The 57,671-nt window shown below is 55.0% G+C and carries 41 protein-coding genes and 1 tRNA gene (1 of these 42 cut by a window edge); 22 read left to right on the top strand and 20 right to left on the bottom strand.

Annotated elements, in window-relative coordinates; translation table 11 throughout:
- The first annotated feature begins 23 nt into the window (after positions 1-23).
- From Q4G72_RS05735 to trxA, 7 genes are all read left to right on the top strand, one after another.
- Positions 24-1,256: a M16 family metallopeptidase gene (locus Q4G72_RS05735; protein WP_303310446.1), complete on the top strand. Its 1,233-nt coding sequence runs from the start codon at positions 24-26 to the stop codon at positions 1,254-1,256.
- Positions 1,257-1,266: 10 nt separating this feature from the next.
- Entirely contained in the window at positions 1,267-1,914 is a 648-nt protein-coding gene (locus Q4G72_RS05730; RefSeq protein ID WP_303310445.1) for an O-methyltransferase, read from the top strand.
- A gap of 104 nt (positions 1,915-2,018) precedes the next feature.
- Positions 2,019-4,847, top strand: coding sequence for an outer membrane beta-barrel protein (locus Q4G72_RS05725; protein ID WP_303310444.1), 2,829 nt, complete (start codon positions 2,019-2,021; stop codon positions 4,845-4,847).
- Positions 4,848-4,988: 141 nt separating this feature from the next.
- Positions 4,989-7,241, top strand: a complete 2,253-nt coding sequence (locus Q4G72_RS05720; protein WP_303310443.1) for a LysM peptidoglycan-binding domain-containing protein — start codon at positions 4,989-4,991, stop codon at positions 7,239-7,241.
- 72 nt (positions 7,242-7,313) lie between these two features.
- The gene (locus Q4G72_RS05715; protein ID WP_303310442.1) at positions 7,314-8,093 is read left to right on the top strand and encodes a LysM peptidoglycan-binding domain-containing protein; all 780 of its coding nucleotides are present in this window, start codon (positions 7,314-7,316) and stop codon (positions 8,091-8,093) included.
- A gap of 219 nt (positions 8,094-8,312) precedes the next feature.
- Positions 8,313-11,999, top strand: coding sequence for a DNA polymerase III subunit alpha (gene dnaE / locus Q4G72_RS05710; protein ID WP_303310441.1), 3,687 nt, complete (start codon positions 8,313-8,315; stop codon positions 11,997-11,999).
- Positions 12,000-12,180: 181 nt separating this feature from the next.
- Complete coding sequence (trxA, locus tag Q4G72_RS05705; protein ID WP_044515051.1) at positions 12,181-12,510, top strand: thioredoxin; 330 nt, start codon at positions 12,181-12,183, stop codon at positions 12,508-12,510.
- Between the two features lie 88 nt (positions 12,511-12,598).
- Here trxA and Q4G72_RS05700 read toward each other — a convergent pair whose 3' ends face one another.
- The 5 genes from Q4G72_RS05700 to Q4G72_RS05680 all read right to left on the bottom strand — a co-directional run bounded on the left by Q4G72_RS05700 (position 12,599) and on the right by Q4G72_RS05680 (position 21,294).
- Positions 12,599-13,552 (bottom strand): energy transducer TonB, encoded by a 954-nt coding sequence (locus tag Q4G72_RS05700; protein ID WP_303310440.1) that lies wholly within the window; start codon positions 13,550-13,552, stop codon positions 12,599-12,601.
- Positions 13,553-13,682: 130 nt separating this feature from the next.
- Positions 13,683-16,664, bottom strand: a complete 2,982-nt coding sequence (locus tag Q4G72_RS05695) for a T9SS type A sorting domain-containing protein (RefSeq protein WP_303310439.1) — start codon at positions 16,662-16,664, stop codon at positions 13,683-13,685.
- A 288-nt stretch (positions 16,665-16,952) separates the two neighbouring features.
- A complete protein-coding gene (locus Q4G72_RS05690; protein ID WP_303310438.1) occupies positions 16,953-17,417 on the bottom strand; it encodes an Lrp/AsnC ligand binding domain-containing protein in 465 nt (154 codons plus the stop codon).
- A gap of 510 nt (positions 17,418-17,927) precedes the next feature.
- Positions 17,928-19,040, bottom strand: a complete 1,113-nt coding sequence (locus Q4G72_RS05685) for an isoaspartyl peptidase/L-asparaginase family protein (protein WP_303310437.1) — start codon at positions 19,038-19,040, stop codon at positions 17,928-17,930.
- A gap of 46 nt (positions 19,041-19,086) precedes the next feature.
- A complete protein-coding gene (locus tag Q4G72_RS05680; RefSeq protein WP_303310436.1) occupies positions 19,087-21,294 on the bottom strand; it encodes a protein-disulfide reductase DsbD family protein in 2,208 nt (735 codons plus the stop codon).
- A 238-nt stretch (positions 21,295-21,532) separates the two neighbouring features.
- Here Q4G72_RS05680 and Q4G72_RS05675 point away from each other — a divergent pair, with 238 nt between their 5' ends.
- Positions 21,533-22,864, top strand: a complete 1,332-nt coding sequence (locus tag Q4G72_RS05675) for a hemolysin family protein (protein ID WP_303310435.1) — start codon at positions 21,533-21,535, stop codon at positions 22,862-22,864.
- Positions 22,865-22,964: 100 nt separating this feature from the next.
- On the opposite strand, the gene Q4G72_RS05670 is transcribed toward Q4G72_RS05675, so the two are convergent.
- Together Q4G72_RS05670 and Q4G72_RS05665 are read right to left on the bottom strand one after the other, a co-directional pair.
- On the bottom strand, positions 22,965-23,489 hold the full coding sequence (locus tag Q4G72_RS05670) for a hypothetical protein (RefSeq protein ID WP_303310434.1): 525 nt from the start codon (positions 23,487-23,489) through the stop codon (positions 22,965-22,967).
- 182 nt (positions 23,490-23,671) lie between these two features.
- A complete protein-coding gene (locus Q4G72_RS05665; RefSeq protein ID WP_303310433.1) occupies positions 23,672-24,190 on the bottom strand; it encodes a gamma carbonic anhydrase family protein in 519 nt (172 codons plus the stop codon).
- Positions 24,191-24,322: 132 nt separating this feature from the next.
- Here Q4G72_RS05665 and Q4G72_RS05660 point away from each other — a divergent pair, with 132 nt between their 5' ends.
- Positions 24,323-24,745 (top strand): nuclear transport factor 2 family protein, encoded by a 423-nt coding sequence (locus Q4G72_RS05660; RefSeq protein WP_303310432.1) that lies wholly within the window; start codon positions 24,323-24,325, stop codon positions 24,743-24,745.
- Between the two features lie 71 nt (positions 24,746-24,816).
- Here Q4G72_RS05660 and Q4G72_RS05655 read toward each other — a convergent pair whose 3' ends face one another.
- From Q4G72_RS05655 to Q4G72_RS05630, 6 genes are all read right to left on the bottom strand, one after another.
- On the bottom strand, positions 24,817-25,800 hold the full coding sequence (locus Q4G72_RS05655; RefSeq protein WP_303310431.1) for a radical SAM protein: 984 nt from the start codon (positions 25,798-25,800) through the stop codon (positions 24,817-24,819).
- Between the two features lie 38 nt (positions 25,801-25,838).
- On the bottom strand, positions 25,839-26,615 hold the full coding sequence (locus Q4G72_RS05650; protein ID WP_303310430.1) for an endonuclease III domain-containing protein: 777 nt from the start codon (positions 26,613-26,615) through the stop codon (positions 25,839-25,841).
- A 134-nt stretch (positions 26,616-26,749) separates the two neighbouring features.
- Positions 26,750-27,457, bottom strand: coding sequence for a YiaD family glycine zipper/OmpA-like lipoprotein (locus Q4G72_RS05645; protein WP_303310429.1), 708 nt, complete (start codon positions 27,455-27,457; stop codon positions 26,750-26,752).
- Positions 27,458-27,746: 289 nt separating this feature from the next.
- Entirely contained in the window at positions 27,747-28,487 is a 741-nt protein-coding gene (locus Q4G72_RS05640; RefSeq protein ID WP_303310428.1) for a YiaD family glycine zipper/OmpA-like lipoprotein, read from the bottom strand.
- A 235-nt stretch (positions 28,488-28,722) separates the two neighbouring features.
- On the bottom strand, positions 28,723-29,616 hold the full coding sequence (gene accD, locus Q4G72_RS05635; protein WP_303310427.1) for an acetyl-CoA carboxylase, carboxyltransferase subunit beta: 894 nt from the start codon (positions 29,614-29,616) through the stop codon (positions 28,723-28,725).
- Positions 29,617-29,766: 150 nt separating this feature from the next.
- Positions 29,767-30,816: a class I fructose-bisphosphate aldolase gene (locus Q4G72_RS05630; protein WP_303310426.1), complete on the bottom strand. Its 1,050-nt coding sequence runs from the start codon at positions 30,814-30,816 to the stop codon at positions 29,767-29,769.
- A 175-nt stretch (positions 30,817-30,991) separates the two neighbouring features.
- On the opposite strand from Q4G72_RS05630, the gene Q4G72_RS05625 reads away from it, so the two are divergent.
- Positions 30,992-31,999: an OmpA/MotB family protein gene (locus tag Q4G72_RS05625; RefSeq protein WP_303310425.1), complete on the top strand. Its 1,008-nt coding sequence runs from the start codon at positions 30,992-30,994 to the stop codon at positions 31,997-31,999.
- Between the two features lie 135 nt (positions 32,000-32,134).
- Here Q4G72_RS05625 and Q4G72_RS05620 read toward each other — a convergent pair whose 3' ends face one another.
- Together Q4G72_RS05620 and Q4G72_RS05615 are read right to left on the bottom strand one after the other, a co-directional pair.
- Positions 32,135-32,854: a GDSL-type esterase/lipase family protein gene (locus tag Q4G72_RS05620; protein ID WP_303310424.1), complete on the bottom strand. Its 720-nt coding sequence runs from the start codon at positions 32,852-32,854 to the stop codon at positions 32,135-32,137.
- A 102-nt stretch (positions 32,855-32,956) separates the two neighbouring features.
- Entirely contained in the window at positions 32,957-35,737 is a 2,781-nt protein-coding gene (locus tag Q4G72_RS05615; protein ID WP_303310423.1) for a TonB-dependent receptor, read from the bottom strand.
- Between the two features lie 803 nt (positions 35,738-36,540).
- Here Q4G72_RS05615 and Q4G72_RS05610 point away from each other — a divergent pair.
- The gene (locus tag Q4G72_RS05610) at positions 36,541-38,067 is read left to right on the top strand and encodes a T9SS type A sorting domain-containing protein (protein WP_303310422.1); all 1,527 of its coding nucleotides are present in this window, start codon (positions 36,541-36,543) and stop codon (positions 38,065-38,067) included.
- A gap of 78 nt (positions 38,068-38,145) precedes the next feature.
- Here the strand turns inward: Q4G72_RS05610 and Q4G72_RS05605 are convergent, their stop codons facing one another.
- Complete coding sequence (locus Q4G72_RS05605) at positions 38,146-39,285, bottom strand: cystathionine gamma-synthase (RefSeq protein ID WP_303310421.1); 1,140 nt, start codon at positions 39,283-39,285, stop codon at positions 38,146-38,148.
- 181 nt (positions 39,286-39,466) lie between these two features.
- Between Q4G72_RS05605 and Q4G72_RS05600 the strand changes: the two genes are divergently transcribed.
- From Q4G72_RS05600 to Q4G72_RS05580, 5 genes are all read left to right on the top strand, one after another.
- Entirely contained in the window at positions 39,467-40,399 is a 933-nt protein-coding gene (locus Q4G72_RS05600; RefSeq protein WP_303310420.1) for a DUF2167 domain-containing protein, read from the top strand.
- Between the two features lie 75 nt (positions 40,400-40,474).
- Entirely contained in the window at positions 40,475-41,194 is a 720-nt protein-coding gene (locus Q4G72_RS05595) for a TVP38/TMEM64 family protein (protein WP_303310419.1), read from the top strand.
- 114 nt (positions 41,195-41,308) lie between these two features.
- Positions 41,309-41,382: transfer RNA gene (locus Q4G72_RS05590), tRNA-Arg, on the top strand.
- A gap of 213 nt (positions 41,383-41,595) precedes the next feature.
- Positions 41,596-42,609 (top strand): NAD(P)/FAD-dependent oxidoreductase, encoded by a 1,014-nt coding sequence (locus tag Q4G72_RS05585; protein ID WP_303310418.1) that lies wholly within the window; start codon positions 41,596-41,598, stop codon positions 42,607-42,609.
- A 122-nt stretch (positions 42,610-42,731) separates the two neighbouring features.
- On the top strand, positions 42,732-43,067 hold the full coding sequence (locus tag Q4G72_RS05580) for a 2Fe-2S iron-sulfur cluster-binding protein (RefSeq protein ID WP_303310417.1): 336 nt from the start codon (positions 42,732-42,734) through the stop codon (positions 43,065-43,067).
- Positions 43,068-43,143: 76 nt separating this feature from the next.
- Here the strand turns inward: Q4G72_RS05580 and Q4G72_RS05575 are convergent, their stop codons facing one another.
- From Q4G72_RS05575 to Q4G72_RS05565, 3 genes are all read right to left on the bottom strand, one after another.
- Positions 43,144-43,638: a hypothetical protein gene (locus tag Q4G72_RS05575; RefSeq protein ID WP_303310416.1), complete on the bottom strand. Its 495-nt coding sequence runs from the start codon at positions 43,636-43,638 to the stop codon at positions 43,144-43,146.
- A gap of 140 nt (positions 43,639-43,778) precedes the next feature.
- Positions 43,779-49,985, bottom strand: coding sequence for an alpha-2-macroglobulin family protein (locus Q4G72_RS05570; protein WP_303310415.1), 6,207 nt, complete (start codon positions 49,983-49,985; stop codon positions 43,779-43,781).
- Positions 49,986-50,220: 235 nt separating this feature from the next.
- Entirely contained in the window at positions 50,221-50,835 is a 615-nt protein-coding gene (locus Q4G72_RS05565; protein ID WP_303310414.1) for a DinB family protein, read from the bottom strand.
- Between the two features lie 174 nt (positions 50,836-51,009).
- On the opposite strand from Q4G72_RS05565, the gene Q4G72_RS05560 reads away from it, so the two are divergent.
- Together Q4G72_RS05560 and Q4G72_RS05555 are read left to right on the top strand one after the other, a co-directional pair.
- Positions 51,010-51,720 carry a LytR/AlgR family response regulator transcription factor gene (locus tag Q4G72_RS05560; RefSeq protein ID WP_303310413.1) on the top strand — a complete coding sequence of 237 codons (711 nt, stop codon included), beginning with the start codon at positions 51,010-51,012 and terminating at the stop codon, positions 51,718-51,720.
- A gap of 209 nt (positions 51,721-51,929) precedes the next feature.
- Positions 51,930-52,286, top strand: coding sequence for a hypothetical protein (locus tag Q4G72_RS05555; protein WP_303310412.1), 357 nt, complete (start codon positions 51,930-51,932; stop codon positions 52,284-52,286).
- Here Q4G72_RS05555 and Q4G72_RS05550 read toward each other — a convergent pair.
- Positions 52,283-53,788 (bottom strand): hypothetical protein, encoded by a 1,506-nt coding sequence (locus Q4G72_RS05550; protein WP_303310411.1) that lies wholly within the window; start codon positions 53,786-53,788, stop codon positions 52,283-52,285. The genes Q4G72_RS05555 and Q4G72_RS05550 overlap by 4 nt on opposite strands.
- 347 nt (positions 53,789-54,135) lie before the next feature.
- On the opposite strand from Q4G72_RS05550, the gene Q4G72_RS05545 reads away from it, so the two are divergent.
- From Q4G72_RS05545 to Q4G72_RS05530, 4 genes are all read left to right on the top strand, one after another.
- Positions 54,136-54,297: a hypothetical protein gene (locus Q4G72_RS05545; protein ID WP_303310410.1), complete on the top strand. Its 162-nt coding sequence runs from the start codon at positions 54,136-54,138 to the stop codon at positions 54,295-54,297.
- 156 nt (positions 54,298-54,453) lie between these two features.
- Complete coding sequence (locus Q4G72_RS05540) at positions 54,454-56,103, top strand: ABC transporter substrate-binding protein (RefSeq protein ID WP_303310409.1); 1,650 nt, start codon at positions 54,454-54,456, stop codon at positions 56,101-56,103.
- A 12-nt stretch (positions 56,104-56,115) separates the two neighbouring features.
- Positions 56,116-57,174: an ABC transporter permease gene (locus Q4G72_RS05535; protein WP_303310408.1), complete on the top strand. Its 1,059-nt coding sequence runs from the start codon at positions 56,116-56,118 to the stop codon at positions 57,172-57,174.
- Positions 57,171-57,671, top strand: partial view of an ABC transporter permease gene (locus Q4G72_RS05530; RefSeq protein WP_303310407.1) — the start only. 528 nt of this gene lie beyond the right edge of the window; only the first 501 of its 1,029 coding nucleotides appear in the window; it begins with the start codon at positions 57,171-57,173; its stop codon lies beyond the right edge, outside the window. Before Q4G72_RS05535 ends, Q4G72_RS05530 begins: the two co-directional genes overlap by 4 nt.

Raw genomic sequence — 57,671 nt, 5'->3', positions numbered from 1 at the left:
CCCAGCTTACAAGACTCTACCAAATGTCTGATTACGACCTGTACGAGCTGCCTAACGGCATCCGGGTTTTGCATAAACAAGTTCTGCACACCAAAATTGCGCACTGCGGCTTCCTGCTGGATATTGGCTCGCGCGATGAAAAGCCGGAGCAGCAGGGCCTGGCGCACTTCTGGGAGCACATGGCTTTCAAGGGCACCGAAAAGCGCAAAAGCTTCCATATCCTGAACCGCCTGGAAACTGTGGGCGGCGAGCTGAACGCCTATACCACCAAGGAGAAAATATGCTTTTACGCTTCCCTGCTGAGCACGCACTTTGAGCGGGCTTTTGAGCTGCTGACGGACCTGACCTTTCACTCGGTTTTTCCGGAAAAGGAAATTGAGAAAGAGCGCGGCGTGATTCTGGAAGAAATGGCCATGTACCACGATGCACCCGAAGACGCCATCATCGATGATTTTGATGCCGTGGTGTTTGGCAACCACTCCCTGGGGCACAATATTCTGGGCACCAAGGAAAGCGTGAGTGGCTTTCAGCAAGGGGATTTCCGGGAGTTTCTGGGGCAAAATGTGCGTACCAACCGGCTTATCTTCAGCTCGGTGAGCAACCTGCCTTTCAAGGAAGTAAAGCGGCTGGCTGATAAATACCTGGCGCCGCTGCCTGCCCAGCTGGGCACCCACGCCCGCACACCGTTTGGCCATTATGAGCGGATAGACCGGATTGAGCGCAAACCCATTACGCAGGCCCATTGCCTGATTGGCGGCCCGGCCTACGCCATTGAAGATGAGCGGCGCATTCCGTTTTTCATGCTGAGCAACCTGCTGGGCGGCCCGGGGATGAACTCCCGCCTGAACCTGGCCGTGCGCGAGAAGTACGGCCTGGTGTATACCATTGACTCTACTTACTCGCCCTACACGGATACGGGTCTGTTCGGTATCTATTTCGGCACCGAGAAAAAGCAGGTAGACCGCACCATTTCCCTGGTACAGAAGGAGCTCAAAAAGCTGCGTACCACACCGCTGGGCGGGCTGCAGCTGCACACGTCCAAAGAGCAGCTCATGGGCCAGCTGGCCATGGCCGAAGAAAGCAACGGCGGCCTGATGCAGCTCCTGGGCAAAAGCACCCTGGACCTGGGCCGCGTGGAATCGCTCAATGAAATCTTCGACCGGGTAAAGCGCATTACTTCCCCGGAGCTGCAGGAGTTGGCCAATGATATCCTGCGCGAGGACAATCTGAGCATGCTGCAGTATCTGCCGGAGTAATTTCGCTTTTATGGACTTCCTCTCCGACGAGCTGCAGGCCTACGCCGACCAGCATACCTCGCCCGAAACGCCGCTGTTGGCGCGCCTCAACCGCGAAACCCACGTGCAGGTGCTAGCCCCGCGCATGCTCTCCGGGCAGTTGCAGGGCCGGCTGCTGAGCATGCTCAGCCACATGGTGCGCCCCCGCCGCATACTGGAGCTGGGCACCTACACGGGCTATTCCGCGCTGTGCCTGGCGGAAGGCCTGACGGCCGATGGCGAGTTGCACACCATTGAGCAAAACCCCGAGCTGGAAGACCGGATACGCCGCTACGTAGCGGAAGCGGGCCTGACTGGCCGTATTCACCTGCATATCGGTGAGGCCCTACAGGTATTACCGACGCTGACGGAAACCTGGGATTTGGTGTTTATTGACGCCGACAAGATTAACAACGATGCCTACTATGAGCTGGTGCTGCCGCAGGTGCGGCCGGGTGGCTTTATTCTGGTAGACAATGTGCTGTGGAGCGGTAAAGTGCTGCCCTCCCATAAGGTACGCCCCTCGGACAAGGATACGCAGGCGCTGCGGGTGTTTAACGACAAGGTACAGCAGGATGAGCGGGTGGAAAACGTGCTGCTGCCCGTGCGCGACGGAATCCTGATGATTCGGAAGCGCTGATTTTTATCCTGCTGAGCTGCTGTTACTTAGCCATTTTTTGTGGAATCCGTTAAACGGAACCCTAATTCTGGTGTCTGTATCCCATGTGGCCTGTTCCTGATGCAATGCAAAAATCTGCTTACCTCCTTCTTGTACTTCTTTTCTCCGCCTTCACTTCTGCTTTTGCGCAAACTGGCTCGGTGAGCGGGCGCATAGTAGATGGTGCTGACCAAACGCCACTGGGTGGGGCCAATGTGGTACTCATTCACCTGCCTGATTCCGTAAAACAAGGCACTGCCGCCGATGCCAGCGGCAATTTCACCTTATCCAATGTGACGCCAGGGCCTTATGTACTAACGGCCTCCTTCCTGGGATATCAGACATTGCGCCGCACGGTGCGGGTGGGCACTCAGCCATTGGTACTGGGCGCGGTTACGCTGCGCGCCGGAGGGGTTACGCTTAAAAACGTGGAGGTAGTAGGCCGGGCCGCGGCCGCTGTGCAAAAGGGCGACACCGCTCAGTACAGCGCCAAAGCTTTCAAAACTAACCCCGATGCCGATGCCCAGGACCTGATTACCAAAATGCCTGGTGTATCAGTTGTAGATGGCAAAGTGCAGGCGCAGGGCGAAGATGTGCGCCAGGTACTGGTAGATGGCAAGCAGTTTTTCGGCGACGATGCCAGTGCTGTGCTCAAGAATATTCCGGCCGAGGTAATTGATAAAATCGAGGTCTTCGACAAGAAAAGCGAGCAGGCGCAGTTCTCCGGCATCGACGATGGTAACGCGGCCAAAACCATCAACATTGTTACCAAGCCGCAATTCCGGAATGGACAGTTTGGGCGCATTAGCGTAGGTGGCGGGCCAGAGCGGTACCGGGCCAGCGGCAACATCAACTCTTTCCAAGGCGACCGGCGCATTTCCGTGGTGGCGCAGTCCAACAACGTGAACGAGCAGAACTTCGGTACCGAGGATTTGCTGGGCGTGGTGGGCAACTCGCAGCAGGGGGGCCGCCGCGGTGGCCAGGGCGGCGGTGCTCCCCGTGGTGGCGGTGCGGGTGGTGGCCAGCGCGGCGGCCAGGGTGGCGGCGGGGCCAGCGACTTCCTGACCAACCAGAACAACGGCATTAATACCACGCACGCGCTGGGCATTAACTACGCCGATAAATGGGGGCAGAAGCTGGAAGTCACGGGCAGTTACTTCTTCAACCGTAACAACAACAACCTCGGCAGCAACACCTTCCGGCAGTATATTCTGCCTTCTGCTGCCGACCAGAACTACATCGAAAACTCGACAAGCAATAGCCATAACACGAACCACCGGCTCAATTTCCGGCTGGATTACAAGATTGACTCGATGAACTCGCTGCTGGTGCGGCCCCGCTTCTCGTATCAGCAAAATGATGGCACCAACAACCTGCTGGGCCAGACGCTGAATGGCGAAACGCCGGTGAGCAACCTCACCAGCAATTATGGCTCTAAATACAACGGCATCAATTTCAACAATGAGCTGCTGTTCCGTCACCGCTTTGGCAAGCCCGGCCGTACGCTCTCCATTGGCGCTACTACGGGCTACAACGATAAGAACGGCACCAGCACCCTGCTCACGACCAACTCCACGGTAGCAGGTGCCAACCTGGACCAGTTCTCCCGCCTCACGCAAAGCGGCTGGAATCTGGCGTCCAGCATCAACTATTCCGAGCCGCTCAGCAAGCAGGACTTTCTGCAGGCCAGCTACGATTTGCGCTATGCCCCCAGCAACTCAGACAAGCGTACCTATAACCTGAACGAGGGCGACCAGAGCTATAGCATCCCTGATACAGCGCTGAGCAATGTTTTTACCAATGCGTATCTAACGCAGGCACTGGGTACCAGCTACCGCCGCCAGACCAAGCAGTTTCAGGCTATGGTAGGGGTATCGGTGCAGCGGGCTACGCTTACCCGCGACCAGGAATTTCCGCTGGTTACCTCGGGGCGCTATACCTTCCTGAATGCGCTGCCCACGGCCATGCTGCAGTACAAGTTCACGCAGCAGAAAAACCTGCGGCTGAACTACCGCACCAATACCTCGCCGCCCAGCATCAGCCAGCTGCAGGAAGTGGTCAATAATGCCAACCCGCTCCAGCTGACCACCGGCAACCCCGCCCTGAAACAGGAGTATCAGCACAATCTGTTTCTGCGCTATTCGGCGGCTAAGCCCGAGAAGTCAACCAACTTCTTTGCTTTGATTGGCGGCTCATACACCCAAAACCCCATCAGCAACAGCACTCTTATTTCTACCCGGGATAGTGTGCTGAATGAAAGTGTAACCCTGCCGGCCGGCGCCCAACTCACACGCCCCGTCAACCTGGACCGTCAATTCACGCTACGCTCTTTCCTGAACTATGGCGTGCCACTGGCCGCTTTGAAGTCGAACCTGAATCTGAATGCTTCGGCTACATATTCGCGTACGCCGGGCCTCATTAACGGGGCCCTCAACTACGCCCAAACCCCGGCTCTGGGAGCCGGCGTAGTGCTGAGCAGCAACATCAGCGAGAAGCTGGACTTCACATTGTCATCGAACTCAAACCTGAGCTTTGTGCGCAATACCCTGCAACAGCAGCTGAATACCAACTACTTCGTACAGAACTCGCGGGCCCGCCTGAACTGGATTGTGGCGAATGGTTTTAATATCACAACAGACCTCACGCACCAGGCGAACAGTGGGCTTACGGCCGGCTTCAACCAGCAGTATGTACTCTGGAATGCCAGTGTGGGCAAAAAGCTATTTGCTAAACAGCAGGGCGAATTAAAGCTGTACGCCTTTGACCTGCTGGGGCAAAACCGCAGCATTCAGCGAAACACCACGGAAACCTACATTGAAGACGTGCGCACTGATATTCTGCAGCGCTATTTCATGTTGATGTTTACCTACAACCTGCGCAATACGGGCAGCGGCCCCGCACCTGCCCGTCCCTAGTGGGGTACCACGGTACAGAAGCCGGGAATAGTTGTATTTGTGGGGCAAATACCCAATAAACGGGATATTTCGCCTATTTTGGAGGCTAGTAAAGTCGGCAGTTTATTCAGGCTGAACTTTACTAGCCTTCTTTTTTTGCCGATGAAAAAACTATTACTCGCTCTTTTCTGCCTGTTGCCGGAGTTTCTGCTGGCCCAAAGTGTAGCCGTTCCGGCTGACCTATATCTGGGAGGGCTGCATGTGCGCCTCACCGATGGGGGCCGCACCGTTATTCAGCAGAAAGTAGATGCCCTGCGGCGCCATACGGCATCTTTCCAAAACCGGGTAGCCCTGGCCGACGCGCATTTCCCACTGATTGACCGGGAACTGCAGCAGCTGGGCGTCCCGCTGGATTTCCACTTCTTAGCTATTCAGGAAAGCGGTTTGCAAGGTGATGCGCAAAGTATTCATGATGCCGTAGGCTACTGGCAATTCAAGCGCGAATCGGCGCAGGACTTTGGCTTGCTGGTAAACGAAGTGGTAGATGAGCGTAAGCATATTGCAGCCTCTACCAGGGCTGCTGCCAAATATCTGGTACGCAGCAACAACACGTATCATAACTGGCTAAACTCCCTGCTGAGCTATAACCTGGGCGTGAGCGGCGCCCGCCCCTACACTCTCCCGACAGATGCCGGGGCTACCGAAATGGAAGTTTCGGAGAAGACACACCCGTACATTCTCACCTTCCTGGCGCATAAAGTAGCCTATGAGTCGGCCTGTGGGCAAAACCCCAAACCTGCGCTGGTACTGCAGGAGTTTCCGGCCGTAGCCGGTCAGCAGTTGCCGCAGGTAGCCACGCTGTTGCACACCAATGCGGAGGATCTGACCCGCCACAACCGCTGGCTGCTGGCTACCGCAGTGCCCGCTGGCCGCAGCTACACGCTCATCGTGCCCGTTACCGATCCGCTGCAGCTTACGGCTATGGCCGTGCAGCAAAAGCAGGTAGCTACCGAGTTGGTGCACAAACCGCAAACCGACCCCGAAAACGCCGACTTCGTCCGCATAAATGGGCTACGGGCGCTGGTTGCCCTGCCCGGCGACAGCAAGGAGAGTCTGGCCAAGCGCGCTGGCTTGAAAGTGCGTAAGCTGATGAAGTACAATGACTTGTTTCTGTTCGATAATATTACGCCCGGGCAAGCCTACTTCGTGCAGAAAAAGCGCGACAGAGCAGAGGTGGAATACCACATTGCGCAGCCCGGCGAAAGTGTAGCCACGGTATCGCAGAAATACGGGGTACGCTCCAAAGCCATCTGGAGCAAAAACCGCATGGCCCGCAATGAGGAGTTGCGGCCCGGCCGCCTGATGTGGATGCAACACACGCGCCCCCGGGAAACGGCAGTAGAATACCTGCCCGTTAACAACCCGGCGGCGCTGGCAGCATTTGAGCGCAATGCCGCTTCCCCTACCGCCGCCACACCAGCTCCGGCCCGTACGCGCCGGGAGGATAACACCGACGTATACAGCGGCCGCACCGCTTCTGGCCAGCGCGTGCTGGACGACAGCCCCGACGCGGAAGAGGAAGCAGACAGCGCCAGTACCGCTTCTAAACTCGGCCGTCTGCTGAAAAAGACGACCAGCAAGCCCACCGCCAAGGTTACTTCCCCTGCTACCAAGAAGGCGGAAGAAGCACCGCTCACTGCCGAAGCATCGGTAGCAGAACACGCTCCGGCACCTGCCCCGGCTGCCCAGCCGGCCAAACCCAACCGGGCTATTTACAGTGGCACGCAGAATGAGCGCAACCTGCCCCCACCCGCTCCCGTGGCCGATGAGCCAGCACCTGTAGCAGAAGCTCCTGAACAGGCGGCGGCACCATCTTCATCGGAAGCAGTTGATGTAACTCAGGCGGAAACTCCGGTTCCCGCAGCTACTAGCCAGCCGGTTGTCCCCGCGGCGCAGACAGTGCAACCCACTCCCGCCCCTGCGGCACAACCAGCCCCGGCTACGGCCCCACAAACCGCTACCACTGTTGAGCCAGTACCAGCCAATGGCATACACGTGGTGCAGCCTAAAGAAAGTCTGTACAGCGTAGCGCGCCGCTATGGCCTGCGCCCAGCTGAGTTAATTACCTGGAATAGCCTGCCCTCCAACCCCTCCCTGCGCATTGGCCAGACGCTGCGTGTAGTAGCGCCGGCTTCTGAGCCAGTAGCAGCTCCCGCAACGGAAGCAGCCCCGGCAACGGCGGAAGCTGCTCCGGCCGTAGTACCCACGGTGCAGCACACGGTGGTGAAAGGTGAGTCGATGTACAGCATTTCGCGCAAGTACGGCGTCACCATTAAGCAGATTATGGAGTGGAATAACAAGCCTGACTTCAACGTGAAACCCGGCGATAAGCTGGAAATTAAGCCTGCCAAATAAGCCTGCTGCCTTTGGCAGTTTCTTCCTGTTACAATGCGTTTTTCTTCCAGCTTCTTTCTAGTTCTTACCGGTTTGACAGCAGCTTCCCTGTCAGCGCAGGCTCAGCAGCCTGCGCCGGCTGTTGCTCCTGTTGTGCCCGCTGCCCCGGTTGCTACTTTGCCGGCACTCTCCGAAGACTCCGTGCGGGTGATGACGGGACTAGTGCAAGCCAGCGTGCGGCAGCTCCACAATATTTATTTCGAGCCGAATGATACCCGCGCCGTGCAGTTGATTGAGGCGGCTCTGGTAGAGGTACCAGCTATGAACAAGCGCCTGAGCTTCTACACCGCCAGCCTCCCTCGCGAGCAGCAGCAGGTACTGGCTCAGCGCCTGCGGCAGCAGCCCTGGCAGGTAGAGCTGCAAACCTTGCAGCGCAGCCCTCAGTACCGGGAATTCAGTGCGCGAGCAGCCAAAAATCCGGCGCTTAAAAAGGCATTCGAGCATCTGCAGGCCGCCGGCTTTATGGGTACTGCCAAGGCGGCCACCCCCGCAGCATCGGCTGCTACTCCGCCTGTTGCCGTGCGCGCTACCCCAGCAGCACCTACGGCCAGCACCGCACCAGTGAAACCTCTAGTAGCTAAACCCGCTGTTGCTCCCACCAAACCCACCGAGGTAAAAAAAGAACCTGCTACGTCAGTAGTGGCCAAAGCTGCTCCAGCTAACCCCGCGCAACACAGGGTTCAGAAAGGGGACACGCTATTCGGTATTTGCCGCAAGTATGGTGTTACCCCGGCGCAGATACGGGCCTGGAATAACAAGAAGGACGACGGCGTAAAGATTGGCGAAGTGCTGCTGGTGAAGGCTGCGCAGTAGTCAAATTCCAGATATTGCCATTTGAATAGGGCAGCTCATATGGGTTGCCCTATTTTATGGTGATACATAAAAACCCCTTACCGCGCAATCTTTCCTGGGCCCGCTTTTGGAGGTAACTTTACTTATTAATTCGGAGTGCTGAATTCTGATTGCCGGCTTGAGTGGCATCTATAATTTCAGAACTTACTACTCCGGATTCAGCCTTCAGAAGTACCCGCCATGCCCGTTTTCTCGCACCTTCACAGCCATACGCAATATTCCCTTCTCGATGGTCAGGCCAGCATATCGGCTTTGATGAAGAAGGCCCAGGCCGATGGAATGCCCGCTGTTGCCCTCACCGACCACGGCAACATGTTCGGGGCGTTCAACTTTGTGGCCGAGGCGAATAAGTATAATGTGAAGCCCATTGTGGGCTGCGAGTTTTATCTGGTAGAAGACCGCCACAAGAAAAGCTTCAGTCGGGAAAAGGGCGAGCGGGACGTGCGCCACCACCAGCTACTGCTGGCCAAGGACCAGGCCGGCTACCAGAATCTGGCCAAGCTCTGCTCCATGAGCTTCATTGAGGGCGTGTACTCCAAGTATCCGCGTATCGATAAAGAGCTGTTGCTGCAGTACCACGAAGGCCTGATTGCCACCAGCTGCTGCATTGGCGCCGAGATTCCGCAGGCGCTGCTCTGGAAATCGGAGGAAGAAGCCGAGAAAATGCTGCAGTGGTGGCTGGATGTATTTGGCGACGACTACTACCTTGAGATTCAGCGGCACGGGCTCAAGAACATTGATAATACCGGCAAAAGTCAGGAAGACCTGAACCAGGTATTGCTGCGCTGGGCCCAGAAATACAACGTCAAGGTTATCTGCACCAACGACTCCCACTACGTGGAGCAGACGGACTTTGCCCCGCATGACATTTTGCTGTGCGTTAATACCGGAGAGGAACACAGCATTCCGGTCGGCGACTTTCAGACCAAGTATTTCCGGCTGATGTCGCAGGACAACAAGGTGCTGTATGACCACTTGGACAACCTGCGCCCCCTGGCCAGCTCCGACGACCAGGTACGCCGCCAGCTCATGCGCATTGATGAGGAAGCCCAGATGCCTAAGCCCCGGGCCCGCTTCGGTTTCCCCAACGACCAGTTCTACTTCAAGACTCAGGAGGAGATGAACCGGCTTTTCCGCGACGTGCCGGAAAGCGTGGATAACACCAACGAAATTGTGGACAAGATTACGCCGCCCAAGCTGCAGCGTGATATTCTGCTTCCCAACTTCCCCCTCCCGCCCGAGCACCCCACCGCCGACGCCTTCCTGCGCTACCTCACTTATAAGGGCGCTTTTGAAGGGCCTAAACGCCGCTACTCTGAGCGCACCCCGGAAATTGAGGAGCGCCTTGACTACGAGCTGCGCGTGATTGAAACCATGGGGTTTGCGGGCTACTTCCTCATCACTCAGGACTTCATTAACCACGGCCGCAACATTGGCGTGGCAGTAGGTCCGGGCCGGGGCTCTGCGGCTGGTTCCGCTGTAGCGTATTGCATTGGTATCACCAACATCGACCCGATTAAGTACTCGCTCCTGTTCGAACGTTTCCTGAATCCGGAGCGGGTGTCCATGCCCGATATTGATATTGACTTTGACGACGTGAACCGTCAGAAAGTTATTGACTACGTGGTGGATAAGTACGGTAAAACGCAGGTGGCCCAGATCATCACCTTCGGTACCATGGCCGCCAAGTCCAGCATTAAGGACGTGGCCCGCGCTATGGATTTGCCCCTCCCCCAGGCCAACGACCTAGTGAAGATGGTGCCCGAACAGGTAGGCACGACGCTGGCCAAGGCTTTTGCCGAAAATCAGGAGCTGGACATGATCCGGCGCGACGACTCACCCGACAACCTGCGCGGGCAGATTCTGCGCCTGGCCGAGAAGCTGGAAGGCTCCGTCCGCAACACCGGCATTCACGCCGCCGGCGTCATCATTGCCCCCGACGACATCACCAAGTACATTCCCGTTTCCACTTCCAAGGACTCGGACCTGCTGATAACGCAGTTCGACGGCAAGGTGATTGAGAGTGCCGGGATGCTGAAGATGGACTTCCTGGGGCTGAAAACCCTGACCATCATCGTGGATGCTATCAACCTGATTGAGCAGAATCACGGCATCAAAATCGACATCGACGAAATCCCGATTGACGACCCCAAGACGTATGAGCTGTATCAGCGGGGCGACACCATCGGCACGTTCCAGTTCGAGTCGGAAGGCATGCGCATGTACCTCAAGGACCTCAAGCCTACCAATATTGAGGACCTGATTGCCATGAACGCCCTGTACCGGCCGGGCCCTATGCAGTTCATTCCGAACTTCATCAACCGCAAGCACGGCCGCGAGCCGGTGGAATACCCGCACGAGCTGCTGGAGCCCATCCTGAACTACTCCCAGGGCATTATGGTGTACCAGGAGCAGATTATGCAAGCTGCTCAGATTCTGGCCGGTTACTCCCTAGGTGGCGCTGATTTGCTACGCCGCGCCATGGGTAAGAAGGACATGAAGAAGATGGCCCAGGAGCGGGAAAAGTTTGTGGAAGGCGCCAAAAAGCTGCACAACATTCCCGCGAAAAAGGCCTCTGAAGTGTTTGACGTGATGGAGAAGTTTGCGGCCTACGGCTTCAACCGCTCGCACTCCGCCGCCTACTCCGTAGTGGCTTACCAGACCGGCTACCTGAAGGCCAACTACCCCGCCGAGTACATGGCGGCAGTGCTCACCAACAACATGGGCGACATCAAGAAGGTGACGTTCTTTATTGAGGAGGCCCGCAAGCAGGGCGTGCCCGTACTGGGCCCTGATGTGAATGAATCTATCCTGAAGTTCAACGTGAACGACAAGGGCCAGATTCGCTTTGGCATGGCGGCGGTAAAGGGTGCCGGCGAAGCGGCCATTGAAAACATTGTGCAGGAGCGCGGCAAGAAGGGCCCGTTCACGGATATTTTCGATTTCTCGAAGCGCGTGAATCTGCGGGCCGTGAATAAGAAGACGTTTGAAAGTCTGGCTTTGTCCGGGGCTTTTGACTCGTTTGAGCGCTACCACCGCCGGCAGTTCCTGGAAGCTCCGGCTGGCGACCAGAACCTGATTGAGAAGGCCGTACGCATGGGCCAACAGTTCCAGGCTGACCAGGATTCGGCGCAGCAAAGCCTGTTTGGCGGCGGGGCCTTTGGGGCCGTAGCCATGCCGCTACCGAAAGTGGCCGACATGGAGCCCTGGGCAGCCACTGAGGTGCTGCGGCGCGAAAAGGAAGTAATAGGCTTCTACCTCTCTGGGCATCCGCTGGATGACTTCAAGCTGGAAATTGACTCTTACTGCACCTGCGGTCTAGACAAGGTAGAGAGCTACAAAAACCGCGAGGTGACGGTAGCAGGTCTGATTACCAACGTCCTGTTCAAAACCACCAAGACCGGCCAGCCTTTTGTGTCGTTTACGGTGGAAGACTACGAATCCTCCCTCAACCTAGCGCTTTTCCGCGACGATTACTCGCGCTTCTCGGCCCTGATTAACCCCCGCAACTACGACAAGGAGCAGGTGCCGCCCATGTACATCCGGGGCAAATATGCCCAGCGCTTCCGCGACTCCGACCAGTTCGAATTCAAGATCCTGACCATGGAGCCGCTGTTCAACGTGGCCGAGAAACTGGCGAATGGCGTGCGCGTGCAGCTGGATTTGCGCACTATTACGGAGCCGTTCATGGACCGTTTTATGGAAGCTGTAGAAGGTTGTGCTGGTTCCAAGAAGCTGGAAATTAAGTTCGCCGAGCCCCACGAGCATATGACGGTGGACATGTACTCGCGCCGATACCGCATCGAGCCCAAAGAATTTATCCGGAAGATGCGGGAAATGGAAATTGAGGCCTGCCAGCTGATTTAAGCAACTATGCAAATCAGAATGCAGAATACGTGGCTTTGAAAATTTCCAGCGCTACGTATTCTGCCAAACTGGCCGACTGAACTTTCCGGCGCGCTCCTTGTTTGAACCGCAATCTGCTACCTTGCAGACCCAAGCCTCGTAAGAAGCATTTTCAACGTCACCACAACAAACCCCTTTTATCATGGGACATAAAGCCATCGAAATTACCGATGCCAACTTCGACCAGATCATCAACTCCGACAAACCCGTGCTCGTGGATTTCTGGGCCGAGTGGTGTGGCCCGTGCCGCATGGTGGGTCCGGTAGTAGAAGAGCTGGCTGGAGAGTACGAAGGCAAAGCCGTTATTGGCAAAGTAGACGTAGACGCTAACCCTCAGACCTCGGCCAAATTTGGCATCCGCAGCATTCCTACGCTGCTGGTGTTCAAAAACGGTCAGGTTGTAGATAAGCAAGTTGGTGCTGTGCCTAAGCACGTACTGGCTCAAAAGCTGGATGCCCAGGTAACTGCTTAGTCGGTTACCTCCTCTAACAACCAATAGAAAGCCCTGCTCCGATACACGGAGCAGGGCTTTCTATTGGTTGACTGGTTATTGATTGTTGTTAATAGTGCGGGCCGGGGAAACCAACCTGGGCCTCTGTGGGCAGAATGCGTGGTGGGTGTGCACCACCAAACAGGTTAAAGGTGGGCGCGAAGGAAATAGGTACGGTGTAGGTTACGGCGGTGGGCACATTGTACTCACGGCCGGGCCGGAATTGCGGCAGACTAGCCACTACACGGCGGGCCTCATTATCGGCCTCGTGGGCCAGCCCCCGTACAACCCGCACCTGTCCTACATAGCCATTTTCATCCACGGTATAGGAAACGTATACTTTGCCGGTAATGCCTTTACGGCGCGTATCGCGGGGGTAATTGGTATTGCGGGCTAAGAAATCCAGCAGGGCGGTTTCGCCGCCGGGAAATTCCGGTTTCTGGTGGCGCTGCAATTTGCCTACATAAGGAGAGCCATCCTCATTGAAAAAGATAAGGGCGGGGCCTTTGCTACGGTCCAGCAGCTCAATGGAGCTTAGCTGACCAGTATTGTAGTAATAGCGCCATTCGCCTACCGGGCGGCCATATAGGTAGCGCCCCTCCGAGCGTTTTTGTCCGTTTCGGTGTACCGTTACCCAGCGCCCTACGCGCTGGCCTTCTTCATACTGACCACGCTCACTTACTTTCCCGTTATCATACCAGGCCACATATACTCCTTCGGGCTCGTCATCATTAAAATGCACCTGACTCGCCTTGGAACCATTGGGATGATACCAGGTGAACAGGCCATTACGTAGAGGCGGCTCCGTACTGAGAAAGGTACCACGTAGTAGGAGCACGCCATTCATGGCATAGTCCCGCATGGCGTAGCCGGCATCAGTCTTTCGCTCTATAATACGGTAGTGGGTAGCGCTATCGGGTATGGTTTCTTCGTCATGGTCATTCAAATAAACGGCCGGCATACTTTGGCTATGTACCCATTGCGGCAGCAGCCAGATAATGAAGACCGTAATTAATACTCTCATGGCCGCCCAACTAAATACGAAACCCTTAAATATACAAAATTGTATTAAACACAGCTTTTAGATTTATACCAACAACTATAAAATAAGTTGTCCGCATTGCCAGACCCACCAGCAATGCGGACATACACCCTTATTCCTTGATAAACCGGAACTGTTCTATTCCGCTAACACTATTGATTTGCACTAAGTATAGACCGTTCCGCAGGCTGGCAACTGACATTGGTACGGTGATAGTTCTGTTGGTTTCGGAGGTGGCAATTTGCTCAGCACACACGCGGCCGGCGGCGTCCAGAATACGAATAGCCGTGCGTGGCTGCGCAGCCCGGAAGCTGACCGTGAGCTGATCAGTAGCAGGTACCGGCCAGGCAGTTAGCCGCACATTGCGGCCACCACCGTTCACGGTTATTACCGGAAAATGGTAGAGTGAGCCGTCATTATCTATCTGTTCCAGGCGGTAGTAGCGCGTGGTTTCACTGCCCAGAAAAGCTGTTTTGTCTAGGTGCTCATAGCTGGAAATGGAAGTTGCGGCGCCCCGGGCCTGGTAGGTGCCAATGCCTTTGAACGTACGGCCATCAGTAGAGACCTGCACCTCAAATTGTTTGCAGTCACGCTCCTGGGCCGTCTGCCAGGTTAATTGCACATTCTGGTTAGGCAGCAACTTAGCCTTAAAGCTGATCAGCTCAATTGGCAGTGGATTGCGGACAGAGCCGCTGCCAAAGGTTACGGGCTTGAAAGCATCGGTTATAGCCAGAGCCGAGCCGGAAGTGAGGTAGCGCTCCAAGGTATTGGGCAACCCCTCCTGGCCATAGCTCTGCCAGAACGATCCATCGAACCCGGCCACGCGCAGGTCTTTCTGAGCATCGGGCGCCTCAGAAACGTCGCTATATGGCAGGGTGTAGTAGAGACGAACGAAGGCATCGCCCGTACCGGATGCCCGGCGCACATTCCAGTATTGCTGCATGCTCACTTTCATTAGCCCCGAGCCAGCCGCAAAAGACATAGGTGAAGGGGCCGAAAACCGGTAGGTGTTCATCTCAAAGGTGGCTACCTCGGCGCTTTGTGGCCGTACACCTGCCAGCTGCAGCCCATCGGTATTCCCAATTGGGAAGGTATACACCGTAGCAGGGTTATCTACAACCCGCTGCATAGAGCCTTCTACGTAGCTGTTGTCACTGGCATCCTGCCAGGAACCTTGCAATCCTAGGGTAAGTACCTGACCGTTGGTCTTTAAGTACCCTTGTTTCAGGCTCAAAACACCATTAATTGTTAGGGCCTGGCTTAGGGTAACGTTTCCAGAAGGGTTATCTACTACCAGCTTGCCATTCGTATTCAAGGTGGCCGGCAATCCGTTGCCGGTTACCTGCTCGCCGGCAGTCCCTGTATAGATGTAAGTGGCACCAGCCGCATAGGTACGCGCGGCCTTTAGCTGGATATTTCCTTTGGCGCTTGCTGCAGCATTATTCGCATTAAATCTGGCAATACCCGCTGCATGACCAATCATGAGGGTAGCCTTTGCACTCACCGTGAAAATTCCGCCGTTCACCGTGGTAGCATCTGAAAGCAACTCATAGTTTGCCATATTCAGAGTAGTGCCTGCAGCTACTGTTACGTTTACCCGCCCAACTGTTGTGGCGTTCCCGCTCGTGTTAATATAGTTCTGCTGTTTGCCGCCATCAAAAACAACAGTTGCTACCGTAGAGCCATTAGCAGCAGAAGCGGTTTCTTCCAGCTTACTGCCACTGTCCATAATCAGGTCGCCCTGCAAGTGTAGCTCACCGGTAGCGGCGGCCGAACTAGGAACACCACCACTTACCACCAGTTTCGAGTTATTATTGATGCGGGTGGTACCACCCACAATGACGGAGTTAGGGCCTGTGGAAGTCGAATTGCTGATCCTGAAACTGCCGGTTACTGAGAAGTTGCCCGCCACATTTACCGTCTGCAGAGCTGTAGATGTACCAGTGCGTGACACATTGACAACGCCTGCCGTTTGCTCATAGCTGCCAATGGTCATAGTCTTTTTCTGGGCCCCTGTTGGAGCCAGCAGTTCCAACTCGCCACTGCCAGTACTTCTCACGCTGAGCTTACCCGCAATTTTCATGTTGCCGGAAGGGCTTAGCCGAAAGATTGGCGTTGTTGAGCTGGGCGTATTCCAGATAATATTCCCAAAGGTCTGGTTATCGTTTCCTGTAAAAGTCGCGGCATCCTTCACGCCCACTATTTCCAGCGTTGAGGCCGGATCCCAGGTGGCCAGGGGGAGTTTGCCTCCGTTATTCGCGTATTCATAAGTGCCGGTTGCACCTACGGCCATAGTGGCCCCCGTGCTGAACTTTATATCGGTAGCACTGGGAGCATCAATCCACTGGCCATTGAGTTGCATATCCGTAACACCTACCGTCTCATCAATCAATAGCTCAGCGCTGCTGGTGCGCTGAATCAGGCCACCCTGCTGCACCTGCACTCCTTTGAGGGTAGTAGCCGCTTTGATAGTGAGTATACCACCATCCATAATATTTACACCCGAAACCAGAGCGCCAGGACCTTCAATGGACAGCTCGGCATCATCACTTGCCGTAACAGGCCCTAATACAATAGCATTATTAGTACCCGTAACACGCAAAACGGCCAGGGAGCTAAGTGTTACGTTGCCTAAAAGGGAAGACTTGTTTAAGTAGATAATACCCCCATTCTGAGCAGTAGTTTTTGAAAACGAGGCGGTGGTAGCATCTACAGTTAGCATAGCGCCGGTTCCATCTACCACCATGTCGGTGCAGAGTAGCTTCCCACTCACCGTTAGCTTCCCAATCAGGGAACCTGTTTCCTTCTTTACAATGATTTTTGCAAAGGTGGAATTGGTGCTATTGCTGGAAAACACCTTAGTGTGGCGAATGGTGAAGGTTTTAGTGATGTCGAGAGCTGCAGACCCGTTGGCTCTCCAACCGGTTGCTGTATACACATCCCAACCAGCAGTGCTCATAAAATCCAGCTGATTGTTGGTATTGGAAGAACGGTAGTCGCCTACGGCCTGTGCAAAGGTGGCGGCATGTGCAAGCAGGGCCAGCACCAGCACCAGCAGCCCACGACGCAGCATAGAAGTAGAAGTAGCATTCATGAGAATAATGAATAAGAATGAGAAAACTCCAACACTGTCTGCTTCGCAAGCAAACAGAAACAACCTTATGGCGGTAAAGCAGTATCAGATTGGTTAAAGGCTATTTGTTGTAATAATATGTATATTTTTTGTTCATCAAAATTAAAATAAGTAAATAATTTAAAATTATTATCACATTTATATCATTCCAAAAAAGTACAATCTCAAGCTGAGCCTTAGTGCAAATGCAAAAAGCCCGCTGTGGCGCAGTTGCGGCACAGCGGGCTTTAAAAAGGCTTTGCAAAAAGGTTACACCAGCTGAATGGGGCGGTTCAGAGTTTCTTCGAGAGAGATAAGGGTTTCAGTACGCTCAATGCCTTCGATCAGCTGAATCTTATCGTGCAGGACTTCCCGAAGGTGGTTAGTGTCGCGGCAGATGATGCGGGCAAACAGGCTGTAGTTACCGGTGGTGTAGTAGATGCTCAGGATTTCAGGAATGGCTTTCAGTTGCTCGGCCACGCTGTTGTACACGGAGCTTTTGTTGAGATAAATGCCCAGGAAGGCATTGATATCGTACCCCAGTTGAGCATAGTCAATGTTCAGGGTGGCGCCCTTCACAATACCTAATTCCTCCATCCGGGACATGCGCACGTGTACTGTGCCGCCTGATACATGCACCTTCCGGGCAATTTCAGTGTATGGCATCTTCGCATCGTCGATAAGCAGAGCCAGAATCCTTCGATCTGTCTCATCAAGTTCATAATTACGGGCCATTTTTGAAATGTATGATTGAGGATTTGTTAACCAATTAAGCGTTTATATAAAAACAATGTAAATTTTATTCACATAACCTGCAATAATTTTATTATTAAGGACAAACGCCTACATTTGTCATAATCAAACGCAAGCGGCTTTGAGGATATTGTAGGATGATGGAATTGGCAGACATACCCTCCTCTCTCGGGGGTGGAGATTCGGGAAAAACTGGTCCGGCGGCCGGCTAACTACTCCGTGGAGGTTCGAGCCCTCCTTCTACAGCAACATCTTTGGATGGATTATGTGTGGGGTAAACATTGGAACGTATCTGGGTGGGTGCGTTCTTTTCTAGGAGGCTGCATCTGGGTGGGTGCAGCCTTTCTTTTTGTATACCAGGCTAAAGTGCCGGCTAAAAAAACGTGCAAAGGTCCCTTTTTTCCTTTACAAAAGCCACGAACCATAAAAAAAAGCCCCATTAGCTACCAGAGTAGCTAATGGGGCTTTTGGTTGCATGCGTGCTACAATGTGCTATTCTTTGTAAATCAGGATCTGGCTTTTTCCATCGGCTTTAATAAAGCCGCGGTACATGCCTTCGGAGTTAAATGGCATGGCCACATTACCCTGGCGGTCCAGCGCAATCAGGCCGCCATCGCCGCCCATTTTGCCCACTTTATCAATGGTAGCCTGCGCGGCCTGTGCCAATGGTTTTTGCTGATATTCTACCCGGGCCGCTACATCCCGGGCTACCGTAGCCCGAATAAAGAACTCGCCCCAGCCCGTACATGACACGGCACAGGCATTGTTATCGGCGTAAGTGCCTGCCCCTATGATAGGCGCATCGCCTACGCGGCCATACCGTTTGTTAGTCATGCCGCCGGTGCTGGTGGCGGCCGCCAGGTTGCCATACTGGTCCAGCGCCACTGCGCCTACGGTACCGTATTTCTTGCCTTCGGTGAAGATGTTATTCTCCGGAGCACGGCCCTGTGCTTTGCCGGCTTTCATTTTCACCTTGGTTTTCTTGGGAACCGACTCACTGGCTTTAGTGGGGGCATTGAGCTGGTCGGGGGTGCCGGCGCTTTTTTCCTGCTGCAGGGCTTTTTGTAGCTGCTGGTAACGGGCCTCGGTATAGAAATATTCAGGCGACACGATTTCCAGCCCCTTTTCTCGGGCAAAAGCTTCGGCTCCGGGCCCTACCATCATCACGTGCTCCGATTTTTCCATCACAGCCCTTGCCGCCGTAATGGGGTTCCGAATGACGGTGACGCCTGCTACCGAACCCGCTTTCAGGGTCTGACCTTCCATAATAGCCGCGTCCATCTCATTACGGCCTTCATGGGTGAATACGGCCCCTTTGCCGGCATTAAACAAAGGCGAGTCTTCCATTACCCGCACCGTGGCTTCTACGGCATCCAGGGAAGTGCCCCCTTTTTTCAGAATAGCGTAGCCGGTTTGCAGGGCCAGATTAAGTGCTTCCTGATAGGCCTTTTCCTTTTCGGGCGTCATCAGGGCCTTGGTAATGGTGCCAGCGCCGCCGTGTATAACCAGCGTGATGCGCCCCGGATCTGGTGCTTTAGTCTGGGCCTGGCTGAGCACCGGGCTCAGTAGCCACACTGTGCTCAGCATTAACAATACTTTTTTCATGCAGGAAATAGAAACTGATGAAAGATGAAAGCAGTGAAAATTTGATTTACCGCACTACTACCGCTTGCGCTTGCTGCCGGTATTGTGCCAGGCCAGCATCTAAAAACTGAACAAAGCTACTGACGCTGGCTTCGTACGCCACAGGCTTTACCAGGGGCTTATCGGTGGGGTCGTTAGGGTTCAGGAGCACGTAATAAGGCTGGGCATTTACGCCATACTTGGTTACCTGCAAATCGGCATTTTGCTTGCCCAGGGTCGGCTTCACTTTGCCGTCGCGCTTGGAGGTGTACCACTCATTTTGTGGCAGCTCGGTTTTGTCGTCCACATATAAAGCCACTACCACAAAGTCGTTGCGCAGACGCTGGAGCACCTGTGGGTCGCTCCAGACGCTGGCCTCCATTTTGCGGCAGTTCACGCAGGCATGGCCGGTAAAATCAATAAAAATGGGCTTGTTCTGTGCCCGCGCGCACCGCTTGGCCTGCTCCAGATCAAAATAGCCCTGCAGCCCGTGGGGCAGTTCCAGAAAATCGGCGTGCCGAGGGATTTCGCATAAGGCATTGCGCGTGGAACTCACCGGCGCGGCTGTGGCGGATGCCAGAGAAAAGTCTCGGCTGGTTTGGGGGGGCAGGTAACCAGCCAGTAGCGGTAGCGGCGCCCCAAACAGGCCGGGAATCAAATACACCATAAAGCTGAAGGCCAGCACCGCCATCAGCAGGCGGCCTACGCTCAAGTGGGTCAGGTCGCTGTCGTGGGAGAGTTTAAACTTACCCAGCAGATATACTCCTAGCAGGGCTGAAAGCACAATCCAGAGTACCAGGTACAGGTCGCGGGAGAGCAGGTTCCAGTGGTAAGCCAGGTCAGCCATGCTCAGGAATTTCAGCGCCAGCATCAGCTCTACAAAGCCCAGCACTACTTTCACCGTGTTCAGCCAGCCACCGGAGCGAGGCAGGCTTTTCAGCCAAGAGGGGAAAATAGCGAACAGTGTGAAGGGCAGTGCAAAGGCCAGGGAAAAGCCCAGCATCCCGATAACGGGCGTAATGGTTTGGCCCCGGGCCGCCAGGCCTAGAATGGTAGCTACAATGGGGCCGGTGCAGGAAAACGATACGAGCACCAGCGTGAAGGCCATAAAAAACACGCCCAGCCAGCCGCCTTTGTCCGCCTGTGCATCGGCTTTGTTCACCAAATTATGGGGCAGAGTAATTTCAAACAACCCCAGAAACGACAAACCAAACACCACGAAAACAGCAAAAAACAGCAGATTTGGCAGCCAGTGCGTGGCCATAAAATTGGGACCATCCTCACCCAGCAGGCGGGCTACAATCACGCCCAGAATGGTGTAAATCACAATAATGGACAGCCCGTACACCAAGGCCTTCAGAATGCCCTGTGCCCGCGAGTCGCTGCCCCCGGTGAAGTAGGATACCGTCATGGGTATCATGGGAAATACGCACGGGGTAAGCAAGGCCGCCAGCCCCGAGAAGAAAGCCAGCAGGGCAAAGCTGAATAACCCGCCGGCCTCGGCTTCTTCGGCCGGAGTTGCGGCCACTGTGGCCGTAGCCCCTTTGCCCGTTACCGCTACCGGAGCCTGCTGGGCCGTGGTATCTGCTGCAGCCGCAGGCGCTACAGCGGCGCCCGCAGCCGGCCCCTTAGAGCTGGTGTCCGCTGCTGAAGTAGTTGGTGCGGCCGTTACGGCCGGTGTCAGGGCTTTAGCAGGAGTTGCTGTGCCGGGGGCAACAGGTTGCGTAGCGGGAGCAGGAGCGGCAGCAGTAGCTGTTACTTCGATGGGACCGAAGCGGAGGGTTTCTTCGCCAGGCACGCAACGGCCGTCTACATCAGTACAGGTCTGGTATTCTACCTCGGCCTGAATGGTGAGCGGCCCAGGCTGTAGCACCCGAATGCGCTGCCGAATCTGGCCGGTTTTCTCAAAGTAGGATATATCTCCCTTAAATACTTCGTCGAATTTCTTCTTGGTGCCAATGGATTTAGGCTTGCCTACCAGCGCATAGGCGGCACTTTTGGCAAAGCTGAACGTGAAGACTGTGGGGCCCAGATCGGGGTCGAAATCGGTGGCGTAAAGGTGCCACGTATCCTGCATGCGCGCATTCACAATCAGGTCCAGTTCCTCCCCCACTTTGGCGGTGGGCTGACTGAGCGTGGTAGAGAGCTTGGTAGGCGTGAGCACCTGCGCTACGGTACTTTGCACGAGCAAAGCCAGCAGCAGAAGCAAAAACAGTTTTCGAAAAGCAACAGACATAGAAATGCAATACAGGACGGTAGCCGAATAACAACTCAGCACCAAACAAAGAACGGGAGGAAGTAGCACAAATATCTTATGACAACACACAAACTCCCGTTGGGTTGCCTGCCTCTACCTTCCGGTTGGAATAATCTCCAAGGCCCTGCCTTTAAGGGAAAAGCCAACCGCTTGCCCGGATTCTCGTACTTTTGCACTACTTAGGAGTAACGGGCCGCGTGAGCCCCACTCCGTCTCTATGGTTTTACAAATACTGCTTACCCTTCTGCTTGTCTTGCTGAATGGGTTTTTCGTGGCTGCCGAGTTTGCTTTAGTAAAGGTCAGGGCCTCGCAAATTGACCTGCGTGCTCAAAGCGGCGACAACTTAGCGCGCATTACCCAGAGCATTCTACACAATCTTAACGCATACCTATCAGCCTGTCAGCTGGGTATCACACTGGCCTCCCTGCTATTGGGTTGGATTGGCGAAAGTGTAGCCGAGAAGGTAGTAACTGGGGCCCTCACGGCCGTAAATATCAGCATCTCCCCTGAGTGGCTGCACCGGGTTTCGCTGGCCCTGTCTTTCGCCTTCATCACCACGCTGCACATTGTAATTGGCGAACAGGCACCTAAAGTTATGGCCCTGCAGCGCTCCGAAACTGTGAGCATGGTGGTAGCCTGGCCCCTCAAGATTTTCTATTTTGTATTCCGGCCTTTCATCTGGCTGCTTGACCGCCTCAGCAACCTTACCCTAGGTTTGTTTGGGGTGAAGGCCCTCCATGGCGAGGCAGCCCATACCACAGAAGAAATCCGGATTCTGCTGGACCAAAGCAAGCAAAGCGGCGAAATTCAGGATTCTGAGCATGAGCTGATTGAGAATGTATTTGAGTTTAACGACCGGATGGTGAAGCAAATAATGGTGCCCCGCACCAAAATTGTGGCTATCGACGTGAATTCGCCGGAGGATAAAATCTTCGAGACGGTGCAGAGCGAGGGCTATTCGCGGATTCCCGTGTACGAAGGCTCTATTGATAACATAGTGGGCATTCTGTATGTAAAGGACCTGCTTAATATTGTTCGTCTTAATGAGCATATAGAGCTGGCCCGCATTATGCGTCCGGCCTACTTTGTGCCGGAAACCAAGAAAATCAACCGCCTGCTGCGCCAGTTCCAGCGCAAGCATATGCACATTGCCATTGTTTCGGATGAGTTTGGCGGCGTTTCCGGCATCGTCACCATCGAGGATATTATGGAAGAGTTGGTAGGCGAAATTCAGGATGAGTACGATAACGAAGTACCCGTGGTAGAGAAGATTTCGGAAACGGAATACCGCGTGCACACCTCCACCGCCATTCCCGATGCCAACGAGTTTCTACCCTACCCCCTGCCGGAAGGAGAAGACTACGAAACCGTGGGTGGTCTGCTGAATATGATTTATGGCAACATCCCGGAAGTAGGCGACGTGGCTGTGCTCGACCCTTATGAGTTCCGGGTGCTGCAACGCTCACGCCGCTCCGTAGAGTTGGTGCAGCTGCGCGTGACTGCCGCAAGTGAGCTAAATCCGGAGTTAGAAGAAGGCCTGAGCCTGTAGAAAGCCATTTCTAGGTTGCAGACTAGCCCATAAAAAGAAGAGGCTCTACAATGTGTAGAGCCTCTTCTTTTTATGGGCTTCTGCCAAGTAAAGGCAGGCTTTAATTACCGCTTACTAATGCTATTATCAGCAAGATAAGACCTACTAAGAAGGTTACCCCGCCTATGGTTGATACAATATTAGCCCCACCAATAAGACCACCAATCAAAATAATTACGAGACCAACTCCAATCACGATACCTGCCCGGCCAGCGCGCGACATACCATTTCTACGCTTGGATACATCCTGATGCTTACGCAAGGTATTATCTACTCGCGCCGTTACTTTCGCTATTACTGACCGTTGTGCGATGTTTAGCCGCTGAGTAGCAGAAGCCATTTTGGATACTGCTGCCGTCTGGTGCACAGCTCGTGGAGCAGTGGGAGAAGACTTAATCGGTGCAGCTGCAATGACTACAGGAGCTACAACTGCAGGTTGAGGCACTTCTGCCACAACCTGCGGACGTACCGTAGCGTCATGATAAGGAGAAGCACCAGCCTTAAATGCATAGTGGCTGCTGCTACAAGAAGCCAAGGAGGTTACGGCCAGCAAAGCACCAGCTGCATAAGCGTAAAACTTGTTCATAAATAAGGTAAAAAGAGAAAAAGGAATAAAGCGAACAGTATGGAATAATACACCCAATAAGCACCCTGCTTGGCTATTAGGCTATCCTTTCGCCTGAAATATTAGGGTATCAGAAATGGCTGTAATCTTCGCAAAGCTATAGCTTCTGTATATAGTACCAAAATAAGCTTTTCGACTTAATGCTATTCTGATTTAAACCAACTCGCGTACATCACATAGTTATCGGCCGTACGCAGCATATTGGCGCGCTGCTCCTCCGTTACGGGCTTAATTTTTCGGGCCGGAATGCCGGCGTACAGGTAACTGGGCTCACACTGGGTATTCTCCAGCACCACGGCGCCTGCCGCAATAATGCATCCCTGCCCCACCACGGCGTGGTCCATTACAATAGCACCCATGCCAATCAGCACATCATCTTCCACAGTACAGCCGTGCACTATGGCTTTGTGGCCAATACTCACACGGGCTCCCAAGGTGGTAGCGGCTTTCTGGTAGGTGCAGTGTAACACGGCTCCATCCTGAATATTGGTTTTGTCGCCGATGCGGATCTGATTGACATCACCACGGATGACGGCATTGAACCACACGGTGCAGTCGGCGCCCAACGTTACGTCGCCGACGATAGTGGCATTGTCGGCTACAAAGCAATTGGGGCCGAGTTGCGGCGAAATGCCGCGTACGGGCAGAATTAGGGCAGGCATTGGATACAGATTTAAAATTGGGTAACTTATTAACAAGGTATTTATCAGCACCTTACCCGCATGACCTACCCATGGGGTTGCGGTAGCAGACGGCGGTAGTGGCAACCCTGTTATTTCTTATCAGCCGATGTTATGAATGAGCAACAAAACACCCAGACAGTGCAGGAAGGCTATTCTTTCTTCAATAAAGGAGATATACCCAACTTGCTCACACTCTTTACGGACGACATCGAATTTATCCTTCCGGGCGCTGCCGATACCATTCCTTATGCCGGCGTATTCCGTGGCAAGGAACAGGTTACCACGTTTTTCACCAAACTACACGACGCCATTCAGTACGAGCGGTTCGAGCCGCAGGATTTTATTGCTCAGGGCCAAAAGGTAGTGGCACTCGGGTATTCTAAAGGTCAGACCCGGTCCAATGGGCAGATTTTCGAGGAAGAATGGGCTCACGTGTTTGAGCTTCGGGATGGAAAAATAAGCCGGTTCCAGTCGTTTACTGATACGGCAGCCTTGGTGCAGGCTTTTCAAGCCAGTAAAAAAATGGCATTCTAGCCTGCCTTTCCCCTTTGTTTAAAAAACCATTGGCGCCCAGCCGCTTTCAAACGCTGGGCGCCAATGGTTTTTTAGCGGACAAGCATCCGCTTCCACGTGCCTTTATGCCAATTATACCGCAGGGTACTTGGCAGAGCCTGCCAGAAATATTTGTTTATCTCCACGGCAAAGCTGGGCTGCATGTAGCAGTTGATGGTGCACCCTTCGCACTGCGGTAGGCGACCTTCCAGCGCAATCTGCCGGCGTACTTCAGGGGTGTGGTATAAGTCGTAGAGTTGGCCCTGAATGGGGAATTTCTGTTCGCCCAGGTGGTAGCAGGGCAGCACCAGCTCATTGCTGGGCGAGATAACCAGCGTGGTGCTGGCCGCCTTGCAAACAGGATCCGCCACGTGGTTGCCCCCATCTTTGCGCAGCTGAATAAACGCCTGATTGAGATACACGCCCGGGCGCTTGCCAAAGGCCGATAAATAATCCAGCTCCGCGGGGCTAAGCTGCTCGCCGGTTTCCACGGAGTTGTACTCAAACGCCGGGTTAAGAATGAGCACCAGCCCGTTAGGCTGGGCAATGTTGCGGTACACGGCCTCCAGATCATGCAGGTTTTCGCGGAAAACCGTAAACAGGATATCCGGCCGCTCCCCCAGCTCTTTGGCCACCCGAATGCTTTCGAGCACGAAATCATAGCAGGCCACACCCCGTCCCTTGTCGTGCACCTCTTTCTCGGAGGCATCAAGGGAAAAATGCAGCATATCTACTTTACCGCGTAGCCGCTCGGCGTACTTGGGGTAGAGCAGGCAGTTGGTGGTAAGCGTCGTGATAAAGCCCATATCATGCGCCAGGCCCACAAACTCGTGTATCTGGCGGTGCAGCAGCGGTTCGCCCCCGGTAAAATCAACCACCGATACGCCCAGCCGCTTCAAATCGCGCAGGTTTTGCTCTACATCCGCCAATTGAATATAGGGGGAGGGCTTTTCCCAGATGTCGCAGAAAGAGCATCGCGCATTGCACCGATACGTGACGTAGTAATTGCACAGAACCGGATGATGAACAAGGCGCATAGGCAGTAAAGGTAATGACTAGGTGGGTTACAGCTGGCTTAATGCGGCAACTCGCCCCAGGCCCTCTCCCATTTTGCCGGCGTAGCCACCAGGGCTTCCGCCGTGGCCGGTCCAAAGTGCTCCAGATAATAGTTGCAGAAGCCTTTTAGCGGGCAGCGGGCACAATCGGGTTTAGTGAAAAAGCAGATGCGCTGGCCATGCCAGTAGTTGTGCTTATGAAAATTCAGGAGCACTACCGGGTCTTTAGGCAGTTGATCCAGCAGGAGCTTGTGGGCTTTTTCTACCGATGCCTTGGGCCCTATCATGCCCACGCGCTGCGCCACGCGGTGCACATGCGTATCTACGGGCAGCACGGGCTTCTGAAAGTTAAATAGCAGCACCAGTGAGGCTGTTTTCCAGCCAATGCCGGGCATTGCTGTCAGCCATTCCATTCCTTTTTCCACCGGCCAGTTGGCCAGAAAGTCTAATGTAAAATCTCCCTGCTCCGCCTGAATGCGGCGCAGGATTTCCTGAATGCGCGGGGCCTGCGTATCGGGCCAGCGGGTGGTACGAATGGTATGGGCCAGCTCTGCCGTAGGGGCAGCCAGCACCCCGGCCCAGTCGCCAAAGGCTTCCAGCATCCGGTCATACGCCAGCTCTTCATCGGCGTGGGTGGTACGGTGAGAAAGCACTGTGCTAATCAACTCCCGCATGGGTGTACGCCTGGGCACCGTGGATAACGGCCCATAAAAAGCATCCAGCACCAGATGATTTTGCCAGGTTTTTTGCTCTGGTGGCGCGGTATAAGTAATAGCAGCAGGAATGGCGGTAGACATGAGCCCTTGTACCCGCCCCGCCAGACCTGGGTTGCGCCACACAGGCCTTCATTCCTACGGGCACAAAAAAATCCGACGATGCCTGAAGAACAGACACCGTCGGACGGGAGAGAATACGGAAGGATGCAGGAAGCTTAAATGTCGCCGCGCTCAGCAGCTTTCTTCAGCTTTTCGTTGGCGAAAATGGCAATTTCCACACGACGGTTGGCACGGCGGCCAGCTTCAGTAGAGTTATCCGCCACAGGCTGGTGCGAGCCGTAGCCATGCACCTGGAAGCGTGAGGCGTCTACCCCCTGCTGCTGCGTATAGTTGGCCACTGCCTGGGCACGGCGTACTGACAGCGGGTCGTTGATAGCGTCATTACCGGAAGTATCGGTGTGGCCATCTACAATTACGTTGGTGTCGCCGTACTTAATGAGGGTTTTCGCCAGCTCATCAATGTTGGTTTGGGCAGTAGAGGTGAGAGCCGAGGAGTTCTTGGCAAAGAGGATACCGGAGTCGAAGGTGATTTTGATGCCTTCACCTACGCGCTCCACTTTAGCACCGGCCATTTCGCGGCGCAACTCTTCTGCCTGCTTGTCCATGCGGCGGCCAATGAGAGCACCACCAGCACCACCAACTACGGCACCCATAATGGCACCTTTGGCAGTACCTTTTTTACCCCCAATCACGCGGCCCAATACGGCACCACCTGCAGCACCACCCAAGCCACCGATAATGGCGCCTTTAGCCGTTTTGCTCATCGGCTTTTTAGTGGTCGTGGTCTGCGCTTGGGTCAGGGTGCTGCTCAGGAGCATTAGCAGCGCCATCAGAAAGGCGAAAGGAGAACGAAGATTTTTCATGTGTGTACGTTTTTGTGTCTTGGAAAAGAAAGCAGGTTAGGTTCTTAGCGCTATAGCCTGAAAAACAATTTCCTTTTGGCTACCGGTCTACTTACTGGCATTTTGCAACCACCTTGCCAAAAATCCAAACTGTATAGAAGAGAAGTAAGAAAACTGCGCTTAAAGGCCGTAAATCAGGTTTTTACAGCTTAAAAAACTTTCAGAATAATTTATCATCAACCCCAGCAGCAAGAAAAAAGCTGCCCAAACGAGCAGCTTTTTTCTTGTATGATAGGCTTCAGCTGGCAGCTTACAGGCGGCCTTCTTCAGCGGCTTTCTTCATCTTTTCGTTGGCAAAGATGGCAATTTCCACGCGGCGGTTAGCCTGCTTACCTTCTGCCGTCGTGTTGTCAGCTACTGGCTGAGTAGAGCCATAGCCTTTGGTGGTAACACGAGCCGCATCTACACCCTGCGAGATGGTGTAGTTAGACACGGCCTGGGCACGACGCTCCGACAGGGGCTGGTTGATAGCATCGGAACCGCTGTTGTCCGTGTGGCCTTCCACAATAACGTTGGTATCAGGATACTTTTTCAGAACGGCAGCCATTTTCTGGATTTCCGTCATGGAAGCAGCCCGCAGGTCCGACTTGTTGGTATCGAAGAGGATACCGGAGTCGAAGGTAATTTTAATGCCTTCGCCTACGCGCTCCACTTTAGCGTTCTGCATATCACGCTGCAGTTCTTCGGCCTGCTTGTCCATTTTGCGGCCAATAAGGGCACCACCGGCACCACCTACGGTAGCACCAATGATAGCACCAGCGGCCGTACCGCTTTTACCACCAATGACGCGGCCCAGAACCGCACCAGCGGCCGCACCGGCGCCAGCGCCAATCAGACCACCTTTAGCCGTTTTGCTCATGCCGGTTTTACGGGCACCTGCGCCATTGTCGCTGGGCAGGCTACCGTCGCTGGCAGGCTTGCTGGAGGCGCACGAGGCCAGGAACATCACAAAAGCCAGAAAAAGCGAGAGAATCGATTTGGGAGAATTCATTGGAAAGAAACTTGGTGAAAAGAAAAGGTAATCGGGAAAAGGAGAATTTGAGAGATTGGTGGTGCTTACTGATTTCAGCGCAAAAATGTTTGGCAAATATAGAGCCAGACCTATTCTGCCTTGGAAACCGGCTGTAATATTTCGGGCCCAGAACGTAAAAATCCCCCGCCACGGTATACACCTGGGCGGGGGATTTTAGCTTTTTCCGGGCTTATCAGGAACTGTCAGGAGTAAATTACAGCCGTGAAATATTGGCAGGCACCTCACTTACAGCGGCTTCCAAGCGAGGCTGCAGCATTCGCAGCAAATCAGACAGGCGCTGCTTTAAATCTTTGCGGTCCACAATAAAATCGAGGAAGCCGTGCTCCAGCACAAACTCAGCACTCTGGAAATCCTTGGGCAGATCTTTACCAATGGTTTCCTTGATAACCCGCGGGCCGGCAAAGCCAATCAACGCGCCAGGCTCCGAGATATTGAAGTCGCCGAGCATGGCGTAGGAGGCCGTGACGCCGCCCGTGGTAGGGTCCGTTAGCATGGAGACATACGGAATACCAGCCTCTGAGAGCAAAGCCAGCTTAGCGGAGGTTTTTGCCATCTGCATTAGGGAGTAGCCTGCTTCCATCATGCGCGCCCCACCTGATTTGCTGATCATCAGAAACGGAATGCGGTTTTGACGGGCATAATCGATGGCGCGGGCAATCTTCTCGCCTACCACCGAGCCCATGGAGCCACCAATGAATTTAAAATCCATGCAGGCGACAACCAGCTCTACGCCGTTCATTTTGCCGTGGGCACTGCGTACGGCATCTTTCAGGCCGGTAGCCCGCTGCGTAGCGGCCACACGCTGAGGATATGGTTTCGTATCCACAAACTTCAGCGGGTCCGCCGACGACATGTTGGCGTCGAGTTCCGTGAACTGATTGCCGTCGAAGAGAATTTCAAAGTACTCGGCCGAGTCAATCCGGTCGTGGAAGTTGCATTTAGCGCAGGTGAAAAGCAGGCGCTTGTGCTCCACCATGGGGGCTACGGTTTTGCACTCGGGGCACTTATACCACAGGCCATCCGGCGTTTCCTTTTTTTGCTCTGTGGGAGTGACGATGCCTTTTTCAACGCGCTTAAACCAAGACATGATATACTACTGAGAAGTGAGTGGCTGAGGGATGCAGAGCGGCGCTGCTAGCTGATAACAGCGGCCTGCCCGCAAAGGTAACATTGAATTTAGGCAAAAGCAGGAAGAAGTATTGTACTCCTCGCCCGGTTTCCTTTTTTGACTTATACGCTACGCCAGCGTAATGGAAGAATCGAGGTACACGTCCTGTATAGCGTGCAGCAGGTCTACGCCTTCAGCAAATGGCCGCTGGAAGGCTTTCCGGCCTGAAATCAGCCCCTGCCCTCCGGCCCGCTTGTTAATAACAGCGGTACGCACGGCTTCGTCGCGGTCGGTGGCGCCTTTACTTTCGCCGCCGGAGTTAATCAGCCCAATGCGGCCCATATAGCAGTTGGCCACCTGGTAGCGCGTCAGGTCAATGGGGTTATCCGAGGCCAGCTTATCGTACATGCCCGGGTGGGTTTTGCCGAATTTCAGGGCCGCAAAACCGCCATTGTTTTCCGGCAGCTTTTGCTTGATGATATCGGCCCCAATGGTAACACCCAGGTGGTTGGCCTGCCCGGTGAGGTCGGCGGAAACATGGTAGTCCTTGTCGGCGGTTTTGAAAGCATTGTTGCGCGTGTAGCACCACAGTACGGTGGCCATGCCCAGCTCGTGCGCCCGCTCAAACGCCTGCGACACCTCCTGAATCTGCCGGTTTGATTCCTCCGAGCCAAAGTAAATAGTAGCGCCTACTGCCGTAGCCCCCAGGTTCCAGGCTTCCTCCACGGAGCCAAACAGAATCTGGTCGTACTTATTGGGGTAAGTCAGCAGCTCGTTGTGGTTGATTTTCACCAGAAACGGAATCCGGTGGGCATACTTGCGGGCCACCGTACCAAAGGTGCCAAACGTAGTAGCCACCGCATTGCAGCCGCCTTCCAGCGCCAGCTTGATGATGTTTTCCGGGTCGAAATACATAGGATTCGGTCCGAAGGAGGCGCCGGCCGTGTGCTCGATGCCCTGATCTACGGGCAGAATGCTCAGGTAGCCGGTGCCGGCCAGTCGGCCGTGGTGATAGAGCTGGCCCAGGCTGCGCAGCACCTGGGGCGTGCGGCTGGACGGCACAAAGCAACGGTCCATAAAATCGGGGCCGGGGGCGTGCAGCAGCTCTTTGCTGATGGTGGTGCACTGGTGCTGCAGCAGCGCATCCATTTCGGCAGTTTGGGGAAGAACGGTGGCCATTTGCAAGGAATTTGGGTGGAACAAAACCAGGAAGGCAGGAAAACAAATATAGACCGAAAATCAGTGGACGCTACCCAGTGGTTTGCGCCGTGCGCCGCGAAGTAGCTACCTTGCCCGGGGTATGCCGCCTGCGGGCTGCTACACCCTTTTCGTTGTGTTTACCCATGTTTTGGTTGTGAAAAATTCCTCTCTTCTGCTGCTGGCCGCTTCGGTAGCTGCCACCTCACTGCTGCCCGGCTGCGTAGCCTCTAAAAAGTACGATGACCTGCGCGCCCGCCAGACCGCTACGGAACAAGCCAGGACGGAAGCCGAGCGGCAGCAGCGGCAGGCCGTAACAGAGCTGAAGAAAACCACCGATGAGCTGAATGAAATGCGCCTGCAGAACCGCCGCCTAGTAGACGACTCTGCCCAGACCGGCAACGCCCTCCGCCGCACCCGCTCCCTCTACACCCAGCTCACCGACAGCTACGACAAGCTGCTGAAGAACTCCGACCGGGCCATGGCCGATAAATCGGCAGACTACAATAAGGTAGCCAAGGACCTGGCCCGCCGCGAAGCTGAGCTGGGCGAGCTGGAAACCTCACTCAACAAAAGCAAAACGGCTATTGATAAGCTGAACGCCGACCTGAAAGTGCGCGAAGCGCGCATGGCGGAGCTGGAAAAGGCGCTGGCGGAAAAAGACAAAGCCGTCAACGACCTCAAAGCCAGCGTAAGCAACGCTCTGCGCGGCTTCCAGGGCACCGATTTGCAGGTGAAGATGAAGGACGGCAAAGTGTACGTTTCTCTCTCCGAGCAGCTGCTCTTCAAATCCGGCTCTACCAAAGTAGACCCCAAAGGTCAGGAGGCGCTCAAGCAGCTGGCTGCCGTGCTCAAAACTCAGCCCGATGTGAACGTAGTGGTAGAAGGCCACACCGATAATGTGCCTATTCTGAAAGGCACCGCCGGCATGCAGGACAACTGGGACCTGAGCGTGCTGCGCGCCACCGAAATAGCTCGTCTGCTTACTACCGGCGGCATTCAGCCGGAGCGCGTAACAGCTTCCGGCCGCGCCCAGTACATCCCCGTAGCCCCCAACGATAACGCCGGCAATAAGTCTCTGAACCGCCGCACCGAAATCATCCTGACGCCCAAGCTCAACGAGCTGCTCAAGATTCTGGACTCCAACTCCACGATTGGCAAATAGGCAGCTTCTGTTCTAAAGCAAAAAGAGCCGGCACGTAGAAGTGGCGGCTCTTTTTGCTTTAATCCATTTATAGCATCAGCTTGCTAGAAGTATCGTCAGCGCTCTGCATTGACGGATAACAGGAAACAACTGTTTTTACTTCAGCAGCCCCTGGATTACTGGCAAAGCCGCCTGGGCCCAAAGCTTCATGTGGGGGCCTGAGTAATGTAGTCCGTCCATGGTAAACTGGGTAGCGTCGCCGGAGGCGGTGCGGGTAAAGCCGGTGATGTCTACAAAGGCCACGCCTGCCTGCTGGCTTTCCTGCTTCGCCACAGCATTATATTGGTCGATTTCGGAGGCAATCTTCGTCTGGTCGCGGCCACGGGCATAAGGGGAAGCGCCCCAGTCGGGAATAGACAGCACGAACACCCGTTCAGGCCGGCCGCCAGCCAGGCGAATAGCCGTTTGCAGCAGCTCCCGGAACTCAGTCTGATAAGTAGTTAGCGGCATGCCGCGGTATTGGTTATTTACCCCAATGAGCAACGACACCAGCCCATAGATTTTCTGCACGTTGGCGGCCTGAATAGCTGCTTTTAGCTCCCCCGTCGTCCAGCCGGTGCGGGCAATAATATCGGGCGTTTGCAGGTTCAGGCCCTGCGTCTGGGCCATGCGTGCCAGTTGCACACTCCACCGGTCGGCCGCGGGCACGCCTTCCCCAATGGTATAAGAATCACCCAAGGAGAGAAACTCTACAGCCGGGCCGGCAGCTGGCGGAATGGGCGTAGTACTTGGTCCACCTGTCAGAATAGGCTCAACAGCTGGTTTGGTGCAGCCGAAGCCAATCAGCAATAACCAAAAGGCCAATAGGTACCTCATAGAAACAGGAATCAAAAGATATTTATCAGCCAACATGCGCCATGTACGCAAAAAAGGGCCGGCCTGGGTTGGCCGGCCCTTTCCATATCATTATACCTTAGGCTAGAATGATACATTCAGGCGCCCAAAATAGAAGGCGCCATTAAAGCCAAACTGATTGGAGCTATACAGAAAGCGCCCGCGGTTGGTGTTATCGAGCGTAGAATAAGTCAGGCTCTGCTCGTTGTTGTTGGGGTCCTGGTAAAGCCGGTCGGGGTACACATTGAACAGGTTATTGGCCCCCACGCTCACGCCAAGGTATTTGGTCACCTGGGCACTCAGTACCAGGTCCGTTACCCATTTGGCCGAAAACGTCTGATCAATGTAAGCGCGGGCAGGGTTGGAGTCCTTGGTCTGCACCTCACCAAAGCGCACGGTGCGCAGATTCACGCCAAAAATACCGTAGCCATAATCGGCACTCAGGTTAATTTTGCTGCGCGGCTGGCCGTTCTCCAGCCGGGCCCGCTGGGCACGGTCGAACAGGGTGTTTTGTAGCGAGGGGTTGGCATCAATAAAGGAGGAGCTATGAAAGCCCTGCACGGTGGTTTCGTTGAAGTTGGCAGCAGCTGTCAGCGTCAGATGGCTTTGCTCGCCAAAGTTCAGACGCTCATTGGCTACAATATCCAAGCCACGGGTGCGGGTATCCACGGCATTGGCAAAGAACTGAATGCCCTGCACCGGCAGCGTGCCCAGAATCTCATTCACGGCGGCGTTGCTGCGGTTAAACTGGGTACTCAATACAATCCGGTCCTTGATATCAATCTGATAAGCATCTACGGTGAGGGTGGCCGTGCGCAACACCCGCGCCGTGATGCCCAGGCTGTAGTTTTTCGACTTTTCCTGCTTTAAAGGCTCTATTCCGAAAGCCTTGGTCAGCGGGTTGTCGTTATTGGTGGTGAGTACCTGCCGTAGCTCGCCGCCACTAAACTGGGTGCTAGAGTTAGTGAAATAGCGCTGCTGCAGAGAAGGCGCCCGGAAGCCGTTGCTGATGGCTCCGCGCAACGACACATCGGGCAAAATGCTGTAGCGCGCGGCCAGCTTGCCGCTCACGTTAGAGCCAAAGTCGCTGTAGTGCTCGGCCCGGCCGGCCACATTCAACAGCAACTTTTCGGTAATGTCACTCTCCAAGTCGAGGTAGCCGCCCACATTGTTGCGCGACTTATCCACCGCATCCTGGGGCTGATATCCCGGGAAACCCTGCGCACCGGCCGCAGCCGGGGAGCCGTTCACCACACGGCCACCATAGATATAGGAGCCTTCATCGCCGGCTTTAATCTGGAAGTTGTCGCGGCGGAATTCGCCGCCGAAGGCCACGTTCAGGGTGCTCAGCACCGGCACGCTCATAAACTTGCGCGAGAAGCCCAGGTTCACCGTGTTCTGCTGAAAAATCAGCTTGCCCGCATAAAACGCTGTAGGGCTGGTGCCCTGCGGCAGCGAAGCATTGATGGTGTTGGAAATATCGTAGCGCAGGCTGTTGCGGCCGAAGGTATTGCTCAGATCAGCCTGAAAGCCGAGCACATTGCCACGCACCCCGGTAATCAATGACTGGTCGTCGACGGTGCTGTTGATGAAGGGCAGGTAGCCGTTGGGGTACACGTTCAGATCAATTTGGGAGGCCTGCGTGGGCAGGCGGTAGAGGGCGCCAGCGCGGCCGGTGCGGCGCGTGAGGCCGCCAGCTACATAGGCTTCCAGTTCCAGGCTGGGTACCAGAGTGTATGCGGCATTCAGGAAGCCACCATACGTGCGGGTATCGGAGCTACCCACACGGATATCCCGCCGGTTGAAGCCGCGCTCCGTTACCAGTGCATCATCCTGAGCCTTTAGCGTCCGCTTTTCCTCATCCGTTAAGGGAATCTGTTTGGAAGGGTCGTTAGGGTCAGTTTTGGTAGGATAATTACCGCCAGAAGTTCCCAGGTAAATGAGAGGGGCTGTGTCGCGGCCGCTGCGGTCTACAAAGCTGCGGTTGCTGAATTGCCCGCTCACATTCACAAAGCCGCGCCGGTTCAGCCCAAACCCGGCGTTGGCATCCGCCTGAAATAGCTGACCGTCGCTTTTGGCCGTCTGGCCCACGGTGCTGCTCACGTTCACGCCGGTGGTATCATCCTTCAGCTGAATGTTGATGACACCCGCAATGGCATCGGAGCCGTACTGCGCCGCCGCGCCTTCGCGCAGCACTTCCACCCGCTTGATGGCCGCGGGAGGAATAACGTTCATATCGGTACCTACGGAGCCGCGGCCGGGCGTGCCGTTAATGTTTACCAGAGCAGAGGTGTGGCGGCGCTTGCCGTTCACCAGCACCAGCACCTGGTCGGGCCCCAGGCCGCGCAGGGTGGCCGGGTCTACAAAGTCGGTACCATCGGTCACGGTCTGGCGGCTGCTCTGGAAGGAAGGCGCCACGTAGGTGAGAATCTGCGTGATGTCCGTCTGGGCATAGGCTTTGATTTCGCGAGCCGAAATAACGTCTACCGGCGAGGTGGTGAGGATATTGGAGCGGCCCTCAGCGGCGCGGGAGCCGGTTACTACTACTTCATTCAGAGCCGTGGTATTGTCGGCCAGACGCACATCAATGGTGGTGCGGCCATTCACGGGAATTTGCTGGGTAGCAGAGCCGATGGCCGAGAAAACCAGGGTAGCCGTGCCGGGCACTTCCAGGCGGTAGTGCCCCTCCGTATCGGTGCTGGTGCCGTTGGTGGTGCCTTGCTGCAGCACTGTTACGCCGGGCTGGCTCTGGCCGACCAGGTTGGTTACCCGGCCTGTTACGGTCAGGTTTTGGGCGAAGGCGACCAGGGTAGTAAGCCAGAAAAGCATCACCAGCCCTATCCGAAAAGAGAATAGATTTTTCATACAGTAAAAAGAAATAGAGAAAACAACGACACTACCTACCGGCCTCCCCTTTGCGGCTACTGGTAGATATCCTTCAGCAAACTAGCCCCGGCCCGAACACTCCGCAGGTTCGGATACTTCGGTATCCCAAGTATCAGTGAAACGACCTTTTATCAGGTCAGTATCTTCCACTTACGCATATTCCCCTGCGAATGCCTATAGGCAACAGGCAAAAAAAGCACACGGAAATGGAAGAATTAAGCGGCTCAAATGGCCAAGCTCCACTGCCCACTGGCAGCCTATAGATCTACTTAACAACAGCAACAACACCCCTCAGTGGCGCCTAGTAGCGCGGCCAGCATAGGAGTATTTTGCAAAAAGCAGATTGAAGTCAACCAGCTTTCCTGCGAAATAGGGGCGGTTGAGGATAAATTTTTCACGCGGCAAGAATAAAGCAGGAGGCAGATAGTATCAGCAACTGGCATCAGAATAGCATATCCCGCTTCCTGCTGAAGGAGAACCCAGCAACTACAATCAACCCAATTATTTGTTTTCAGAATTTCCAGCGCCCGGCTTCAACCGCTTCTGGCCCTGAGCAGTAGGCTTGCCCCCTATATCCTGGCAATCCGCAAAATGTGTCCGTAGTAATCCTTGATAACAACTCGAATAAAGCTCTAAACCGACGCACCGAAATCATCCTCATCGTCAAGCCCAAAAAACCTTTTCAACTTCCGAAGCATAATACGCCAGCCACGGAATAAAGCAAGAAGAAAAACGTTAGGTTTATATTCCTTATTACACTTAATGGGTATCCCTTGTAGGCTATGTGCAAACTCTACTATTCTTCCTCCTGGCCTATTGTTCTGTTTGTCCTGAGTGCTGTAAGTATAGCCCAGGCCACCCATTTGCGCGGTGGACAGATCAGTTATGTTTCGCTGGGCAATGATCAATACCGTGTTCGGGTGGAACAGTATATGGATCAAACCTCCGGGGCATCAACAGACTTAACGGAATGGCTGGTGTGCAAGCGCAACGGCTGCGCGGGTACCGGTACCGGCAGCTTTATCGTTGAATTTGAGAGTACCCGAGTTGCTACTACTCCCGCTACCTGCCCGCCGGCAGTACCTTTGGTGATGGTAGCAGGCGAAATCACGGTAACGCTCCCGCCGGGCCAATGGGCCCTCAGCATCGAAGGGGGAAACCGGTCTCAAAACACAAATCTGGCGCAAGCCTCGAACAAGGGAATGTACCTGCAGGCGTTTCTGGACAACACCCGCGGGCAGGCCGATTCGTCGCCCAAGTTCACCGAGCTGGAAGTGCCTTCTGTGGGCCTGAATACGCTGCAGCGCTACAGCTTTGCCGCCTTCGATGCCGACGGTGATTTGCTGGTCTATTACCTGGCACCGGCCATGTGGGCTACCTTTGATGTTCCTAATACTTTCGTTTGTCCGGAACCGATGGAGTATACCTCCTACTCGGCCGGCTCCATCAACGACCCGGCTACTGGTCAATCACTCAGCTACCCGGCTGGGCAATTTTCGGCGGGATTTCCCTTTCTTTCCTTTCGGGCCAATGCCGGAACGCTCACCCCGTGGGTAGACTTTAATGCAGCTACCGGGCTGCTGCAAGCAATTCCGGTGGCCCAGGGAGTATATTCGGTGGCGGTGCTCGTGCAAGAATATCGAAGCTTCAACGGCACAGCCGTGCTTATTGGCAGCGTGTTGCGGGAAGTGCCATACACGGTAAAGGCCACGGACAATGTCAATCCGAGTTTGACCCTGCTCAAGGGCAACACGACCTTGCCGATTGATGAGCCCATCAACGTACAGCCGGGTCAGAATCTTTCCCTCACTCTGGTTGGTACCGACCCAGATGCTGGCCAAACGTTGCGGTTGAGTAGCAACGCAGAAAGCCTCCTTCCGGGTGCTACATTCCAGCCTGGCACTACGGCATCCAGCGCGCAATTTACCTGGCAGGTGCCCACCAGCACCACGCAGGGCTTGTACTCGTTTTCTGTACGCGTAGCTGACGATGCTTGTCCGGCAAATGGCATTGATAGCCGTACCATCACACTCCACATCAGTGGTCTGCCGCTAGCGGCAGGCACCAGCGAGGATCTTGGTGCCATTGCCGCTTACCCCACCCCTTTTACCAACTCGGTCCAATTTCAACTGCCGGTGCGCAAAGTGCAGGATATACTGGTCACCGATGGTCTTGGGCGGGAGGTAGCTCGTCTTAGCAGCCGCCCTGATGGCCGCGTTAGTTGGCAGACTAATGCCCTGCCTGCTGGCATGTATTTCGCGCGCACCATTGATGGCTCTCACGCGGTACGTCTGGTTAAAGCCAAGTAATGTGGTTGACCTGTCCAATCATAAAACAGCCACCATCCTGCGCAGGATGGTGGCTGTTTTATGATTGGACAGAAGCTATTATCCTATGGCCTGCTTCAGGTCCTCAATCAGGTCCTCGGCATCTTCAATACCCACGCTTAGGCGGATCAGGGAATCAGAAAGGCCGCCTTTCCGGCGTTCCTCAGCCGGAATGCTGGCATGCGTCATGGAGGCCGGATGGCCAGAGAGGCTTTCCACGCCACCCAAGCTTTCGGCCAAAGTGAACAGTTGGAATTTCTCCAGCACGGCTACAGCATCTTCCATCCGGTCGCCCTTCAGCACAAATGACATCATGCCGCCAAAGTCGCGCATTTGCTTGGCTGCCACGGCATGGTTGGGATGCTCGGGGAAACCAGGCCAGAAGACCTTCTCCACTTTGGGGTGGCTCTTCAGGTATTCGGCTACGGCACGGCCGTTTTCGCAGTGACGCTGCATACGGATATGCAGAGTTTTGAGGCCGCGCAACACCAGGAAACAGTCCTGGGGGCCGGGAGTACCGCCGCAGGCGTTTTGCAGGAAGCGTAGCCGCTCGTGCAGCTCGTCGTCCTTCACAATCACGGCGCCCATCACTACATCGGAGTGGCCGCCCATGTATTTGGTGAGGGAGTGCATCACCATATCCGCCCCCAGATCCAGCGGGGTTTGCAGGTAAGGCGTAGAGAAAGTATTGTCTACCACCAGCAGCGCCCCGGCTTTTTTGGCCACGGCCGCAGCGGCCTCAATATCAATGATGTTGAGTAGCGGGTTGGTAGGCGTTTCTACCCAGATGAGCTTGGTATTGGCGGTTACTTTCTCTTCTACCGCTTTCATATCGTGCATGGGCACGAAGTGAAACTTGATACCGTAGTTGGCGAATACTTTGGTGAAGAGGCGGTAGGTGCCGCCGTACAGGTCATTGGTGGAAATCACCTCGTCGCCGGGCTGCAGCAGCTTGATAATGCAGTCGATGGCGGCCATACCCGAGGCATAAGCCAAGCCATGCTTGCCATTTTCCAGCGCGGCCAGCGCATTCTGCAGCTGGGTGCGGGTGGGATTGTGCGTACGCGAATATTCATAGCCTTTGTGGTCGCCGGGTGAGCGTTGCACATAGGTGGACGTCTGATAGATAGGCGTCATAATAGCCCCGGTTTCGGGGTCAGGATGCACGCCGGCATGGATGGCTTTGGTTCCGAATTTCATGTAGAACTATCTTGGAGTGGGTCAAATGCTGAGTACTTGGGGCGCAAAGGTAGGTAAGTGTAATTATCCTCGTTCTTCTGGATTTACGGCTTTTGTAAGTGCTTTTCCTGATTGCACTTTGCCCTTTCTGGCGAACTGCCTAACTTGTTGAAAAAATACAATTCACCTTTATTTTATCTACTTGAAAAAACTTTTACTCCTGGCAGCACTAGGCTTATTACAGCTGAGCGCCGCCGCAACTACACCGGAGGTTACTGAACGTACGGCCCGCGAAAAGACGTACGCTGACTCCGTAAATGCCACATTTCATTATAAGACTGGAAAAGTTGTACTGCCCCAAAGCCTGGGCGACTTAACCGTACCCACCGGATTTCGCTACCTGGATACGGAACAAAGCAAGCGTTTGCTCACGGAAGTGTGGGGAAACCCGCAGGGCGAGTCTTTGGGCATGCTACTGCCCGCCGACCGTGGCCCCCTGAGCGACAATAACTGGGCCTTTGTACTCCAGTATGAAGACATGGGCTACGTAAAGGATGATGATGCCGATGAAATAAACTATGACGACCTGCTGAAGGAAATGCAGGCAGACACAGAAGAGGAAAACAAAGGCCGGGTAGAAGCAGGTTACGAACCCGTTACCCTCGTAGGTTGGGCCGCCAAGCCCTACTACGATAAGAACCTGAACGTACTGCATTGGGCCCAGGAGCTGAAATTTGGCGAGGCCACAGAGAATACGCTCAATTATAACGTGCGTCTGCTGGGCCGGAAAGGCGTGCTCATCCTGAATGCTGTGGGCAATACCTCGCAGTTACCAGAGGTTCGCAGCTCCATTCCCAATGTTATTCCCAGCGTCACCTTCGCTAGCGGTCTGCGCTACGCCGATTTTCAACCCGATATAGATGAAGTAGCGGCATATGGTATCGGTGGCTTGGTGGCGGGTAAGGTTTTAGCCAAGGTGGGCTTCTTCGCCCTCATTCTTAAATTCTGGAAAGTATTGCTGGCGCTTGTAGCCGGCGGCTGGTCAGTTGTCCGGCGCTTTTTCGGCGGCAAAAAAACGGAAGAGCCAGAGCCTGCTCTGGACGCACCCACCGAGAACTTCTCTCCGGAAGCATAGCCTTCGACTCCAAATCTTACGTTCTTACATTCGGGCCGGCCATTATGTGTCGGCCCGTTTGTTTGCGCATCGCCTATGGCTTTCCTGAAAGAGCTTTTTCAAAAAAACGCTTCCACCCTGCTCTCCATGCTATTGCTGGTGGCCATGCCCGTGCTGGGCAGTTCCTCACTCACATATTTTCTTTACCGCAACCAGGAGTTGTTGCAGAACCTGAGTGTAACAGGAGCCGTGTTTTATTTTCTGGTCATTGCCTTTACTATGGCCTTTGCCCTCACGCCCACCACGTTTGTGGCCATCGTCACGGGCTTCTATTTGGGTTGGGTGGGCTTGCCGGGCATGGTGCTGGCTTATGCATTGGCGGCCTTCATTGGTTACCATATTGCGGCATCTTTAGACCACGGCCGCATGCTGCAGTTTCTGCACCACTTTCCCAAAGCCGATGCCGTAATGCGCGAGCTGCGCCAGGAAAGCTGGCAGCTGATTGTGCTTACGCGTATTTCACCGGTGCTGCCCTTTGCCCTCATGACGTTCGTGCTGGCCGTGATGCGCGTAAACCGGCGCAAATTCCTGCTGGCTTCCGTCTTGGGCATGCTACCGCGCAGCCTGTTTTTCTATTGGCTGGGCACCCAGGCGCAGGATGCGCTGGCCCTGCTCAATAACCCCGACACAGGCACCGGCGGCAAAGTGCTGGTGCTGGTATTGATTGCCGTATCCTTATTTGGGTTGTATTACCTGTTTAACCGCGCCCTGAAGCGAGCATTAGGCAAAAACGCCGCCGAGCCACAAAAAAATTAAAACTGACTTTCAGCCGCTTGCGACCGGCAATCCACTTTTTCAGCAGAAAATCCGCGTGCTGGCTTGCCAGACAAAAAATTTAGCTGTTATCTTTGTGCTCCTCAAAAGGGAAATGGTTGTGTAGCTCAATTGGATAGAGCATCTGACTACGAATCAGAAGGTTTAAGGTTCGACTCCTTACACGACCACAAAAGGCCCTCAGCACCACGCTGAGGGCCTTTTTCGTTTTCCTACGTACCCTAAACGGGACGGTACAGCTGTTAGCCCTGAGGCAAATTCTGCTTTCGGCATAAACCTGCACGCTTACAAAGCGTACCTTTGCAGCCGTTTGCCGCGTGCGGCCAACGTTTTACCCCGTTTTCTTGTTAAGAAGGCAACCTTTCGCGAACCTTTTGCTGCGTATGAACACTATTTCCACCGATATCTGCATTATTGGCGCGGGCCCGGTAGGGCTGTTTGCTGTATTTGAAGCCGGACTGCTGAAACTGCGCTGCCACGTGGTAGATGCCCTGCCGCAGGTAGGCGGTCAGCTTTCGGAGATATACCCTAAGAAACCTATCTACGATATTCCGGGCTTCCCTAATATTCTGGCCGGCGACCTGGTGCGCAACCTGATGCAGCAGATTGAGCCCTTCCACCCCACCTTCACGCTGGGCGAGCGGGTAGAGCGCTTTGCCAAGCTGGAAGATGGCTCCTTCCAGCTTTTCACTACCGACGGCACCGAAATCCTCTGCAAGAGCATTGCCATTGCGGGCGGCCTGGGCTCTTTTGAGCCGCGCAAGCCCGCCATTGAGGAACTGGAGAAATTTGAAGGTGGCCGCGGCGTGCATTATATGGTGCGCGACCCGGAGCACTTCCGCGACCAGCGGCTGGTTATTGCCGGCGGCGGCGACTCGGCCCTCGACTGGACCATTTTCCTGGCCGATGTGGCCAAAGAAGTAACCTTGGTGCACCGCGGCACTACCTTCCGTGGCGCTGCCGACTCGGCCGAGAAAGTGCAGAAGCTGCACGATGCTGGCAAAGTACGCCTGGTACTGAGCAGCAATGTGACGCACGTACACGGTAACGGCCAACTGGAAGCCGTGACCATCACGGCCAACAACGGCGCAACCGAATCAGTACCACTAGACCACTTTATTCCACTTTTCGGTCTCACCCCCAAGCTGGGGCCTATCGGCGAATGGGGACTTGAGTTGGAAGATGATGCCGTGAAAGTGAATACGCTGGACTATTCCACTTCCCTGCCCGGCGTGTTTGCCATCGGCGACATTAACACGTACCCCGGCAAGCTGAAGCTGATTCTATGTGGCTTCCACGAAGCGGCCCTTATGGCACAAGGTGCTTTTAAGTACATCAACCCCGATAAGAAATACGTGCTGAAGTACACCACCGTAAACGGCGTACCTACGTTATAGCAACATATACCCTGCAGGATATATGCACAGAGAAGAGGTGGGTTTGCCTGCCTCTTCTTTTCTTTGTACCCCGGCCCGCGCATTTGGAGCCCTTGTTTTGATAGTTTTACTGACGCCCTAATATGAGCCAGGAGCTTACCGAAGTTCGAGTATATGTAGAGGAAGAGCCGGGCCACCGGCGCGAAGTGGTAGGGCCCACAGACATGGGCCTGAGCTTAATGGAGCTGCTGAAAGCCGATGGCTATGATATTCAGGCAACCTGCGGCGGTATGGCCCTGTGCGGCACCTGCCACGTAGAGGTGCTGGCCGGCCCTGAGCTGCCAGAGCCCAGCGACGATGAACTGGCTATGCTGGAAAGTCTGCCCGTGATGACGCAAGGCAGCCGTCTTTCCTGCCAGATTCGCATCAACGCTCGCCTTGATGGACTAGTAGTACGCCTTATGCCCCAAGGCACCTAATCTACCCCAAAATGCAAGCCATTAAAAAAGGCGCTACCACATTTTGGCAGCGCCTTTTTAATGGCGTTAGGCTTTGTTAGCGGCGGGAGCGCCGCGTCTTTTTCTTACGCGCCGCAACGGCCTTCTTTTTCGCAGTTGCTTTCCGGGCGGCAGATGATTTGCGGGCGGCGGACTTTCGGCTGGCGTGCGTAGTAGATGCACGATGTGCGCTGGCGTGGGTAGCAGAGTTCGGAGCTACTGGTTCTACCTCAGGTTTTTCAGCCGGTTTGGCGGCTACGTCGGCCTCGGTTTCCTTGGCCATTTCCATATTGCGGGCCGTCATGCTGGGCAAAGGCACTGCCGTAGACTCCGGCTTAGCTACCCCTTGCTTCCGGCGCACGGGCATGAGAAAATCCCGCTCTACCCGCTCCCGGGCCGATAGTTTCTCTTCACCCGGCAACGCGGGTTTTACCGGCACCGCTACTTTACCATCATGGTCAATAACTGGGGCCGGGGCTACTTTTTTCTTACCCTGGGCAAACACTCCCGCACTGCTCAACAGCAGTCCAATTACAAGGAAAATAGTGCGCATTAACTATTCTTTTCGGTGGACAGGGTGGCAAAAGTACCAGATTCTGAATCGAATAGCAAAACACACCTATGCCTACACGCTGCAAAAGGCCTTTTGCAGCGTGTAGATGTTGATACAAAAATTAAAAATGCAATTCCACCCTATTTTCCTTCCATCCGCATAATCTGCACCCGAGTGCCGGCAGAATGACTGGTAAACTCCGGCGCATACAGGCACTGTAGCTGGGAAAGCCCGCCGGAAAAATCACCGCTTTGGGCGGCGCGCAGACGGTACTCGAAGGTGTGCGAGCCTTTGGGGAAAAAGCCAATGAAGAAGTTTGTAGCCGCGTCGCGGGGGCTTTCATAATATCCTAGGCCAGACTGGTAGCGGTAGCCAGAGGTTTGGCTGATAAGTTCCAGCCCGGCCGCACGCTGGTCTTTCAGATGCACATATTCCAGGTCCCGGTCGGAGCGCAGGATAAGCCGTACCACCAGCACATCCCCTACTTTCAGGGGAGAGGTGGCCGTGAGGCGTTCCAGCACCGGGCCGCCCGTGGTGCGCTGCTCGCGGAAGAGCTGGCGCTCCAGGTTCAGGGGCGTGGCAGCCGGGGTTATCTTATCTATCTGCTCGAAATACTGCCAGTACAAGGCTCCCCAAGCTACACCGGCATCGGTTTTCTGTACTGTTACCTTCCCCAGCGCCGGTTTGATTTGCGGCGCCGGAAAAGTGGTTTTGTAATACCCGGTTCCAGCCTGTTGCGTCGTGGGCTTCACGGTTTCCCCTCCTATGGTTACCTGAATGGGCTGAGTGGCCTGTAGCCAGTTAGAACCGCGCAGCAATAAGGCATAGCAGGCATCGGCAGTGGCGCGGGTGCTTTCCCAGTTCTGGGTTTGCTTTTGCTTGAGTAGCCACAGCTTCATTTCATCTACAGCTTTTTGGTCGTCTTTCACTTCATCAAAAGCCTCAATCAGCGTGGCTTGCGTTTCGGTAGGGGCCTCGCGCCAGTAATAGCCGCCGCGCACCTCTTTCCAGTACATACCCAGCTCCGGCGAGTGCAGGGCATTTTCTGTGAGAGCGGTGATAATATCCTTTACGGCAGCAGGCTGGGTTTTCTGCCGGTGAAGAGCCAAGGCCGCCTGTGCCTGCAGATAACGGGTCTGGGCTTTCCAGTAGGTACCCGTCTGCTGCTGGTAATAAGCTTGTGCGGGCTGGTCTGATTTGGCAACGGCCTGCTTTAGCCAGAAGCTGCGGGCATACAGCGCCTGAATCTGAATATCTGCAACATGCTGCTGCTTCAGATCTACTTTCGGCTGTTTACGCAGCAGGGTGTAGTCGCGCTGCAATTGCTCATCGAGGTAGCGCACTGCGTTTTCCAGCAGCGGCCGGGCCTGGGCATCCTGCCGGGCATCAAAAGCGCCCAGCTTCTGGAGCTTGCCAAAACCGGCAATGATGAGCTGGGTGATGAAGCGGTCCTCGGGCATTTTCTCAAACCAGGGAAAGGCGCCGTTGGGCTGCTGCATTTTGGCCAGCTTGGTCAGGGCACGGGAAGTTTCAGCCTTCAGCCGCTGCTCATCAAACAGCTCGGTTAAACGGCGCATCCGCTCAGTTTCGCTTTGTGCGTCGCGCACCCAAGGGGTTTCCTGCAGGAGTAGGTTTTTCAACTCCTGATTCTGCTCCAGCTTGCTGGTGAGGGCCGCTTTGTCGCCGCTTTGCGCTGCGCGCTTCCACTCTTCCAGCATGGTTTTGAGGGCCGGATTACTCTGCAGAATTTTTGCAGCCAGCAAGTTGGCATAGAGGCGGCTGAATATCTGCTCAGAGCACTCGTAGGGATACTCCATGAGATATGGAAGAGCCTGCACGGCATACCAGGCAGGATTCTCGGTCATTTCCAGCGTGAGCGAGTAGTTCCGGCGCGTAGGCGAAGAGGTATTTGTCAGCTTCTTCAACTCAAACTCCCGCGTGGCCGGGCCCACAATAGGCAGCGGCAGGCTTTCGGTAATGAGCAGGCGGTTGGGCAGTACCGGCAAGGTATTTTCCTCGCCATCAGAATATGTCTCCACCGGCTGCTTTTTGGCTTTGCGCTTTGCCTGCTTCGGGGCTTCGGTTTGGGCCACTATGCGGTAGGTAATGGCTTCCAGTGGCACCTCACCTTCGGCGGTTTCCGGGATTTGTAGCTCCCAGCCTACGGCGCTGCTTTGGTTGGCACTGAGGCTGAATTTCTGCTGAGTAGCTCCTTTCAGCAGTTTGCTATCAATGGGCTGCTGGGTGCGGGCGTCCAGCAGGAATAGCTGGGCCGTGCCGCTCATAGGTTTATCGGTGAGGTTGCTGAGCTTGGCGTTGAGGCGCAGTTGGTCTCCTTCCCGGAAGAAGCGCGGGGCGTTGGGCGTTACCTGCAGCTGTTTCTGGGTGACCAACTCGCGGCGCAGCAGGCCGGTGTGCAGTTGTTGGTCGTGGGCCAGGGCCAGCAATTGCCAGCGCGTTACGGCTTCGGGCATCTGGAATTCCAGCACCATCTCGCCTTTGCTATTGGTGCGTACTGCCGGTAGCCAGAAGGCGGTTTCGCGGAAGTCTTTGCGGGCCTGCACACCGGAGAGGTCAACCTGTGGTGGCGCCGACTTCTCCTCAACTCCTAGGCCTGTGACTACCACTTCGCTGAGTTGCTTTCCTTGAGCCATGTCCATGGTTGCGGGCGCAGCAGCCATTTCTACCTGACCTGAAACCCGGGCTGCTTTGCCTTTGATAGTTTTCCTTCCACCACCATTCTGTACGACTACACTTTCATAAAGCATCATACCCTGGTTATCTAAATAACCCCACTGATTCAGCAGCGGATATTCGACTAAGTCAACCTGGATATTGGGTTGCTGCCCAGCTGAGAGTGTTCTAGACTCCTCCGTTCCGAACTGCCCATTCCATGCCAGTGTAGCCGGAAAATAAGGCTTCGGGAATTCCAGCGGCATGAAAGCATGCGGCCGGAATACATCCAGCGACTGGTCATACAGGCTGGCCATCAGCTCTGCATCGGCGGGTTTGCCAGCGGCATTATGAATGGTGACGCGCCAGGTTTCCTTCTGGCCGGGCTGGAGCTTGTCGCGGAAGGTGGCAATGCTGAGCACCAGCGGCGCGGGCGGCGTGGCTACCTGCACCGGGGCGGTGTGGGTGTACAGGCGGTTGTCGCGCACCTGCGTGGTGTGCAGGTAGAGCTGGGTTTCGCCGAGGGCGGCTGGCACTGGTATTTCTACCAGGCGCTGCTCATTGGCGTTCAGCGTGAGCCACTCATGGCGCAGGACTTTGCCCTTAGCCTCGGCTTCCACCAGAATGCGGGCACCGGCCTCACTGTTCCCCACCAGAATACGGGCCGTTTTACCGGGGGCGACGCTGTCTTGCAGGGAAATAAACCAATCCGGGGCAGAAAGCGGCAACTCTTTGACAATGGGTGAAAACAAGGTAAAGAACTGCTCCGTTTTAGCCGGCTTTCCGCTGGTAGTAGCAGCCGTAGCCTCTAAGACGTAGCGGCCCGGGACCTGCTTTTGCAGTTGGGTAGCCAGCGTCGTTAGCTGCGGGGTTTTCCCGGTATCGAAATCTTGGGTAAGGACCAGCGTGCGGGCCCAGGTGCTGTCGTTGTCTTCCGGGCCGTAGGCATCCAAGGGGAACTGCCGCTTGAACTCCTCCCGACTCAGGGCTTCCCGCTCGGGCCGCTCCCAGAGGCGGGGGCGCAGGGCGCGGGCGGGTGGGGTGAGGCGGTATAGGCGCAGCTGGCCACGCGCGGTTTGCGGCTCGCCGGCCGCATTGGTACTGAAGAGTTGCAGGGCCGGCAGTTGGTCGCGGTTCAGCAGCTCCGGAATTTCCAGCCTTAGGTTTAGCGCCGTGGTGCCCAAGCTTATGTTCTGCTGGCCGGTGCGGGTTTCGCCGGCGGCATCAGTCACATCAGCTATTACTTCAAAAATATAGCCCGGGCCCCAGCCGCCGCGGCCGCGCCGCATTTCTTCCTCCGCCTGGGCGAGGAAGGTAATGGCAAAACCGCCTGCCGAATCGGTCTGGGTGGTGCCGTTCAGGATTTCTACATCTTCGCCTCTACTGGGGCCGGGGTAGCCAATTTTTCCGCCGCCACGCCCATAATAGGGTTCAAATAGTGGCCACACGGTGCGGCGTACTACGCGGTACTGTACCATGCCTCCATCAATGGGTTGGCCGGCATAGGCCGTGGCTTTGCCGCGTACGGTTACTTCCTTACCCAATACGGGCGTGCCTTGCACCGGCTCAAACGTGACCTGGAAGGTGGGGCGCTTGTAGTCTTCCACCGCAAAGCTGACGACGCCATCATCGGTTTGCAGGCTCAATTCCCCGTTCAGCAGGCTCGTGGGTAAGATCAAGCAGCTGTTGAAGGAACCGAAGTCGGAGGTGGTGAAGGACAGGGTTTGCACCGTTTGGCCATTCACGTCTATCAGGCGCACCGAAACCGGCTGCTTGGTCAGGAGCCTGGCTTTGCCGGCCCGGCTTTCGGTCAGGATGCCTTTGAAATAGAGCGTCTGGCCAGGGCGGTATATGGCGCGGTCAGTATACATAAAAGTGCGACGCTCCGGCTGTTCAGCTTCGGGGGTGCGCAGTCGGCGTGGGCCATAGTAGCCGCCTTCTGTCACCAGCAAGGAATCAGAACCTTTGGAGAGCAAAACCGCTCTGAGCTGGGTATTCTGCTCGATGGTAGAGCCCGTAGGAAGCTGAGTCAGGCCCTCCGCATTGGTCATTTGGGCCTCGCCGCGGCGCTGCTTGTATTCCCGGCTTTGCTGGTCGTAATACTGAAAAAAGGGTAGCGCTTTTACGCCGGCCAGCGGCTGGCCGCTTTGCCGGTGCAGCACCAGTAACTCGGGGCCTTCCTGAGTAGCAGCGGCGCGGCGCACCTGGCTTAGCTCGCTCACACTTACCTCCGCAATGGCTGTGGTTACACCAGGACGGTCCTTGGTGGGGTCTTCGGCTGCCGTGCTGATTACAATCAGATAGCGCCCGAGGGGCAGTGCTAGGCCTGCTTGCTGCACAGTGTGGCCTTTGTAGTCCAGTGTTCCGGGCACAGCCAAGGGCCAGACGGCGGCCGGCTTAGCGGCCAGCACGCGGGCGTAACGCTTCTGCCAGGCCTGGTCTTCGCCCCGATCTACCTGTTGCAGCCGGCGCGTGGCTTGCACGGTACTAATGCGGTAGGCCCGCGCATACAGCCTGGTTACGTTGCGCACCTCTAGTTTCAGCAGCCAGGGCTGGTTGGGCAGCACCACATCTTCCACGGTGAATTGCAACTCTACGGCTTCAAGGCGCTGACGAATAGCCTTTGCCCGTTGTGCACCACGGGACTTGGGGAAGCGTTTTTCTGCTTCCAGAGCTACTTCTCGGGCTTTGGCCGGCTCGGTTTCTTCCAGCTGGTCCGCTAAATCGGCCAGAAACTCAGTGCTAATGGGCAGCGCCTGATATGTGTTGGCATCCCGGGTCGGCGCGGCAGCATACAGGGAATCTTCCTTCGCCATTTCGGCATGCTCCTTCACAAAAGCCAACCGCTTACGGTCTACATCGGCCAGCGCGGCCAGGTTTTTAGCATCCTGCAGTCGAAATGATGTGAGTTGCTGCAGCACTTGCAGGGCATGAAACTGGCCGTTAAGTGAGTCGGCTTTGGGCGCGGTAAGCGGGAGGCGTGCAAACTCCGCAGCGGGCCCGAACAGGCGTGCCTCTTTCAGCTGAAACCGGGCAGCGGGACGGGTAATGTAGTATTCATCGTTTTGCAGGCCATCTACGGCGCGGTGGGCCAGCAGGTCATAGAGCGTGGGGCGCAGGGCGCGGCCTTCGGCATCTCCGCCACGTATGGCGTAGCCGAGTTGTGGCAGGAGTAGCTGTTGCTGGCGCTGCGGCTCATCGGCTAAGGAGGCTTTGTAATGCTGCACTACGGCGCTACCGAGGCGGGCAGCATCCCAGGTGCGTAGGTCGGTGGCACTGGTATCGGTGGGTGCTGGGTTTAGGCCCGCGCCTTGGGTGCGGCCATAGAGTTGGTAGCGGTGTTCCTCGTAATAATTGGCGTAGAGCTGAGCCAATAGACTGTGCAGGATAGGCCGGGCAGGGAATTTTGCCTGCTGCAAATCAGCTTCTACCAGCGCAATGGCTTTTACATCGGCCTCTTCCTCTTTGGCCTCCAGCATTCGTAGCTTATAGAGCAAGGCGCGCAGATATTCCGGGGTATCCTGCTTTTGGCGGGCCTGCTGATAGATTTCCTCCACCAGCTTTTTAGCAGAAGCCGTTTGGTCCTTGGCTAAAAGGGCATCAATCTGCTTCCACTTTTTGGGGTCGGGGCCAGCGGGTGGCGTTGGCGCAGATGAACCGGCAGAGAACAGCATCAGCAGAAGAAAACAGGCACACAAACAGGCACGCATAAGCCAGGCACAAAAGAACAGAAGAAGAGTTGTTACTAGGTAGATGCACTTCTCTTGCCAAAAGCTTACCAGTCGGGTTACTTTTTTTCGGGCAAAACAAAATCCGTCATATAATTCTACTATTCCTGTGCTGCCAGTGGCTTACCCGGGCTGCCCACTAACAAAAAAACCGACCCTGGCAGGAGGGTCGGTTTTTTTGTTAGTGGGTATCGGTAGAGGATTTCTCTCTTTCCGGCGATGCGGAGGTTCTGCCATCCAGCACCCGCTCGGCCTGGGCCAGGTGGCGCTCCAGATGTACTACCAGGAATTCCAGCTGATCGGTGAGGCGCAGGCGCAACAGGGGGATAATAGGATTGGGTATGCGTACCCGGTTGGCATTCACTTCCCGGGCTACTTCAATTATGCGCAGCAGCTCATCCAGCTGCCGGCCAAATACTTCTACTACGGTGCGAGGCAGACGGCTACCACTGGGGGCATACTTCTGCGGCGAAACCAGCGCCTTTACACTCGGCGGCGTGCGCATGGCTTCCGTCAGCTTTCTGCCAATAAAGCCGTGCTTTACCAGTTCTGCCGGTTTACTGCCGCGCTGCCGGGCAAGGCGTACCCGCCGCATCATATCAGGCAGGTAATGCCCGCCAATGATGTTTAAATGCTCCAGGCACTGGCCTACACTCCATTTCCCGGGACCGGGGCGCATGTTTAGCTCCTGCACATCCAGGGGTCGAAACCGCTGGTTGTTGATGGTGCGGGCACGCAACACCACTTGTTCGAGGTGCGCCAGAAAGTCTGCGGTGCGGGTGGGAGTAGCGTCCATATTAGTAGTGCCTGGGTGCCCGAAGGTACACCACTGAGGGCTTATGGCCAACCCAACTATAGACAAAAGGCACAAATACATACCCAGGAAGGCCTTTTGCCCTAAGCATCTGTATCCGCTGGGCCCTATCATCCAACCTTTCCATTCTATAATGCAGTTGCTTATCTTTAACCTATGTCGGAAGCTACTGCACCTCTGTCTTGCCTTATCGTGGCTGCCGATGCCTTCCTGGCGCAGCAGGCGGAGGGTTTTCTCGCTACCACTCCTTTGCTCCAATGCGTGGGCAGCTACGCTTCTCTTCCTGCGGCCCAGCTGCAACACAAGCAACACCCAGCTATTCTGGTGCTGGATGATGCGGCCCTGCTTGACCACCCGGATTTCAGCACCTCGGCCTGGCCCGAGCCGCCCATTGTCATTCTGCTGGCGCAAGCCACGGATATAGTGCCCGCCCTGCCCTGGCCAGTGGCCGATGCGGTAGAGAAGCCGTTGAACTTCCCCCGCTTTTTGAAAGCCACTCAAAGAGCCGTGGAACTGTGCCGGCCGCCGGCATTTCAATCATTACCTACGCCAAACAACAATGACTTTATTATCATTAAACAAGGCAAGCAATTAATAGAGGTAGTATTTGATGAAGTGCGCTACGTGGAGGCCCTCAGCGACTATGTGCACATCATTACCGGTCAGAGCAAGCTGTTGGTGCATGGCACTATGCGGGCTATGGAACAGCGTTTTCCCAGTCCGCCTTTTCTGCGGGTGCACCGCTCCTTTATCATCAATACCAAGTGGGTGCAGGCAATGGAGGGCAATAGCCTTACCATTACGCATAAGCAAATTCCCATCGGCAGCACTTACCTCAAGCGGGTAAAGCATGAATTGGGAGCGTAACCTCGGGACTTTGGAATAGGCTGTTATTAGAACCAGCTGATTGGATTTACTTCTCCAGCATGCTATGACTCTGCTTTTCAAAAGTCAATTTTCTTGTTTAAGACATATAAAAAATGTGCTTTGGATAAATAATTTTTATAATACTGCATTTTATAAATATTTAATTGCTTTATTTACTCGTCCTACAACGCTACCTACCACCTATTGCCATGAAAAAAGTTATTCTCTTCGTCTTTCTTTTGACTTCTTCGCTGTCGGGTTTTTCAGCGCCTACCGGTGAGGTGACCCGCCAGCACGCCAACGAGCTTACCCGGAAGCTCACAGATCAGTTAGGCTTGGATGAGGGGCGCTATCTGCAAATGCGTCGCCTGGTGTATGAGCATCTGGTGCAGGCAGCAGACATCGATACGCAATACGCTGACGACAATGCGGTACGCGCGCAAAAGCAGCAAACCCTGCAAGCGGAGTTTGCTGCTCAGCTAAAAACCGTCCTGACAGAGGCCCAGTATACCCGCTATACCAATCTGGCTATTAACCTGCTAGCGGATGCATCAGCCCGCCCTTAGCGGACTTCTGAGGGGTGCTGCAGAATCTGCAGCGTTTGCTGCCACAGGTTCTCGTAAGGGATAATTTCTACTCCGGCAAAAGCTTCACCCGGCATTGGCGTTTGTTCCAGCCGGGTGAGCAAGGCCTGCCCTTTGCGGGTGCTGGCCCGCACATCGAAGTTTTCCTTAACCGTAAGCTGTAGCAATCGAAAAAATAAACGGGTGCGCTGGGCCGCCGGATTGCGCAAGTGATTACTGGCGTATTTACGCAGCCCCTCCAGGCGCGGCAATAAAGCTTCCACATCGCGCAGTCGCAGGTAGTGCAAAAACTGCAGGATCAAAATGGCGACGTTAAGTCCCTGCTTATCCCGGCTATAGTCTGGCAGAGTCTGCATAAACTGGGTAAAGTGCAGGCCGCGCAAAGGAGAATTCTCGGGGTCTATGAAATGATGATAGGCCCGGTACAGTTCCCAGCGCTGATGCGCCGTGTCACGGAGTTGGGCATAGAAGGGGTTCTGGAAGGCCATAGAGAGCAGCTCATTGGCGTGGCGGTAGTCACCGGCATGCATGGCCAGCAAGAGATACAGCTCCAGAAACACAAACCAGTTGCCCGAGGACCGGTGAAAAGCATTGAGGTATTCCTGGGCCAATTTTAGGCCCTGATGTACACGCCGAGCCTGAAAATAGGCGTACACGCTGTAGTACATATTGTAGCGGCGGTCAAACCGCTTGGCGTTCAGCTTGCCCTGCTGGTAAAGCTTCTCCGAGGTAGCCGTGGTACGAATTACGCCCTCATAGTCTCCCACCAGTTCCTGCTGCATCAGCCGTAACTTATAGAGGTAGTCGTAAATCCGAAAGCTGGGACTCTGCCGGTAATAGCCCTCCATTTGCGTCAGGAAATCCGGCAACTTCTGTAGCAGGCTCTGGCGCACTCTCACCCGCTCCGCCATCAGCATTTTGGCTTCCCAGAAGAGGTGCCCCGCTTCATGTTCTATCTGCTGCAGGCGCTCTGTCCGGCGTAGTTGGGTGCAGATAGCCTTAAATTTTAAGGTTTGGCGCTGCTCCGCATAAATCTGTCGCAGACCCAACAAAGCCGTCACCTGATGAGAAGTGAACTCCCCTTCTATGGTTAACCGGAGGCACTTGCTATACAGCTTTTCTGACATGGAATACTCGCCTTCACGCAGCAGTACACCAGCCTGGTGAAGCAAATCCAGGCACTCCTGCTCGTATTGGCGGTACACAGGATGCCGGGCATCCGTATGGTCCAGGAAGAAAAGATGGTTTAGCAACTTATGCTGCAACCTGGATTTGAGCTTACGCAGCGCGGTTTGATGCGCACTGCTGCTCCCCCCATATAGCTCTCTGGCAGCCTGCAGGTTAGTCAGATTATCTTTTTTTTGCAGCAGATGCAGTAGCTGTGCCTCTTTGCCTTTTTCTGCTTTCGCCGTAAAATCCATTAAGGGCAACAACTTCTGGCGCCGATTAGTCACAATCCGGGCAACTGAGCTTACCTCTTTCATCTTGGCAAAGGCTTATTAAAAAGATAAAGTGCAGAAACTTATCTGCTCTGGAAAGAGTATTATACCCAGAATTGCAGAGTTTGAAAAGAAATAGCATCTTCAGACCAGATCCATTAGTCTGCCTTGCTATTTCATATGTCACAATATTATGCTTTTAAAGCATAATGTCTACATATAACCGTCGATAAATTCGCTTAAACAGCTATTCTAAGTTATATAATACTATTTTCACTCCATTATATTACAGTCATACTTTATTGCATTACTTCCTTTTCTAAACAGAAATTTTAGAAGAACTTCGGGACGCTTAACAGCTTAATTTTCACACCTTCCTTACGCCACAGGTCATGTTAGAACTCATCGCCCTCATTCTTCTTCAGCTCGCTACGCTTTTTAATTCTCCTACAGCTCCCAAGCCTAACACTTCAGCTTCGGCAGCTACTGAAAACACTCCTGCTACTCCTAATAACACCAACACGGGGGGCGGCACTTGGGGCGAAGGTCACTAAGGCATAGGGGCTGCTGCCTTCTGCTGTTGCTGGTGCCGAAACTTGGCTAACTTGCCCGGCAACGTACCAAGAGGTGAAGCTCCGATGAACCGTTACTTATCGACTTGTGGAGTCGTACTACTGTTATTGCTGGGATGCCGTTCGGAAACGCAGCCGGTGGACAACGTCCGGATTCGGTGGCCGCGCGACCCGGAGACTCTGCACCCGCACACCCTTGCTAATGCATTAGCCATACAGGCTATTAACCTAACCTATCAGAGCCTACTCGCTATTGATGCGCCTAACCAGCGCATTGTTCCCTGGCTGGCAGAGGCTTTACCAGTGGTGCGCCAAGCAGGAAATACTTCCTACCTGACATATCACATTCGGCCAGCCGCTACCTGGGACGATGGCCAGCCCATAACAGCGCAGGATATTCTCTTTACCCTGAAAACCATGCGTTGCCCGAATCTGCCTAACGAGCGGATGCGGGCAACGTATGGTTTTGTGCGTTCTGTACAGCTTGATTCTGCCGACGCCCGGCATTTTACCTTAGTCTGTGACCAATTTGCCCCAGATTATGTGCTGACCTCCGGCGACTTTGCTGTGCTGCCCGAGCACCTGCTGGACCCCAAACATCAGCTGCGGGCATTTTCGTTGAAGGGGCTGGACTCTGCTGACGCAAAATCACCCGTAGTTGCGGCGTTTGTGGGGCGCTTTTCCCAGGCCCGGCTGGAACAGTCACCAGGAAAATATGGCAGCGGACCTTATCGGCTGAAAAGCTGGCAATCTGGTCAGCGGCTTGTATTCGCCCGTAAAAAGCCTTGGTGGGGTGATAAAATAGTGCCGACTCCAGCCCCATTGCTGGCACGCCCCCCCCAGATTTCCTTTCATATCATTCCGGATCAGAACACTGCCTTTCTGGCTTTGCGGCGGGGCGATATTGACGTATACAGCAGCCTGCCTGCCCCCTACTATCAGCAGCTGGCATCTTCTGCCACTGATCAGAAGCAGATAGCCTTGTTTGCGCCCGATTCCTATGAAGCGGTTACCGTGGGTTTTAACACCAAAAAGCCCGTGCTGGCAGACCGACTGACTCGGCAGGCTATCAGCCACTTATTTGATATCCCTACCCTCATTAAGGCCACGCAGCAGGGCCTGGCTTACCAGAGTGCCAGTCTCATCAGCCCCCATGACAAGCACTATTACAACGATAGCCTAGCACCGGTAGCGTTCAGCCCAGCCCGGGCCGTAAAACTGCTGCAGCAGGCCGGTTGGCAACAGCAGCCGGATAAGTCCTGGAAGCGCCCACACCGCACGGGACAGGCTCTATCATTGGCGCTGACCATCAGCTACCGCGCCGGTGATGCTGCTTATGAATTTAGTGCGCTGCAGCTACGCACGGAAGCTGGTAAGCTGGGCATCCCCATAAACCTGCGCCCTACAGAAAGCAGTATCCTCACGCAACAACTGCAGGCCGGAGAGTTTGACCTGTATCTGCGCTCCTTAATAGGGAATCCGTTTGCTCACAACTTTCTACCCTTGTTACACTCGGGCAGCACCGGTGTAAATGGCGGAAACTATACCGGATTTGGCAATGCCAGCACCGATGCGCTGCTGACAGAATTAGCCGCCGCCCAGGATACTGTGCAGAAGAAGCAACTGCTGCGCCGGCTGCAGCGTGTGCTACAACAGGAAAGCCCGCTAACGGTGCTGTACTTCAAGCGGAACCCGTTGGCCATTTCCCGCCGCTTTACAGACCTCGGACTATCGGGACTGCCGCCGGGCTATGAAGCTACCCGCTTTTTGGTGCAACAGCAGCCTTAAGTCCTACTTACCATGCTGCGCCAGATTCTTACCTCCACCCTCTCCGCGTGGATTATTGCCTCTATCATTTTTCTGCTTAGCCGGAGCATGAGTCCGGCAAATGGAGAGTCATTGGGTTTGGATGAGCATATGCCGGGCACTACGGTATTAACCCCTGCGCAGCAGCAAGCCGCCCGGCAGCAGTTGCAAAGCCGCTTGGGTCTTCATCAACCTCTGTTTTATTTCTCGCTCTCGGCTCCGACATCAAGGGCCGGGATGTTCTTGCCCCGGCTGATCTGGCATGGGCAGGCCAACCAATACCATGCCTGGGCAGAAGATTTGCTACAGGGGCAAATGGGCATCTCCTACCGCAATGGCGTACCGGTGGCAGATTTACTGGCCACGGCCCTACCTCGCACGCTGCTATTTACTGTGCCGGCCGCGCTGGCAGCAGCAGCCCTGGCTTTGCTGCTGGCCATTCGTCTGGCAGCCCGGCCCTGGTGGCGGCCAGTGGTGCTGCACCTGCTGGTGCTGCTGGACAGTATCCCGTTGTTTTTGCTGGCGCTGCTTTTATTGCTGGTACTAGCTAATCCGGATGTGCTTACCTGGTTTCCTGCTTATGGAATGGGAGATGCGGAAGGCCTTGCGGGCTGGGACTGGCTTTTGAATACGGCCTATTATCTGATGCTGCCTATGCTTAGCTTGGTGCTGGTCACACTCCCCGGGCTTACAGTGCAGCTGGAAGCCGCACTGCAGCGGGAGCTCACCATGGACTATGTTACCACAGCCCGCGCCAAGGGGTTATCTATTCGGCAGATAATTCGGCAGCATACCTTACGAAACGCCATTTTCCCGCTGCTCACTCTTCTTGCCGACTTGCTGCCAGCCGTCTTAGCCGGGGCAGTGGTAGTGGAGGTAATCTTTGCTTTGCCGGGCATGGGTCGTTTACTTTCTGATGCGGCTACGGCCCGCGACTATCCAGTTTTACTGGGTGCCTTGCTGGTGATACTGGTGGCGCGGTTAGTATCCTATATCCTGGCGGATGCAGCTTACCGCATAGCCGACCCCCGCTTGCAGCAATCCACCACATGACCCTGCAAAAGCCCGCTCTTTTTTGGCAGCATGTGCTGGCTATTGGCTGGCTGGGGCTCGTTCTGGTATTGGGCGCTTCCGCTGTTTGGCTGCCTTTACCATATCCACCCGCTACTTCCGATGCACTGGCATTAAGCAGCCCACCACAGTGGGACGGGGCACTGTCTGCCCCACACTGGCTGGGCACCGATGCTTTGGGGCGCGACGTACTGACCGAGCTGATTTATGGCTGCCGTACACTCTTGCTGGTCAGCTTGCCGGCTACACTGCTGCTTACAGCTGTGGGCATATGGTTAGGCAGCGTTGCGGGTTACTGGGCTACAACCGGGCTACGCTGGGCAAGAAGGTATTGGCTGGCGTTAGCGGGCTTCCTGCTCTGTACTGTGGCTAATGTGCCACTACTTAGAATTGGGGTAGGAACTGCGTTACTGCCATGGCTGCTGTGGTCAGGACTCTGCGCGAGCCTGGCGTGGCTGCTAGGGTATTCCCGCTGGTGG

This window comes from Hymenobacter sp. BT730, assembly GCF_030542105.1.
Classification (GTDB): domain Bacteria; phylum Bacteroidota; class Bacteroidia; order Cytophagales; family Hymenobacteraceae; genus Hymenobacter.
This window is presented reverse-complemented; position numbering and strand designations above follow the sequence as displayed.

Excerpts from the sequence above, each read along its gene's own strand:
- Q4G72_RS05735 (WP_303310446.1), top strand. The coding sequence starts at position 24 with ATGTCTGATTACGACCTGTACGAGCTGCCTAACGGCATCCGGGTTTTG.
- Q4G72_RS05730 (WP_303310445.1), top strand. The coding sequence starts at position 1,267 with ATGGACTTCCTCTCCGACGAGCTGCAGGCCTACGCCGACCAGCATACC.
- Q4G72_RS05725 (WP_303310444.1), top strand. The coding sequence starts at position 2,019 with ATGCAAAAATCTGCTTACCTCCTTCTTGTACTTCTTTTCTCCGCCTTC.
- Q4G72_RS05720 (WP_303310443.1), top strand. The coding sequence starts at position 4,989 with ATGAAAAAACTATTACTCGCTCTTTTCTGCCTGTTGCCGGAGTTTCTG.
- dnaE (WP_303310441.1), top strand. The coding sequence starts at position 8,313 with ATGCCCGTTTTCTCGCACCTTCACAGCCATACGCAATATTCCCTTCTC.
- trxA (WP_044515051.1), top strand. The coding sequence starts at position 12,181 with ATGGGACATAAAGCCATCGAAATTACCGATGCCAACTTCGACCAGATC.
- Q4G72_RS05700 (WP_303310440.1), bottom strand. The coding sequence starts at position 13,552 with ATGAGAGTATTAATTACGGTCTTCATTATCTGGCTGCTGCCGCAATGG.
- Q4G72_RS05695 (WP_303310439.1), bottom strand. The coding sequence starts at position 16,664 with ATGAATGCTACTTCTACTTCTATGCTGCGTCGTGGGCTGCTGGTGCTG.
- Q4G72_RS05690 (WP_303310438.1), bottom strand. The coding sequence starts at position 17,417 with ATGGCCCGTAATTATGAACTTGATGAGACAGATCGAAGGATTCTGGCT.
- Q4G72_RS05685 (WP_303310437.1), bottom strand. The coding sequence starts at position 19,040 with ATGAAAAAAGTATTGTTAATGCTGAGCACAGTGTGGCTACTGAGCCCG.
- Q4G72_RS05680 (WP_303310436.1), bottom strand. The coding sequence starts at position 21,294 with ATGTCTGTTGCTTTTCGAAAACTGTTTTTGCTTCTGCTGCTGGCTTTG.
- Q4G72_RS05675 (WP_303310435.1), top strand. The coding sequence starts at position 21,533 with ATGGTTTTACAAATACTGCTTACCCTTCTGCTTGTCTTGCTGAATGGG.
- Q4G72_RS05670 (WP_303310434.1), bottom strand. The coding sequence starts at position 23,489 with ATGAACAAGTTTTACGCTTATGCAGCTGGTGCTTTGCTGGCCGTAACC.
- Q4G72_RS05665 (WP_303310433.1), bottom strand. The coding sequence starts at position 24,190 with ATGCCTGCCCTAATTCTGCCCGTACGCGGCATTTCGCCGCAACTCGGC.
- Q4G72_RS05660 (WP_303310432.1), top strand. The coding sequence starts at position 24,323 with ATGAATGAGCAACAAAACACCCAGACAGTGCAGGAAGGCTATTCTTTC.
- Q4G72_RS05655 (WP_303310431.1), bottom strand. The coding sequence starts at position 25,800 with ATGCGCCTTGTTCATCATCCGGTTCTGTGCAATTACTACGTCACGTAT.
- Q4G72_RS05650 (WP_303310430.1), bottom strand. The coding sequence starts at position 26,615 with ATGTCTACCGCCATTCCTGCTGCTATTACTTATACCGCGCCACCAGAG.
- Q4G72_RS05645 (WP_303310429.1), bottom strand. The coding sequence starts at position 27,457 with ATGAAAAATCTTCGTTCTCCTTTCGCCTTTCTGATGGCGCTGCTAATG.
- Q4G72_RS05640 (WP_303310428.1), bottom strand. The coding sequence starts at position 28,487 with ATGAATTCTCCCAAATCGATTCTCTCGCTTTTTCTGGCTTTTGTGATG.
- accD (WP_303310427.1), bottom strand. The coding sequence starts at position 29,616 with ATGTCTTGGTTTAAGCGCGTTGAAAAAGGCATCGTCACTCCCACAGAG.
- Q4G72_RS05630 (WP_303310426.1), bottom strand. The coding sequence starts at position 30,816 with ATGGCCACCGTTCTTCCCCAAACTGCCGAAATGGATGCGCTGCTGCAG.
- Q4G72_RS05620 (WP_303310424.1), bottom strand. The coding sequence starts at position 32,854 with ATGAGGTACCTATTGGCCTTTTGGTTATTGCTGATTGGCTTCGGCTGC.
- Q4G72_RS05615 (WP_303310423.1), bottom strand. The coding sequence starts at position 35,737 with ATGAAAAATCTATTCTCTTTTCGGATAGGGCTGGTGATGCTTTTCTGG.
- Q4G72_RS05610 (WP_303310422.1), top strand. The coding sequence starts at position 36,541 with ATGTGCAAACTCTACTATTCTTCCTCCTGGCCTATTGTTCTGTTTGTC.
- Q4G72_RS05605 (WP_303310421.1), bottom strand. The coding sequence starts at position 39,285 with ATGAAATTCGGAACCAAAGCCATCCATGCCGGCGTGCATCCTGACCCC.
- Q4G72_RS05595 (WP_303310419.1), top strand. The coding sequence starts at position 40,475 with ATGGCTTTCCTGAAAGAGCTTTTTCAAAAAAACGCTTCCACCCTGCTC.
- Q4G72_RS05585 (WP_303310418.1), top strand. The coding sequence starts at position 41,596 with ATGAACACTATTTCCACCGATATCTGCATTATTGGCGCGGGCCCGGTA.
- Q4G72_RS05580 (WP_303310417.1), top strand. The coding sequence starts at position 42,732 with ATGAGCCAGGAGCTTACCGAAGTTCGAGTATATGTAGAGGAAGAGCCG.
- Q4G72_RS05575 (WP_303310416.1), bottom strand. The coding sequence starts at position 43,638 with ATGCGCACTATTTTCCTTGTAATTGGACTGCTGTTGAGCAGTGCGGGA.
- Q4G72_RS05570 (WP_303310415.1), bottom strand. The coding sequence starts at position 49,985 with ATGCTGTTCTCTGCCGGTTCATCTGCGCCAACGCCACCCGCTGGCCCC.
- Q4G72_RS05565 (WP_303310414.1), bottom strand. The coding sequence starts at position 50,835 with ATGGACGCTACTCCCACCCGCACCGCAGACTTTCTGGCGCACCTCGAA.
- Q4G72_RS05560 (WP_303310413.1), top strand. The coding sequence starts at position 51,010 with ATGTCGGAAGCTACTGCACCTCTGTCTTGCCTTATCGTGGCTGCCGAT.
- Q4G72_RS05555 (WP_303310412.1), top strand. The coding sequence starts at position 51,930 with ATGAAAAAAGTTATTCTCTTCGTCTTTCTTTTGACTTCTTCGCTGTCG.
- Q4G72_RS05550 (WP_303310411.1), bottom strand. The coding sequence starts at position 53,788 with ATGAAAGAGGTAAGCTCAGTTGCCCGGATTGTGACTAATCGGCGCCAG.
- Q4G72_RS05545 (WP_303310410.1), top strand. The coding sequence starts at position 54,136 with ATGTTAGAACTCATCGCCCTCATTCTTCTTCAGCTCGCTACGCTTTTT.
- Q4G72_RS05535 (WP_303310408.1), top strand. The coding sequence starts at position 56,116 with ATGCTGCGCCAGATTCTTACCTCCACCCTCTCCGCGTGGATTATTGCC.